This window comes from Shouchella xiaoxiensis (assembly GCF_016907895.1).
Lineage (GTDB): Bacteria > Bacillota > Bacilli > Bacillales > Bacillaceae_D > Shouchella > Shouchella xiaoxiensis.
Map to the genome: position 1 here is coordinate 284,598 of NZ_JAFBCV010000001.1, position 57,671 is coordinate 342,268.

Sequence of the window (57,671 nt, forward strand, 5' to 3'; positions counted from 1 at the left end):
AAGCAAGCCTATTTCGGCTGAAGAGCTCGCCATTCTTGATTATACGAGCAGGGGAGTACCAATTGACAAACTGACACAATTAGCTATAACTGAATATGAAACCTTCCTTGAAAAAGTAAATACAATTCCTGAACAAACTCCCGTAGGTGTTTTTCTGACTGACAAGCTAACGAATGACATGAAAAAAGTGGAGTACCTAAAACTATATACACTTCCTCTAAAACGATGGACCGAAGAAAGAAAAGAGGCATTATTTGGCTGGAGAGTATAAGCTAGTAGGCACTAAAACGTGGTCGAAATGAAATGTTAAGGGGATGATGGATTGAACAGTAATTTATCAAATCAAGATCGCGGTTATAAGATTGTTAAGAATAAAAGCAAGACGAGCTCTGGTCATTTTTTCGGTGGGACAACGTGGACATTGCCTGAAAGCAAAATCTGTAAAGAATCGATGCACCAGATTTTAACCTTGAATGTCTCAGAGGCGGCATTAATGAAGCTAGAAAACAGAATAGCAGAAATCCCTTTATTCTCATGTTTGAACTGTTCATTGTTCTGGGACAATCAACATTTTAAAGTAGACTTTATTAATAAATCAGCGACGATTTTACAACAGGATCAAGAAGAGATTGAGCAACAAGATGAGGAAGATCGTATCGTGAATCCACTCCCTCTCATTTCAGTTGCATTAAGAGAAGCGAGCAGCAGAGATAATCAGACAGATGACGATACGATTGATCGGCTCTTCTCTGAACTCGGAACAGATTATATAGGCCGCGCTTTTGGCAAGCCGATTATTGCGCAAGATGCATTGGATTTGACTTGCATTTCTTGTGGTGGAGAGATGCAATTTATTGCTCAGATTACAGGAGACAACGACATGGAATCCATTTTTAATGAAGACGTTGATTTCTTTTTTGGAGAAACGATGCTTTATTTCTCACTCTGTCCTTGTTGTGACGTGTTAAAGGTTGAGCCCCAGGCGATTTAATTGAACATCCATTACATGACAGAAGGATTGAGTGTTTTGAGAGAAGAGGTTTATCGTATTTACAATGATATGAGTACGTGTATCAAGGAGATTAGGGAAAAGAATATTTGCGCGATCAGCATTAATGAAGCATTCTATTCTGGTTCAACGCTTGAATATTTAAAAGAAATTCCTTCGGTCACGAAACTTCATATTGTCTCAAGTAAACTAATGGACTTTTCAGCACTACATTATTTGCCCCAATTAGAACAGTTGCTGTTGGATGTCGACTTGAAGCAACCATTTGATTTGACTGGTTTACCGCTAAAAAAGCTTGCGTTAAACTGGTCAAAAGATGTTCGGGGGATTGAAACCTTGGTTCACTTAGAAGAGTTAAGATTGTCACAATACAAGCCAGCTTCCTATACATTATCCGAATTAAAAGCACTGAGTAAGCTAAGTGTGCTGGAATTAACGGGTGGAAGCATAAGGTCATTGAAGGGGTTGGATCAATTCAAACAGCTTCGTCATCTATCGCTTGCTTCTATAAAAACGTTGCGGACATTTTCTTTATTAGAAGGAGAAAACCAAAATGTAAGCGAGGTATGGATTGAAGGCTGTAAAAGCATTGAAGATTTAGCTGATCTGCATCAGTTAAGAGAACTGAGAAAGCTTGGTCTTACTCAAGTTGGAAAGGTTCCATCGATTCAGTTCATAAAGAAGATGAAACAGCTAACTTATTTCGCTTTCTTAGAAAGTGAGATCGTAGACGGTGATCTAACCCCTTGTTTAGGCGTAAACGATGTTCAATTTGATGAAAAGGCTTGGTATTCTCATTCAAACGCTTCGTTTAGAAAAGCAAATGGTCGAGTGAAAGCAGAAAATCAACGGGCGAGACGGAGAGTGTGAACATGTACATAAAAGAGATGGAGACAATGATTATTGCGGAATCTCTAAAAAACTATCAATAAAAGAGCTATAATAATGAAAACCACTCACACATACAACGGATGCTCGCCGCAAAAGAACTATAGGGATTTTAATCTCTTATAGACGAAGTTAATGCTGAAAATTAATATGAAAAGACTTTGGTGAAGCTTTTATAAGTGGAGTTTTTTAGGAGGATTTAGTATGACTGAAATTGCCTTTAAATCAATGGGAACGACCTTAATTGTATCTGAAGATCGTATAATACTAGATCATAATCGTAAAATTGGTAACTTGAGTAAAAAAGTTGAAATCATGTTTACTGAATTAGAGAGAATTGAAGAGGAAAAACCTAAACTCTTTTCGGGGTATGCTTATTTTAGGCGACATCAAGATCCCGAAATTGATAATAAAGAAGCAATGATTCATGAACAAGCAATTATAATTCGATCAAAGAAAAAGTATAAAGAATATGAAAAGATTAGAGAATTGATAAAACAAAGAAATGCAGAGTGTGCAAAGCACGTAAAGAATCCAAGTAATCGAATAGATTCTTTAGTCGAACAATTGACGTCCAATCCGAATGAATCAATTCAATTTGAAGCTCATCAAGGTCATTTAACCATAAGCGCCTACACGGTCTCCATAAATCATAAAATTTTGCACCGTGGTAGAAACGGCGAGAGAGAGTTTTCTATTTCTTCTATTGACAGCATTCATTTGTCTAAAAGTGGTATAAAGGCTGGACGAATCCGTTTTTTTACAGGATCTACAAGTAGTAGTGAAAATTATAAAGCTTATTTAGCATCTGAAAATGAACTGCTAATTACAGGAATTGATGACTATCATCGTATGTACGAGGCTAAACAACTCATTGAGCGATTACGTGCCTACCACGCAGATAAACCCTATCAAGCCGTTACACAACCAGCACAATCTTCTTCTCGCTCTGCCGCCGACGAGATTCGAGCGTTTAAGTCTCTTTTAGACGAAGGAATTATTTCAGAAGAGGAATTTGAACAGAAAAAGGCGCAGTTGCTTCGCCAATGAAACGAGACCTTTATGACAGATCGAGGGTCTTATCATCTAATTTCTATTTTTATATCTGGGACTGTCAGATCTGAAGGAACAGCTACTCTTCTCGGGTCGATTATAAAATTTTTATAAAGTTTCGTTATTAGTTATTGTTATTAAAAGGGAATTATCTTATGATTCCAATGTAAGTGACTGTGCTCGGTAGAAGCGATGAACGTGGATCACGCAAATGGCAGTGTTAAAAAGGCGGACATACACTGAAGAGAGATAATTTGATTTATCTCTCTTTTTAGATGAGTTCATCTGAATGAACGTCTGGCCATTTTGAATATCGTACGTACCAAGAAGGAGAAATAACGTATTGCAGAATAACCGAATTGAAACATTAGATGTTATTAGAGGGCTGTGCTTACTTGGGATCCTCCAAGCTAATTTATTGTTATTTCAATATGGATCGTTTGGAACTGAAATGATTGAACTGTTTGCTATAAACTCGCATGATTGGATTAGTTTTTATGTGGTAAAAGTCGTTGTTGAGGGCAGCTTTATGCCGATTTTTGCATTTTTATTTGGATATGGAATGGTATTACTGCATTCAAAAAGTGTTGCGCTCGATCAACGACCGAAGTGGCTCCTCGCGCGTCGATTTATCATGTAAATGATCTTAGGATACGTGCATGTTACATATATTTGGGAGGGGGATATTCTCTTAACCTATGGCATCGTTGGATTAATGCTCATTCCATTTGTGGCGAGAAAAGTGAAAACGCTCTTCATTTGGAGCGTGAGCCTGTTAGCTCTTTCTGTTCTGTTAGGGTACGGTGCTTACGAGACAGAAATTTACGAGCCAAGCGGTTTACAGGAAGTTATTAAGCAAACCAATAAGGCATATACAGACGGGAGTTATTCGGAGATTGTTCGCTTTCGTGCTGAGTATGATGTTTTTAAACAGTTAGGTATTGATGAAATGTTTCTCCTTACTGGAGTTTTCCTGTTGCCAATTGTACTTGGACCTATGTTTTTAATTGGCATGTATGCGGCAAAGAAAAGCTGGTTTACAGAAGCATCATTTACAAATTATCGCTTAGTCAGTCTACTATTCGTTGGATTAGGATTACTCTTTAAATCTGCTTATTACCTATTCCCAACTGTAGATTTCCTAGGGATGTTGTTTGCTTTAGGGACGAATCTATTAACGTTAGGCTATATCTTCCTTATCGCTTGGTTCTATCAATTATGGAGAGATCGAAAAGTGTTTAAGGCCCTTGCAAGTGTAGGCAAGCTCTCTCTCACCAATTATTTGTTTCAGAGCATCATCTGTACCATGATTTTTTATGGCTACGGGTTAGGTTTGTTTGGTTCACTTGGTGTCTCTCTTGGCGTTATTCTGGGTCTATTCATTTTCGCGATACAAGTTATATGTAGTTATGCCTTTTTAAAGAAATGGAACATCGGTCCTTTTGAGTATATTGTGCGTGTTGGAACAAATTTGTCTTTTAAACGGAAGCGTAACTAGGGTTAGTAAAAATAAAACCTTGGAGGTAACCCATGAAAATGTTTAGAGGATTCATTTTTGTCTTTCTCATTATTCATCTCATTATCCGATTTACAAGCGTTGGCGATCAGGTCACAACAATCGATTTAGCCAGAGTGTCATTTCTGTTGTTAGTTGTTCTAGTTATTATTCAAATTGCGCTTGAGCTCATTATGAAATTTCGCGTCAACAAGAAGCCACAAGCATGAATCTGTTTGGGCTTGAATGCAAAGGTAACACCTTCCCTACATCCCCCTCAAAAACGTCTTCAAATGCTCCAAAACCTTCTTGAACTGCGCTCCTTGTGCTTGAACTCCGTGTCTAAACGTTCGAAACGGGTCTCCTTCAACTTTTAGACGGTGCATGACTTGCGGCAAAGTAAATTGACCGGGATCTAACTGGGCTGTGACTTCCTCCCAGTAGAGCGGGGTAGCGACCAAACCTCGCTCGTGACCACGAGGTGAATAAGGCGCGATGATGGTTTTGCCTTCATCGTGCTGCAAATAATCAACGTACAAACGTCCTTTTCGATTTTTCTTTAAGCGCTCTAGAGTAAAGTGTTCTGTTTGCTGTTCCACGACATACGTACTAATAAACTGGCAAAACGCTCTTGTCTCTTGGTAGGTAAACACGTCTTCTGGTAAAGGGAGGTACAGCTGCAAGCCTTTGTTGCCTGATGTTTTGATAAAAGCGTTTAAACCAAAGGAATCAATCACTTCTTTAAAAGCGAGCGCAGCTTGAATTGCCAGAGAAAAATGATTCACGTCAGGTGGATCTAAATCAAACACAATTTCTGATGGGCGTGCTTGATCTTTCTTTTGGTAAGGTAGATGGAACTCAAGCGCAAGCTGGTTTCCGAGCCATAGCAACGATTCTACTGAATTGCAGACAATGTAATCAATCTCGTCCTGTGTATGAGTCTCAATAAAAGACGGTGCATAGTCGGGACAGTTTTTTTGATAAAACGCTTCTCCAGTTGCGCCGTGCGGGAAGCGAATCGTTGTGAGAAGGCGGTCTGTTAAGAAAGGAAGCATAACAGGCGCTACGCTATGTAAGTACTGCAAAAAGTCTATTTTTGTTAAATGAATCACTGGCCATATCGGTTTTTCTTCACTAGTGATTTCCACTTCAGCAGGCAGGGGATACAGCTGTTTGTGGAGCGATTGCCATGTACACTGTTCCACTTTTTCTTCGAGCAGAAACGCTTGGAACACAGGCTCTCTAAGATGTTCGCCGTCAAAGCTAATGCAGCCAATGCTTACGCAGATAGAGGGCGGAAGTGACCAGCGTTCCTTGCCAACAAGCGTCCCATTTTTCTTAAAAAGCGTCGCTAACATCGCGCGATCGTCGCCTGTCATTCCATTTGAAAATTGAACGATTGGAATCAACTCTTCGTTGTGAAAAATGCTTCCTTGGAAATAGCCATTTTGCTTGTCGTACTCCGTTACAATCACATGAATGTAGCGGTAATTCTTTATTTTAACCCAGTTAGGGGACCGTTTAGTAACATACGTGCTTGACTGTTTCTTCGCGATGATTCCTTCCCCGTGCTGGTTTTTTACAAGCGTTTCGACTTTCTTCAGGTCAGAAAATGGTCGTACGACTTGAAGGGAGGATGTATGGATAGGCAGTGAGTGTAAGAGCTGCTTTCGCTCGGTTAAAGGCTGCGCGGTTAACGCATTTCCTTTCTCCATTAAGAGATCAAAAACCATCAGAGAGGCAGGCAAGCGCTGGGCATATTTCTTCACTTGTGCCTGCGCACGCAGTTTTCCTCGTCGCTGAACAATTGAAAAGTTGCTTTGGTAGGGATTGACGAGTGAGACAATTTCCGCGTCGAGTATAAGAGGCAGATGGTTGGTTAGTTCTGCTTCGATCTGCTTACAAGCTTCGATAATTTCAGGGAAAGCGGCCGTTAATTCTTTCTCATTCCGGCTAAATAAACGAGGTCCTTCTTTGTCCCAATGGAGCAAACAGCGAAAGCCGTCATATTTTACTTCATAGATCCACTGATCTCCAGTAGGAAGATCTGTTGCGGCTGTTGCTAACATTGGTTTCATCTTCTCACCTCATCTAACTAGTTTGACCACTCGTACATAAATTATCACTCGTCGCATCATATTAAGCATAAAAAGGATGTGACGGCATGCATACGGTTTGGAAAGGCAGCATTAGTTTCGGACTTGTGAATATCCCTATCAAACTTCATACGGCGACGGAAAACAAAGACATTAAATTAAGGCAGCTCCATAAAAAGTGCCATTCGCCGATTAATTATAAGAAAGTTTGCGCGGATTGTGAGGAAGAAGTTAAGAACGAGGATATTGTCAAAGCATACGAATACGCAAAAAATAAATTTGTCGTCCTTGATGCCGAGGATTTAGAGCAATTAAAGAAAGAACAAGAAGACAAAGCGGTAGAAATTATTGATTTTGTTAAATTAGAGGAAATAGACCCAATCTATTTTGAAAAAAGCTATTTTTTAGCGCCTGATTCCGGCGGAGGCAAGGCCTATGGTTTGTTAAGGGAAGGGCTATTAAAAGCAGGGAAAATTGGGGTTGCCAAGATTATGATTCGCTCAAAAGAACAGTTGGCAATTGTCCGTGTTTATCAAACTGGATTGATGATGGAAACGATTCATTTCCCTGATGAAGTAAGGAAGTTTGAAGACGTGCCTAACGTCCCTGAAGGACAGGAGATTGTGAAGAAAGAGTTGGATGCGGCGCTAATGTTAATTGATCAGCTGACAACGCCATTTGATCCGGACAAATACCAAGATGAGTATCGACATGCGTTAATGGACTTAATTGAAAAGAAAAAGTCTGGAGAAGAGATTGTGACTGCATCTGAAAAGCCAAAAGAAGCATCAAATGTAACGGATATCATGTCCGCTTTACAAGCATCGATCGATCAAACGAAAAAGAAAAAGACACCGGCTAAAAAGAAAGCCACAACAAAAACAAAGAAAAACGCATAGAGAAAGTAAATCCTTTCCTTCGTTCCCTGTAATCCCCGTTCGCACCATCTTCTTTCCTCTTTTATACTGAAAGGTACGATTTGGTGTAAAAGGGGAAACAAGTGTGTGAATCAATCTGAACTAGAACGTTTTTTACGAGAGAATAAGAGTCACTTTAATGACAGTGTCCGCCTATTCATTGAATGGAATGAACAACGTGAATTTCAAACAAGAGCGTTTGATTGGCTCTATAGCAACGCAATGCTTCTTGCGGGAATTGAAAGCAAACCGATTGTAGCCGTTGTTCAAGCTCAACTAAACGAGCGCACCTATATCGACGTGCTGTCTTATTTTAAGGACGAAGAAGAGCGAAAGCATTTCCTCGGGTATACGAATATTATCCCACTTTTTTCTTAAAGGTACATACGCAAGCAGACCATTGTATTTAGCTGGTCTCCTTGCGTTTTTTAGTCTTTGTAAAGAAAATGGACTTAACGTGGCTGAAAGATTTACTTAAACAAATTAGGTAGATTGAATCTAAACGAGAAAGAACGCAAATTACATGACAAGTTCTAGAGGCATTTCTCGTTGAGGACCAGCGGATTGTATATAGCCTAAATGAAACACCAGTACAGGAGCGCGCAGATCTAAAACAAGAGGCTTATAAGTGATTACTTGAAGCTAGTGAGAAGATGGAATTTGTCGCTTTGGACACTTTTGTCGAGCGTAAATCTCATGAATCAAACGAGGATTAAATCATAACATTGAAAATAAAACCCAATCCTTATAGGTTGGGTTTTTGTACGAGCCGAGCAGATCAAAGAATTCAAGTTATGGTTAACAGAGTAGTAGGCTTGTGATCCTTTCTTCTATTTTTAAAGGAGGGGGTGAATGTGTATCCCTTTACCCACACGTAACCAGCGAATGGAACGGAAGAAAGTAAAACAAAAAAGCCGTCGGAAACTAGCCATTTCCGCAGCTTTGAGTGGACTTCTTTATTTAGCTTTAGAAGAGTCAATAAAGAAGTTTGTTGCATATCTACTTAGTTCCCTAACAGGTTCTAAATAGATTGCGATCGGACAAAGTGAAATCGAAGTTTCAGCAGTGCATGACGCTTTTCGTACGACGTAGCCAACGCCGTTCGGTGAATGTTTATCCCTATGACACAAGAATATCATAGGTTGCTTCTTATACCAAATAGTAAAGCTATAATAAATGAGGTTAAAGCCTGTTTCAAGATACGGAAAGAAAAGTCTATCGAGATGCTCTATCAATCCTATGTGGAAGTAGATTGAGGAAAAGCAGAACCCAGACCACGCCCGCTTTCCCCTCATGGTCTAGCCCTTACTTCGCGGACCACTCCTTACCCCATTTTTTCATTTCTTTAATAATTTTATGAAACGATTCGCCTTTTTCGGTAACTGAATATTCGACTGTCACGGGAACCGTTGGGATGATCGTGCGATTGATCATGCCTTCGTTTTCGAGATGACGCAATGATTTCGTGAGTGCGGTAGGGCTAATGCCATTAATGAGCCGTGATAACTCATTAAAGCGTTTTTTCTCATCGTAGAGTTCTCTTAAAATAAAGAAAGACCATTTGTTTCCAATAACTTTTAAAGCGGCTTCGATTGAACAAGGTACGTCACTCATTGTTCCGGTCAACTCCCTAGTATAAAAAGTGTAGTATGTACACATAAGTGTATAACATAACAAATAATTCACTCCTTTTATTTTATTAGTAAACGTTTAAAATAACAATGAGAGATCTTTTCTCCGTTTTTATATGAAAGCGGATTCGAACGAACTTGTTTACAATCAGGCAGTGAGGGAGTAGATGGAAGATGAATAACGTTACGTTAAACAATGGGATAAGCATGCCACAGCTTGGCTTCGGCGTGTGGAAAGTAGACAATAACCAGGCAGAGGAAGCTGTTACATATGCGCTTAATACTGGCTACCGTTCCATCGACACAGCGATGATTTATCAAAATGAGGGTGGAGTCGGAAAAGCGATTGCCGCGTCCTCGGTTCCTCGCGAAGAGCTTTTTATCACAACGAAAGTGTGGAACGCTGATCAAGGATACGAATCGACGATTAATGCGTTTGAGCAAAGTTTAGAAAGATTAGGACTAGACTATGTTGACCTCTATTTGGTTCACTGGCCAACGCCAAAATTTGATAAGTATGTGGAGACGTACAAAGCACTAGAGAAACTGTATCATGACGGGCGCGTGAAGGCGATTGGCGTCTGTAATTTTGAGATTGAGCATTTGGAGCGAATCTTAGACGAGTGCGACGTCGTGCCTGTTTTAAACCAAGTGGAGTGTCACCCATACTTGGCTCAAACGGAGCTGAAGGCGTTCTGTGAAAAACATGATATCTATCTAGAAGCGTGGAGTCCGCTTGATTCAGGTGGAGAAGTGCTTCAAGATGAACAAATTAAGGCAATTGCGTCTTCATATAACAAATCAGTTGCACAAGTGATTTTGCGCTGGCATCTTCAAAACAAGACGATTGTCATTCCAAAATCGGTTACGCCAAGCAGAATTGAAGAAAACTTGGATGTGTTTGATTTTGAATTAACGCCTGACGAGGTGAATGTCATCCACGCATTAGATCGGGGTCAGCGCCGAGGAACACACCCGAATGAGATGAACAAATTTCAACCGCTATACCAACCAAAATCGTAAAGGGGTAAAGAAGATGAGTGAACTATCTTATTATTACACACCAACGAAAGTTGTTTTTGGAAAAGCTGCTGAACATCAGGTTGGAACAGAACTTGAGAAACTTGGAGTGAAAAAAGTATTGCTTCATTACGGTGGGAACAGCGCGAAAAAATCAGGTTTGTTGGATCGGGTTAAAGCTTCATTGAGCGAAAACGGCATTCAAAGTGTCGAGCTGGGCGGCGTAGTTCCGAATCCGCGCTTATCGCTTGTGTATGAAGGCATCGAATTAGTGAAAAAAGAAGCACTTGATTTCATTCTCGCAGTAGGTGGCGGCAGCGTGATTGATTCGGCTAAGGCAATTGGTTATGGTGTAGCGAACGACGGTGACGTATGGGAACTGTATCAGTCCAAACGTCGAGCAACAGCCTGCTTACCGATTGGAACTGTCTTAACGATTGCCGCTGCCGGGAGCGAAATGAGCACCGGTTCCGTTATTACAAAAGAAGAGGGCTGGGAAAAGAGAGCCTATGATGATGACTTAGGTCGTCCGGCCGTCTCTTTTTTAAATCCTGAATTGCTTAAGACGCTTCCGTGGTACCAAACGGCAGCGGGAAGTGCTGACATCTTAATGCATACGATGGAACGATATTTTAACCAGAGCACCAATATGGCTTTGACTGATGGATTAAGCGAGACGATCTTGCGGACCGTGATGGAACAAACGATGATTGTAAAAGAAGATCCGCAAAATTACGAGGCGCTTGCTGAGTTAATGTGGGCCTCAAGCATTTCGCACAACGGTCTTACTGGTTTCGGTACAGACGGGGGCGACTGGGCGACTCATATGTTAGAGCATGAACTTAGCGGCATCTTCGACGTGACCCACGGCGCAGGTTTAGCTGCGATCTGGGGCAGCTGGGCGCGCTATGTTTACCAGAATCGACTCGATCGCTTTGTGAAATTTGCCGTCAACGTCATGGGGGTTACGCCTGAACAAACAGACGATCAGACCGCAATTGCTGGGATTGAAAAGATGGAGGCCTATTACCGCAGCATTGACATGCCGGTATCCGTCTCTGAAATGGACGTTCAGTTGACGGTTGACCAGATTACAGAAATGGCCGATAAGTGTACGGAGGCAGCAGGCGGAACTATTGGCGTTGTTAAGCCATTAGGCAGAGACGATATGATTGAAATCTATCAAGCTGCACGATGATACAAAAGCAGGAGGAGACCTTTGTTTGATGAAGGTCTTTTTTTTATTAATGAAAATATGATTGAGTTGAATAATCTCCCTCTTTTACTGCTTGAATTTATTTTCTATCGTATAAATTTTAGCGTATGACCAACACTATCTAACGCTATTAACTTGAAATTTTTAGATGCAGTTCTTCTAAATCATGGTCAGTGGCATAGATTGCTAGAAGAGGTGATGGTCTTGAAAAGTGTAAATAAACGAGGAATTATTGCAGAGAAGAATCGACTACTAAATGGGAAAAAGCTTGAGCGCTCTAAGGAAAAACTTTATACGTATGATGAAATCGAGTATGCGGCAAACATCCTTAACGCAGACGAATTGCTGATAAAGAAAATGTGCAAACAATTTGATGTACAACAGAAAAGACAAAGCTAGAACTTCTTACTAAGCTCTAGCTTTGTCTTTTCTTTTATTTATGCGACCGTACGTGTTAATGTATGTTTGCTCATCTTCAGTAATAATCGGTAAATCAAAATCTGGTCGATTTAAGGATTGATTGGAGTTGAAAAGTTTACGTACATTCGCACGACCTTTTGCTTTTTGTTCAGCTGAAAGTTTCATTGCATCTCCTCCTTGTCAAACTAGTATACAATACTTCTAATTTTTTGTCATAAAAATCATTCATCGTAAAGCTTTACTGTGTAAGTATAATCATAGGTAGATCTCGCGGAGTTAGCTAGTCCCTTGAAAAAATGGTTGTCATGCTGATCTAAATCTTTTAGTGGAGCTGAGACTACGATGTACAAAGAGGGCGACTCTGTATCAACCAATGAGCGAACGTATACAAGAAGTTGATTTTTATAGCCTTTTCTATAATCATACTCATCATTTTTGACATCAACAACATGACCTGATTCAGCTATTTCGCGTTTGTTTTTAAGTTCAATACGAACATCTCGATTTGTTAGAAACTTCTTCTTCGAGTTAAAGACTGCATGAGACATCTCAATTTTAGCTTCCTCGTAAACTTCTTCAATAGCGTGAGAAAAAACATCATGTAGATACTCTTCAAAGTCTTGAGACAGCGCGGCTTTGTTTGTTTCCACTTTAAAAGAGTGTTCACTGTTAAATTGCGCTAAATATTTTATCGCACCTGCAGAGATGGTCACATTTTTAAACGTATTTCCCTTTGTAATCATACCTTCAAACGTAAAAGAACCAATAGAAAATTTTTGTGCTCTTAATAAAGCGATTGGTATAAGGATAAAAAAGCCGATGATAACAAGCTGATAAAATGAATGCTCAAGCAAGGCTTGATTTAATGAAGATGATAAGAATCTATCTAGAAAACGTGGGAAATCAATCAGTTTTTCACCACTTAATTCCGGGAAAAATGGGGAATTTCCTTTGAAGATCAGTCGGAAAATAAAGAAGGCAAGATTTAACATAGATAAAACAATTAAGAACAACAGTGCAAACTTATTCTTCATAGAAATACTCCTAAAGTTATTCGTTATTAACTTGTAGAATGTTAACTAGAACTAAAAGGTAGTTGAGAAAAAATGAATGTAGAGGAATTGGTAAGGTTTTGTTTTGTAAGCACACTAATTAGAGGAAGAACTATTATTTTGACTCTACCACAATGTAAACCAATATGACAGACTTTAATTAAAACTTTCAGAAAAGTGTTTACTTACCATTCAATATTCGGTAGGATAGATTTGAAAGTAGTTGAGAGAACTTTCGGAAATTAAATAAGCTTAGGTAAGAAATGAATGATAATGCTGTTAATTATCCGCTAAATTAAAAAAACTTTTAAAAGAGGTTGATGAAAGTGGGGGTGCGTTATTCGGAAAAAGCTACATGTTCAGGAAGTAAATCGCGTAAACGTCTTAAATCTAATTCGGACAGAAGGGCCTTTGTCTAAAGCGGATATTGCCCAGCGCGTGCAGGTGAGTCAGACAACCGTTGCGACGATTCTAGCAAAATTGAGAGGCGAGGGTTACATTCGCGAGGAGGGAATTGGCGATTCAACAGGCGGGCGAAAACCGGTTTTGTTTCGGTTTAATCCTGATAAGGCCTCCATTTTTGCCGTTTCGCTGCGCAATGCATCCATTCAAATTGGGTTATTAAACTTAGCTGGTGAGCAGGAAGAAAAGCGTGATTATTCTGTCGGTAATGTGAAAGGGATGGCGTACATCAATCATTTCCTTGATGTGCTCGGGTCGTTCGTTGAGCCGGTCGTAAGAAATCAAACAAACCTCGTTGGCATTTCGATTGTTTGTCCGGGCGTGGTTGATGCGAAGAGCGGAACGATTCTTTATAATGCAAAGCTTGATTTATATGATATTGAATTAAAGCAGCTGGTTGAGGAAGCGTTTGGTGTACAAGTCTATGTTGAAAACGATTTAAATGCATTGGTCATCGCGGAAAAACAGTTTGGGGATGCATCGTATCAAGACATGCTCTATCTTTCAATCGATGAAGGGGTTGGCGCTGGAATCGCTGTAAATGATCATATTTTTCGAGGCTATGGTGGGAGCGCTGGCGAAATTGGCCATATGACCGTGGTGCCGGGTGGCGTCAACTGTTCTTGCGGCAATCAAGGATGCTTAGAAAATTATGTGAGCTGGCCAGCTATTTATGCGCGAGTTCTATCAGGCTGGTTTACGCAGCGAGAGGGTGAGCGCATTGTTCAAAAGGCAGGCGGGAAACCCGAAAGCATTCTACCTGTCCATTTTGTTGAAGCTGCCTGCGAGGGCGATCCGTTCACGCTACGAATTGTTGAGGAAATGGCTGAGTATCTTGCGGTAGCCATTACAAATGTGCTTCATTTCATGAATCCGCAAACCGTTATTTTAAACGGGGCGCATGTTCTAAATAATCAACCACTACTAGGTTCTTTAGATGAAAAAATTAAGCAACGAGCGATGAAGATTGTCTTGAAGGGTTTTAAACTCAAACAAACAGCGCTCGGCAGTGACATGAATCTCTTAGGTGCTTTGGCCGTTATGCTTCAAGATGAACTGCAGGTAGGGCGGTATAATGTCTTTTTACAGCAGGGAAAATAGCGAGGAGGCGAGTGGATGAAAAGGTGGGTCAAGTGGATGAGCCTGTCTTTTATCGTGTTGGGAGCAGCTGGCTGTAGCAATGAGGACGAGGGGTCAGCTGGAAAGTCAATCAGTCTTGCATTATGGGATGAAAACGCAAGTGAAGCGGTAGATGGAGGAATTGCGGCTTTTAAAGAAAAGCATCCGGATGTGGAGGTCAATGTGACCTATAGTCCGTTTTCTCAATATTGGACAACGCTGCGAACAAGCATCGGTGGCGGCGCAGGTCCAGATCTTTTTTGGATGAATGCTGTTAATTTCTATCAATATGCGGAACCCGGCTTAATCAAAAACCTGGAGCCGTTTCTTGAGTCAGATCCAGATTTCGAAAAAAGTGATTATTACGAATCAATGATCGAGTTGTACAGTTTTGAAGATGATCTTTACGGAGCTCCTTATTTCGTTGATGCAATCGGTCTCTATTACAACAAAGAAATCTTTGATCAAGCTGGCGTCGCTTATCCCGATGAAACGTGGACTTGGGCAGATATTGAGCGTGTTGGTGAAGAGCTTACGAATCCGGAAGAGGGCATCTATGGCTATTTGGCTCCAGTCGTGCACAATCAGTCGGGCTATTACAATTATATCCATCAAGCGGGTGGAGAAATTGTGAGTGAGGACCAGCTGCGTTCGGGCTTTCATACAGATGCCGCGAAAGAAGCGTTTAGCTTTATCGAGCGACTGATTGACAAAGGCATCTCTCCTGGAATCAAATCGCAAATTCAAAATGATAACAATCAATTGTTTATGTCAAATCAACTGGCGATGATGCCAGCGATCTCGGTCATGGGTGTGACTTATTACGAGGAGCTTGGAGATAAAGTCGATGTTGCTCCCCTACCTAGTCACAAAGAGGAAGCGTCGATTTTGCACGGAATTAGCTGGGCGATGAATCAGGAAGTGGATGATCCAGACCTTGCTTGGGAATTAATGAAAGAGCTTACAAGTGCCCAGGGGAACGAGATCATTGCGGAGACTGGATTTTCAACACCAGCTGCCCGTTCGGCAGCGGATCTATGGTTGGACTCATTGCCGGGTATGAACCTGCAAGTCTTTATTGATGCACAGGAATTTGGGGCAGCATACCCGCTTTCACGCAACACAGCGGAGTGGCAACGGATGGAAACAACGGAAATTCAAGGTGCCTTTCTCTCTGGTGAACCGATTGAGGATGTACTTGATCGCGTTGGAGCTGAAATGGAGCGAATCTTGAGTCAAGGACAGGACGAACAATAAGGGGGATGGGAATGAATCAGACGTCAGTATCTGTTAAAACCGCTCCAACTTTTAAGAAGAAAAAGTCAAAAGATGTTTGGTGGGCCTTATTGTTTGTGGGACCAACAGTAATAGGGCTATTCACGTTTTATATTGGACCAGCGATTGCTTCTTTCGCCCTGTCGTTTACACATTGGGATGGGCTTACGTCCCCTCGCTTTGCCGGGTTGGAAAATCTGAAAGCATTGTTTACGAGTCCTGTTTTCTTAAGGTCTCTGCTCAATACCCTTGTTTTTATGATCGTCGCCGTTCCCGCTTCTGTCGCACTGGCCACGCTAATTGCCGTTTTATTAAATCAACGGATTAAAGGCATGATTGTGTACCGAGCGCTTTATTTTCTACCAGTGGTGACGATGCCAATTGCCGTCGGAATGGTTTGGAAATGGTTGTACAACACGGAGTATGGCTTGTTTAACTACTTGCTTGGCGCGGTCGGACTGCCCCAACCAGAATGGTTATTTAATCCTTCGATTGCCTTGATCTCAGTCATTGCTGTCTATGTGTGGATGACGATTGGCAATAACGTCATTTTAATTTTGGCAGGTCTTCAGAATGTGGACACGGGCTATTATGAAGCTGCGCAAATCGACGGGGCTTCGAAGGTAAGGCAATTTTTTTCGATAACCTTACCGCTGATCACGCCGACGCTGTTCTTTGTAATCGTGACAGCGATGATCAGTTCGCTGCAGGTCTTTGACTTATTATTTGTAATGATTGGTGATACGGCTGCTTTAGTTGGTCCGTTGCGGACGATTGTCTATGGCGTCTATGAGTCTGGCTTCATGTTTTCACAGATGGGTTATGCATCAGCCCAAGCATTTGTATTGTTTCTCCTAATTTTAGTCATTACCATCATTCAATTTATCGGGCAGAAAAAGTGGGTGCATTATGATAACTAGTTTAAAAGAGGGGGAGGCGGCATGAAAAAAACGTGGGTTCATTTCTTACTAATAGTCGGGGCGGTCATCATGATTATTCCGTTTTTTTGGATGGTCTCGACATCGTTTAAAACCTATCTAGAGTCGATGCAAATTCCGCCTTCTGTTTTCCCGGAACAGCTGAACTTGGCAAACTATGCGAATGTGTTTGAGAGCGCGAACTTCATGACCTATTATGCAAACACGATTTTTGTAACGGTGATGCGTACGGCTGCTCAGCTGTTTCTTTGCTCGATGGCTGCGTATGCCTTTGCCCGACTAGAATTTCCGTTTAAAAATACATTGTTCATCTTGATTCTTTCGGTTTTAATGGTGCCAATTCAGGTTATTTTAATTCCTAACTACGCGTTGCTGTCGCAGTTTGGCTGGATTGACACATTTTATGCCTTAATTGTCCCTGGAATTTTCAGCGCATTTGGGGTCTTTCTGTTAAGACAGTTTTTTATGGGCATTCCAAAAGAACTGGATGAGGCGGCGATCATTGATGGCTGCTCGAAGTGGGGCGTCTATTGGCGCATCATCCTGCCAAACGCCAAGCCTGCCCTTGTTGCACTCGGAATTTTTACGGTGCTGGCTTCGTGGAATGATTTTATGTGGCCACTCGTCATGACAAATTCAGCCGATATGCGCGTGCTTTCAGTCGGCATTGCCAATTTCGAAGGGCAGTATACGACCGATTATCCCCTGCTAATGGCGGCGGCGTTACTGTCGACAATTCCGATGTTAATTTTATTTCTTTTCTTACAAAAGCATTTAATAGCAGGAATTGCCCTAGGTGGAGTGCGAAGATAGTCTAGTAGATTGAAATTATATGAAGGAGATGTTGCTATGTTACGCGTAATGGTTGTTGGATTAGGTACGATGGGTGGCGTCCACGCTGCGAGTTTTGCGGCAATGGACGATGCGGAACTAAGCGCTGTTGTTGATGTTAGAGAGGAACGGGCAAATAAGGCGCATGAAAAATATGGTGCACAGGCGTTCACTTCCTTTGAGCAAGCCGTGGAGGAGCTAGGTTCTGAGCTTGACGTAATTTCGATTTGTTTGCCGACCGATCTCCATCCTGAATACGTGAAAAAAGCGGCAGATTTAAATGTTGCGATCATTTGCGAAAAACCGCTCGCGCGCACATTAAAAGCGGCAGAAGAGATGATTGCTTACTGTGAACAAAAAGAAGTGAGTCTTTACGTAGGCCACGTTGTCCGCTTTTTTCCAGAGTATCAGAAAGCGAAGCAGGCGATTGATGAAGGAGCGATTGGCACGGTCGGTGTTGTCCGAACGACAAGAGGTGGTTCTTACCCAGTCGCGACGGAAGATTGGTATGCGAATACGGATCGAAGCGGCGGGCTCGTGCTTGATCTAATGGTTCATGACTTCGACTTCTTACGCTGGTGCTTCGGCGACGCGGAACGAGTCTATGCGAAAAATATGGCTGGTGTGTCCGGCGTGAACGAGCAGCGTAAAGATTATGCGCTCGTTACGATTCGCTTTAAAAACGGCGTCATTGCTCATCTCGAAGGAACTTGGGCCCATGAAGGCTTCCGCACATCGTTTGAAATTGCTGGGCGTGACGGCATTATTCAGTACGATAGCCAGAAAAACCAGGCGCTTGTCGCTGAAAAAGCGAGTACGGACGGCAAGCCGGGCGTGGCGGTACCGGAAAGCCCGCTTAAACATTCGCCGTATGCTTTGGAGTTAGCGCACTTTATTGACTGTATAAAAAATGGTGCAGAGCCAATCGTCACGGCAGATGATGCTTATAAAGCAGTGGAAATGGCGATGGCCGCCCTGCAATCAGCCGAAGAAAACAGACCAGTAGCGATCGAGTCACAGACCGTTGAATTATAATTTGAAGGAGGAGAAGACGATGAGAGTAGGAATCATTAGCTTTGCCCATGGTCATGCCCATGCGTATGCATCGAGCTTAGTCACGATTGATGGAGTTGAAATAGTTGGAATTGCCGATGAAGAGGAAAAACGAGGAAACGAAGCAGCTGCGCAATACAAAACGACGTACTATCAATCTTATCAAGCTCTGCTTGACCAAGGACTAGATGCGGTTGTGATCACGTCTGAAAACGCCCGTCATAAAGAACATGCGATTGCCGCGGCGCGCGCAGGTGCAGCGGTGCTCTGTGAAAAACCACTTGCCCATACGGTAGCCGATGCAGAGGAAATCATTGCTGCTTGTGAAGCAGCTGGTGTGCTCCTGCAAACGGCTTTCCCAGTGCGCTTTAACGAAGCGATTAAACGAGCTAAAGCGCGGATTGACGATGGCGAGTTTGGCGAAATCATCGCTGTCAAAGGAACGAACAGAGGCAAGAACCCGGGTGGCTGGTTTAATGATAAACAGCTTGCGGGCGGAGGCGCCGTGATTGACCATACCGTTCATGTTGTAGACATCATGCGCTGGGTGTTGAAAGAAGAAGTGCAGGATGTCTATGCGGAAATTGATCAGCACTTTTCAGCAAAAGACATTGATGATGCAGGCATTTTATCATTCACGTTTGAGAATGGAGTATTTGCGACGTTGGACTGTAGCTGGTCCCGCAACGCCAATTTTCCAACATGGGGCGACGTGACGCTCGAATTCATCGGTACAAAAGGGACGTTAAAAGTCGATGCGCAAGCCCAGAAGCTTGATTTATTCCACAGCGGTGGGCTCAACTATCATTTCTGGGGCGACAATATGGATGACAGCCTCGTTCGTGACTTTATTGAGAGCGTCCGAGAGAAGCAGGCACCTTCCGTAACCGGAACCGATGGCCTGCGCGCGTTAGAAGTAGCGATCGGCGCCTATGCTTCAGCAGCAAAAGGCGAAGTCATTGCCTTGCGCGGTGATCGGAAAGAACGGGTGTCCCCATGAAAAAAGGAATCAATCAATGGTGTTATCCAGCAGGCGCACCGCTCGAAGACGTGCTGAAGTGGACAAGTGAAGCAGGCTTTTCTGCGATTGAATTAAATCTAGGAAAACCGGGCGATGTCGGGCTGACGCTCGAGACATCAAGAGAAGACGCACAGGAAATCGGCAGACAGATCAAAGAAGCCGGTCTAGAGATTGATAGTCTCTCAACCGCCCTACTGTGGGAAACGCCCCTATCAGCTGCTGATCCAGATGTACAGAACGAGGGCAAGCAAGTTGTCCGTAAGATGCTTGAGCTGGCGCACGAATTAGACGCAAGCACCGTTCTTGTTGTCCCTGGAATTGTCACGGCGGACGTTTCCTACGAACAATGCTACGAAAGAAGCAAAGCGGCTTTAATAGAGCTTGCCTCATACGCCGAACAGCTAGACGTTACGATCGGAGTGGAGAACGTCTGGAACCGCTTCCTACTCTCGCCGCTCGAAATGAAGGCATACATTGATGAGATTGGTTCGGCGCAAGTCGGAGCCTACTTCGATGTCGGGAACGTCCTGCAGTTCGGCTTCCCTGAACAGTGGATTGCGCTATTAGGAGAACGAATCTTAAAAGTGCATGTCAAAGACTTTAAAACAAGCGTAGGAAACATTACCGGATTTACGAATCTCTTAGCCGGTGACGTGAACTGGCAAAGCGTGATCAGCGCGCTTGATAAGATTGGTTACTCAGGTGAGCTGACGGCAGAACTAACGCCATATGCTCATGATCCTGCGGCGCTGGCCTATGATACGGCGAGGCAGATGGATGTATTGCTTGGCTTGAAGACGGCGGTTGAGAATTAATTTTTTGAAGTTAGGAGGCGCCCCTTAGCTGCTTTGGCAGTAGGGGTGTTTGTTGTTTGTTGCGCTTCGGCTTTTAATTTTTATTTTAAATAAAAACATACGTTTGCATTAACTCTGGAGGAATTGAGTATTTGATACCATGAAAAGGGATCCAACAGCATTTATTCTATTTTGTTCAGTTTATAATCAAAAATCAATGTATAAATATCGTTTTCAATAAATTTATCTAACAATCTAACGTTTTTAAAAACATTAACAGATTCTAAATATTTATTCTCTAAATTAAAGTCTTCAACAATCTTTTTATCCTCCTCTGAAAGCTTATTTATTACTTGTTGGAATTGATTTTTAATAACAATCTTCAACTCACTTGTTGTTAATGCAGTGAATTTTATTTTAGAATCTATTCTTGAATATATAGGTAACCCTAATTTTTCTGCAACCTGTTTCTCGTTTTGAAAATTAGTTGTAAGGATAAAAATGGTGTTAGATACATCTATATGGTAATTAATGTCCTCGAATTCCCCTTCATCAAACATTTGATAAAAAACATTGTAAAGGCCTGGATTCACTTTATCGAATTCATCAATCAATATAATGTTTGATTCCCTTGCCAATAGATCTCTTGCTAGTGATGGTTTACCATGTTCATCTCCAAAAATGTATTTATATGCTTCTTCTGTTTGCATCATAGAGAATTGTATTCTTGTTAATTTCCCTTTATAAAATTCACTAATTTTCTTGGCTAATTCAGTTTTACCTACTCCAGAAGGCCCATAAAACATTAATACTGCTGGAGAGTTTGCTCCTAAACTAGCTTTCTTGTAGAGACTGACACAAGTCTTCTTTTTAGCGTCAATCTGTCCTATAACTGTCTCATCTAATAGGTTATTATAGAGAGCTAAAATATCGCATGATTTCGGGTTAAAATAATCTGAATATTTCTCTTCAATAAGGTCATCAAACTCAACTCTTACTGAATACTCAACCCTTTTAGGAGGGTTTTGAATATATAAATTTTCAATATTGTGACCTAATATAACAATATTTGTAAAGTTCGTAATGACGTGACTTGTAACAGAAGCGAAATCATCTGCGTAAATGATTGCATTTTTAATAGGGTTTTTATCAAACTCTCCAACATCTCTTGATGCGGAGGTATCGTTTGCTCGAACAGTAACGTTATATTGTCTGATGAGTTCCATAAAGGGTGTGTAATCATCATCTTCAATACCCTCCGTATAAAGAAGATCCCTGAAGTCTTTTTTAGCTCCTTTAAATAAAACAACTCTATCCATCTATTTCACTCCTGCCAAAAGTACATCATATACAGGTATTTTCTTTTCATTTTCTTTATCTGGAACTTTAGTATTTTGTTTATTACCAAATCCCTGAAACTGTAATTCAGTTTTTTCTTCGTTAATTTCAAATTCTGTTTCAAATTTAAGATCAGCTATTGTTGTTTCCCCTACATGAATGGAATAAAGTGTAAGATTCATTTTTCTTAAATCTTGAATCCGATAATTATTTTTAAAAGATTCAATATTAAACCTGTAAACTCTTTTATCAGTCTTATTTTCTCCTACAAGGTCAAAATAACCCTTTGAATTTCTAATAACAGAATTCATTTTTGATATTGTCATCGTAATGTCACTAGTATCATCAATTTGGTGATTTCCTTCCATCATTTCTGTTATTGGAGCTATCATGGCATAGTATGTCATTGAATCATTTTCAATAGAAAGTTTATAGTTATCTGAAATATCTATTAGAGGATTTTTCTTTCTGAACTCCACTGTATCAAGAAAATCATAGAGTAATGAATTCTCGAGAATTGTTTTCGCTATCCTCTCCCCCTGAAAAGAACCATTAGTACCAAGTCCCGCATGAAATGTACCTGAAGCTCCAATTGCCTTTTCAAATAATAGTTTCATAGCACCTTGTTTTCCTACTTCAGTAGTTACTTCTGAATTACCTTTTACCGTACCACCTGCATTAGTTATCAGTTCTACTGTTTTCTTAAAGCTTCCTTTCTTTTCTATTTGAAGTAAATCCATGGCAGAAGTTTCATCAAAATATACAACTTTCTTTAAAGATCTAGCCATTATAGTCTCCTTTAGTTAGGTAAATTAGGTTTTATATTTCAAACTGATTTGATTTATTCCTTACTCTGCTTTTAGTTAAAAGGGAAGACTGCTACAGCTTATCATAGAAAACCTTAAACTAATTATAAAGGAATTATGTTCTAAAAACGACAATTGTTAAGAATTCACGATATCTTAGAACTAAACTGATTAGAGTTTTAGTATGTAGTGGTAATGAAATTATTTTTAGAAGGTATAATTTTAAATTATATTGTTAATTAATGTGAGAAAGGCAGATTAATTTGAGACGCATGACATGCTTTGAAGTTAACAAAGGTGGTCGTACAGAGCTTCATCTTTGTGGGGGACAAGTTTATTAAAGATACCCTCACTTACTAGATTCAAGGCATGCAGACCATGACCTTGCATATACTAATAAAAATAATTATTGTAAGCGCTTTCTATTATAGTTCGTTACCAACTCAATCGGGGGAGGTTCTGTGATGAAACGTCTGTTAGTGTCTGCAAGTGTAGCGATGTTCCTATTATCTGGCTGTCAATGGATTCCGGAATCTAGCAGCTCAAAGCCAGTGGTTACGCTGTGGTATTGGAATCGTAGTTTAAGTGACGATGTGATCCAGAAAGCGAGAGATGCTTTTCCGGATGTGGAGATTGTCGCCCAGAAGATTGGCGGCGGTGAGTACAAAACGAAGCTGCACACGGCTTTAATTGCTGGTCGTGGCCCCGACATCGTAGCAATGAATGATTGGGCCTACGAGTATGTGGCGTATACTGAAGAGTTTGTTAATTTTCTTGATTATGGAGCGGGAGAGGTAGAGGATGAATACCTCGATTGGAAATGGCAGGCTGTGCAAGATCCCGATACGGGCGCATTAATTGCCTTGCCAATTGATACGGGACCGACTGCACTTTATTACCGCGCGGATCTGTTTGCCGAGGCCGGCTTGCCGACGGAGCCAGATGAGGTGCATGAGCTCTTGCAGACGTGGGAGGACTATATTGAAGCGGGCAAAACGTTAAAGGAAAAAACCGGTGTGTATATGTTTGAGTCAATCACAAAACCGTACTTGCAAATCATTTCCCAGCAAGCCGACAAATATTTCGCGGAGGACGGTACGTACATTGGCGACGGCGAAGCGATTCAATATGCCTGGGATACATCGGTTCAGATTCATGAAGCGGGTTTATCTGCTCGTTTATCGGAGGGGCAGGAAGTGAATGCGGCGTTAAACGGCGGTGATGTTGCTTCAAGAGTTGGCGCGGTTTGGGAGTCGCAAATTTTGCAAGATGCCGCTCCGGATACAGCGGGCAAGTGGCGTGTAACTAGAGCGCCGGGTGGAGATGGCAATAACGGTGGATCGTTTATTAGCGTGTTAAACAGTTCTGAGCATAAGGACGAAGCGGTGGAGATTACAAAGTGGCTCGTCTCACCAGAGGCACAGCTCGATCACTACTTAGATGTCAACTTGTTTCCTTCAGCGATTGCAACGCTCGAATCCGAGACGTTACGTGAACCCGATCCGTTTTATCAAGACCAGGTTGTTGCTGATGTGTTTGTGGAGTCGGCGCAAAACATTCCGCCTACTTTTTATGGGGAGTTTTACAGCACCATCAACAGCATCTTTAATGATGAGATGATGCTGATTGATCGCACGAATAAAAATCCTGATCAGGCGTGGCAAGATGCACAAAAGCAGGCAGAGCGTGAACTGTCACGACTTGTTCCCGAAGGAGGAGAGCAGTGATGAAGCAGCAACCACAGTCTGAAGTCGAATTCCAGCCGTCGCATGTAAAAAAGTCGGTCTGGCAGGAAATGTGGAAGAAGCGGACGCTTTACTTGTTTATCTCTCCTTTCTTTATTCTCTTTGCGGTGTTCGGGATTTTTCCAATTGTTTATTCGCTTTATCTGTCGTTCCATAGCTGGACGGGGCTTGGCGAGATGACCTTTGTTGGCCTCTCGCAATTTCAGTATTTGCTTGGCGATTCGGGTTTTTGGCAAGCGGTTGGCAATACGTTTGCGATTTGGTTTCTTTCAAGTATCCCGATGCTTTTCTTTGCCCTCGTCATTGCGTTTCTATTAAATTTACCGTCACTTAAAGGCAGAAGTGCCTATCAAACGATGTTTTTTGTAACGAATGTGACGTCAATCGTTGCTGTGGCGATTATCTTTGAAACGATCTTCAGCAATCAATACGGCTTAATGAATTATTTGTTCTCGCTCATCGGTATTGCACCGCTTGAGTGGATGAATTCGAGCTTCTTGATTAAAGTCGTCATTGCCTCAATGGTCGTCTGGCGCTTTGTAGGCTACAACGCGATCATTTATTTAGCTGGCTTGCAGAGCATTCCGAAAACGCTTTATGAAGCGGCTATTATTGACGGAGCAACGCGGGCACAAATCTTTTTTCGGATTACCGTTCCGCTACTGCGGCCGATTATTTTGTTTACGGTCATTATGACGACGATTGGTTCGATGCAAATTTTTACCGAACCGCAAATCTTGCTCGGCAATTCCGGTGGTGTTGGCGGGAGCGGGATGACGATGACGCTTTATATGTACAATGAAGGCTTTTTAAACAGCCAGTTTGGTTATGCTTCAGCGGTTTCGTGGGCGATGTTTGTCATTATTGCTGTGTTTTCCCTCATTAACTGGAAGTTAGTTCAAAAAGCATAAGGAGGAGATTTGATGTCATCGGATACGTTGTTTACAAAGCTAATGACCCATTTTGTTTTGCTTATTGGCGTAATCATTTCGGTTTTTCCGTTTTATTGGCTCATCGTCATGGCGACAAATACAACGAGTGATATTCTCCGCTTTCCTCCGAAGCTGACTTTCGGCAGTGAGCTGTTTGCGAATGTCACGAATGTGCTTGGATCAATTGATTTTTATCAGGCGTTTTTCAATACGCTTTTCGTTTCATCGGTCAATGTCATTGGTGTGTTGTTCTTCTGTTCACTGGCAGGTTTTACGTTTGCCAAATTTACGTTTCCGGGAAAAAACCTGCTGTTTGCGGCGCTGTTGCTGACGATGATGATCCCGTCGCAAATGAGCTTTGTTCCGTCTTTCCTGCTGATTGCTGAGTTTGGCTGGGTTGACTCGTACAAGGCGCTCATCATTCCTGGGCTTGCAAGCGCATTTGGGATCTTCTGGATTCGTCAATTTTGCCAAGATGCGGTTCCTGATGAGCTGCTTGAAGCAGGCAGGCTTGATGGGTGCAATACCTTCCGTCTTTACTGGAATGTCGCGCTGCCTTCCTTACGACCAGCGCTGACGTTTCTTGGCATCTTCACCTTTATTGGCGTCTGGAATGATTATCTATGGCCGCTCGTAACGATTAATTCACCGAATCGCTATACGCTACAAGTGATGCTCGCTCAGTTAAACGGCGTCTACGATACGGATTACGCGATTATTATGACGGGAACGCTGATGGCAACCATCCCGCTAATCATCTTGTTTGTCATCTTCAGCAAGCAGTTCATTGCCGGGGTTGCGGAGGGTGCGGTGAAGGAGTAGAGCGATTGATCAGACGAAAAAAAGCGAAGACGGCAGTTTACATGCCGCTTCGCTTTTTGAGTTATCCTTTTACCGCCCCTGAGGTCAGTGCCCCTACAATGTATTTCTGAAGGAGCAGGAAAAGAATGATGACCGGAACAATCGACATAATGCTTCCTGCGGCTAAGTAGTGAGTTGTAATTTGAGCCTGTGTTGATTGCAAGTTTACAACACCAACTGAGACAGGGTATAGTGCGGCATCGTCAATTAAAATAAAGGGAATGACGAACTGGGACCAGCTCTGAACAGACACGAGAATAACAACGGAAATGATCCCGGGTCGTGCTACTGGGATTAAAATTTTGGTTAGTAGCTGCCACTTTGTACAGCCGTCTATAATCGCTGCTTCGTCCATTTGTTCAGGTAGTGTGTCAAAATAGTTTTTCATAAACCAGGTAGCAAGTGGAAGAACGACCGCAACGTAGATTGCGAGTATGATCAAGAAATTATTGAGCAAATCCCAGCTTGCAAACAGTCGATACAGCGGAATGGCTATAACGACGGCCGAGATCATTTGCGTCATCAAGACGACAAGAAGGAATCCGCTTTTTCCACGCATTTTAAAGCGGGACAGCGCAAATGCGGCTGGTAGAGCGATAACTAGCGTGAAGATGACGGTTAAAATGACTAACCGAAATGAATTCCACAAATAGGTCAGAACAGGCGTAGTCTGGAGAACCTGCCAGTAGTTTTCAAACTGCCAGCTCGGCAGGATGGAAGGTGGGACTGCAAATAATTCTGTTTGTGTTTTTAAGGAGATGGAACCGACCCAGAACAATGGAAATAAGAATACGACAATGATAAAGAAATAAGCAGCATAAAGTCCTGCTTTAAGCAATCGGTCTTTGTTTTGTGGCGTCATGCTTCATCACCTCGTTTTCCTAAGACTCGTAAATAAATGAGCGTCATACCAATGTTGATGGTTAAGAGAACAACAGATGTCGCTGCACCTACGCCTAAATTAAATTCCTGGAAAATCGACGTGTAGATGCTTAAGGCAATCACTTCCGTACTATTACCCGGACCACCTTGAGTAAGTGCCATCACCATGTCAAACGTGTTGAACGTATCAATGGAAATGATGATCAGATTAACAAGAACGATGGGCGCGATTGCAGGGATGATGACATTTTTCAAACGTTGAAACGGACCTGCGCCGTCAATCTTAGCCGCTTCCAACACATCTTTAGAAACCGTTTGCAAACCTGCGTACATTAAAATCATGCTAAACGCGGTTCCACGCCAGACGTTTGCGAGCGTAACGGATAGCAGCGCCATCGTTGGATCAGATAAGAAGGTGATCGGTCCGAGACCAACGGTTGATAAGAAGTAGTTTAAAATTCCTGCTTGAGTCTCCGTATAGAGCATTTCAAAAATGATCCCGATCACAACACCGGGAATGGCCCAAGCAACAAGGACTGATGTTCGCACGATAACCGTGCCACGTAATTTCAATTCTTCACCACGAACAATGAGCAAGGCGACAATGAAACCGAAAAGCAGCTGTAAAGTAACGCTGAAAAAAACAAAGAATCCTGTTGTACCGAGCATCGAGAAAAATCCTGGTAGCGTGAATAAACGAATATAGGATTCAAGTGTGTACTCAAATTCAGGGTCAACTAAGCTCATATCGGTAAAGCTCATACGAACGATTTCAATGACGGGGTAGAGAAAAATCGCCGCTAGTAACAGCGTAAGGGGAATGAGCCACGGATATGGCGAATCAGAAAACCGTCGCTTCATGTTCGACTTAGTTGATAGAGGCTTTTCTGTTTCAAGCTTCATTCAATTCCCTCCAATCCAAACGTGACAATTTCCCATGCATCTTCAAGAGCTTCTTCTGGTGTTTTACTGCCAGAAACGACTTGAGAGATCGCTGTTTGTAGTTGAACCGAAATGGTGTTATACGACAACTCAGGCGGTCTTGGTCGCCCTTCTTCTTCTAAGATTTCGACAAATTCATCAATAAAAGGGATCGGCTCATACTCTGATGATTCGTATACTGATGAGCGAACAGGCATTGATCCATCACGGGTTGTAAATCGAGCCATTCCTGATTCGCCGACATACGTTCGCTGTAAGAAATCAAATGCGGCTTGTTGTTTTTCAGGATCATTGGTAAAGATACCAAAGGCCCAACCACCAACGGTTGTCGTTTGCTCACCACCATCAAGCATTGGCAGAGAAGCGACATCCCAGTATTGAAAATCATCGCCTAAAATATCTTGGAACGTATTAATTTGCCAACTTCCTGGATAAAGCATTTTTACTAAACCAGTTGAGATTTCGGCATTGCCGTCATTCTCCGCTCCGTTTGTAGACATCCGTTTGGAAATGGCACCACGCTCTACACCCTCATGAATCGCAGTGAAGACGTCGAGCATCTTCTCGCGGTTTGCCTCATTATAAAATGCGGGATTGCCTTCGTCGTCAATCAGCTCACCACCAAGCCCCCAGTACAATGGCCATAAACTCGTTACCGATGTTCCTTCACCAACTCCAAGCGGAAGCGTTAATCCTTCATACCCTTGCTCAACAAGGTCTTCAGAAATAGCCATTGCTTCTTCCCAGTTTGTTGGTGGTTCAGGTACAAAGCGAGTGTCGTAAAAAATATAGCGAATATCGGTGCTTAAATAAAGCCCGTAGACATGACCGTCATCTCCAATCATGACGTCTTGAGCAAAAGGAAGAAAGTCCTCAATGTCCATATCAAACTCTGCCATTAATTCGTCTAAGGGCTGTAAGTGTTCTTCAAATCGTTCAATCGCATACCCATCGATTAAGGCAAAATCAGGAGCCTGCCCTCGGGTAGCTTGTTCTTGTAAGCGCGCCATGGCTTCATCAATATTTGACGTATGAATACTATGTTGCATGGTGAAACCGTATTCATTTTCAACGTCGCTAATATTGTCTTGCACATAAGCACTCATTTCTTCGTCAGGAGCGTCAGGAGAAGAATCTGACCCGGTAACCCACGTCAGTGTGTTTTCGTCTGAAGCTGTGGAACAACCACTAAAGAGCAGAACGATGCTGCCTGCTAGCAAGTACCCATATTTCTTCTGGAACACGTGAACTCCTCCTTCATTTTGTAATTTATTTCCTGTGAGCAGCGTAACTTATCGCAATGGTACCGATTACATGAACTGATGTCAAATAAAATCATATTTTCTCATTTATTAGATAAAAATGTCGAAAAAAGCGATGAAGGGTATGAAGTTAGCAAGAAATCAACTAAACAACCGTTGAAAAAAATAAAAAACCCGTATTAAACGGGTTTTAAACTGAACTTACACAAACAGCGGCACAAGCTTTCCTTTATTCACATCAACTAACCCGTGATCGGTAATCTTTAAAGCTGGACTAACGGGAAGGGAAAGGGTGGAAACCGACATAATTGGGTTGTAATGCTGATAGCCTAAGTCGTTCATTGCTTGTACAAGCTGTTTGACGTCTTGTCCAACTTCTGCAAGCGGCGCTTCGGAAAGGATACCGCCGACAGGAAGGGCTAGGAAAGCTTTCACGTCTTCGTTTTCAACAACGCAGAATCCGCCATTGGACTCAATCACTTGATTAGCTGCTTTGACCATATCTGCTACATTTGTCCCGATCACAAGGAGGTTATGATTATCATGAGAATACGTTGTTGCGATGGCGCCGCTCGTGATGATGTCGCCAGAAATGAGCCCATGAGCGCGGTTGCCGGTTTGCTTGTGGCGTTCGAATGTGGCAATAAGACGGCAGTCAGAACCTTGCCAGTTTAGTTCGCCTTCAATACTTGGGAGCGTGACGTGTGTTTCTTTCGTAAAGGTTGAGCCATCGGCAACGTTCATGACGCGAACGGTTTGCGCTTGCTCGGTTTGAATAATAAAGTCTTCTGCTTTTAAGAGCGGCAGGTGAACGCTCTTGTAAAAGTGTGCTGGAAATTGGTCAGGTCGTACTTGTTGCACGTAATCCGTCTCTCGCTCAAACACAGAGACACCATTTTTATAAACAGCATGGAAGGTGAACGACTGATCTTCCTCAATGATAGAGAAGTCAGCGATCTTTCCGACGGTGATTGCCCCCCGGTCACTCATGTTCATTCGTTTTGCTGGAGTAGCGGTACAAGCATAAATGACGTCTTCATAGCGCATGCCAGCGGCAACGGCTTTTTTCGCTAAGATGTTTAAGTGTCCTTTTTCGAGCAAGACGTCGGTCATAATGTCATCGGTGATAAAGCAAAAATGCTCGCTGACGTCGTTTTGAATTAAGAACTGCATGACCTCATCCGTCATTGATTTCTCTTGAATTTGCACGAACATCCCAGCTTCAATTCGAGCGCGTAGCCCATCTACCGTCTGGTGTGTATGGTCAGAGCCAATGCCTGCTAGCATGATTTGATCGAGATCCAGACCGGTTAATTTCGGAACATGGCCCTCTATCGGCGTATTCGGGTACTTCTCGCGGAAGTGGGTCAGGATTTGATTAGTTTTCGAATTTGGATCATGAAGGACATCGACATAATTCATAATCTCACCAAGGCACTGAATTTGTTCAGTCGCCATCAGCTCATCGATTTCTTTAATGCCAATTTCGCCACCCGTCGTTTCAAGCGAAGTGGCTGGAACGGAGCTTGGAATCGCGTACATCATATCAACGGTGCAAAAGTCACTCGCAGACATCATTGCTCGGACGCCCTCAATTCCGAAAACATTCGCCATCTCATGAGGTTCTGGCACAATGGTCGTAACGCCATTTTGTAAGAGGGCATAGGAAAACGTTTCTGGCGTGACCATCGAGCTTTCAATATGAAGATGAATGTCGATTAAGCCAGGGATTAGTTGCTTTCCAGCCGCATCAATCGTTTCTTTTGCCGTTATCTTTGCTAATTCTTCTTTTGTACCAATTCCAACAAAGCGTCCTTCATTAATAGCTACATCGACCGCACGAAACTGCTTTGTGTAGGTATTATAAACGTGGGCATTTGTAATAAGCGTTTCAACCTGCATATGAATCCTCCTTACTGAACCACGACAATTTTGTCTTCTGGAAACAAGAGCGTTACAGCTGTTCCAATTGCCAAGGGTTGAGCAATTGTCGCATTAACCGTAAATGTCCCAAGCGTCGTTTCAACCGTACATTGGTAGCTGCGACCGAGGAATGTGCAAATCTTAATCGTGCCTGACACATGATTCGGGCGCTCTGCTTGACCGGTTTCTAGCAATAGCTGTAAATCATCTGGACGAATCGCGCCTGTCATTCCCGCTTCACTGTTTTCATGTTTTGTAACTTGAAAGGTGTGGCTACCTGCCGTCATTAGCAGATGGTCACCTTGATCTTGGCGATCTGAGAAAGCGATGAAGTTTTTAAACCCGATAAATTCTGCCACAAAGCGTGTTTTCGGATAGCGGTAAATGTGCGCTGGTGTGTGCAGCTGCTCAATCACGCCGTTATTCATAATGGCCACCTGATCGGAGATTGAGAAGCATTCTTCTTGATCGTGTGAGACGTAAACCGTCGTGATGCCCAGTTCCTGCTGGATCCGGCGAATCTCGACGCGCATGCTTTCACGCAAGTTGGCGTCTAGGTTACTAAGCGGTTCGTCAAATAATAGTAAATCTGGTTCAATGATTAATGCCCGGGCAATCGCCACACGCTGGCGTTGACCTCCAGATAATTCTTTCGGGTAGCGGTTTTCAAACCCGATTAAATTTACAACCTCAAGCACTTGCTTGACGCGTTTTTCAATGTCTGTCTTTGATTTTTTTCGTAGCTTTAAACCAAATGCGATGTTGTCATAGACCGATAAGTGCGGGAAAAGCGCGTAATTTTGAAAGACGAAGCCAAAGTTCCGTTTCGATACCGGTACTTTCGTGTAATCTTGTCCATCAAACGTAAAGCGTCCTTCCTTAGCATCAATAAAGCCAGCAATGAGGCGGAGAGTGGTTGTTTTCCCGCAGCCACTCGGTCCGAGCAAGGAGATAAGTTGGCCTTTTTCGATATTGAGCTGAAAATCTTTTAAGATATCTTGCTTTTGATAAGCGACTGTTACTTGATCTAAAGATAATAAAGTCATTGGTCGATCCTCCATTGTTCGTACTTAGCGTTTTGTAAAGTGTGATAAGCCGACAAGTCGTTCAATCACGAACATAAACAAGGCGGTGAAAATCATCAGCAGCACGGAAATCGCCGCCACCGTTGGATCAAAGTAATGTTCAACATACGTTAGCATTTGAATCGGTAATGTACTGATTCCCGGTCCAGTTAAGAAGACAGAGATATCAACGTTATTAAATGACTCAAGAAACGCAATTAGTACACCAGCGATGATGCCTGATTTGATATTAGGAATAATCACTCGGAAAAAGGCTCCAACGCGACTTGATCCTAAGTTCATAGCCGCTTCTTCAATCGAGAAGTCAAAGTTGGCCATGCTCGACGCAATGACGCGGATAATAAAGGGAAGCATGATAATCGTATGACCGACAAATAAGGCAGCCTCAAGCGGCAGGCTATAGCTGACGATTAAATAGCGTAAAAACGTAAAGCCAAGCACCGTTCCTGGAATTAAAATCGGTGAAACAAAGAGGGCATTTAGCACGCCTTTTCCACGAAAGTCAAAGCGGCTTAGCGCATAGGCAGCAGGGATACCAAGCAACAGGGCACAGAGGTTCCCAAGTAAGCTAACGACCATCGAAAGCTTAAATGTATCCATGAAGGCGGAAACGCTAAAAATATTACGGTACCATTCAAGCGAGAACCCTGTTGGTGGGAACTGCAGCACGCTTGTTGGTTCAAACGAAGCGACAAAAATAATCGCTAATGGCCCGAGTAAGAATAGGAATATGGCAAACGTTGTAATCCCTAATGCGAGATTCTTGGATTGATTCATCTTAAGACCCTCCTGGATTCAACATCGTTGCGATTTTTTGGAATATGCCGGTGACAACAAACGTCAGTACAATCATGATCGTGGCAATCATCGCTGCCGTATTCCAGTCATTTAGTGTAATCGCATTTTGGTAAAGAAAGGTTGAAATCACACGTTGTTGACCACCAAGTAAAGCCGGTGTGGTATATGCCGTAAAGCTGCCGACAAATACAAGCGTGCTTCCAATTAATAAACCTGGCATACAGAGAGGAAACATTACTTTTAAGAAAGCTGTTGTTTTTGATGCTCCGAGGCTCTCTGCCGCGCGAATATAGTCAGAATCAATATTTTCCATCACGCCAACAAGGGTGACGATCATGAGCGGTAGGAACAAATGAACAAGACCAATTGCAACAGCCACTGGTGTGTAGAGAATCGTTAATGGTTCCTGAATGATGCCGATGGATAATAGGAGATCATTCAACAGACCGTTTCTTCCTAAAATAATCATCCAGCTAAACGAGCGGACAATTGGACTGACGAGTAAAGGAAAGATCGCCAGCATGAGCAAAAGCGCTTTTTTCGAGCCGTTGATTTTGGAAATGTAGTAGGCAACGGGGAACGCAAGCACGATGCAGAAAAAGGTCGTTGTTAAGGCGACAAACAGCGTTGTTGTTAAAATATCAAGAAAATACGCATCCGTTAAAAAGTTCATGTATCCAGCAATCGTAAAGCTGCCATCCTCAAGAAAGGTTGAAGAAATGGTCAGCACGAGTGGGATGATCATAAAGATTGATAAAAAAAGCAAGCCTGGAAGAAGCAAGAAATAACGTCCAGATCGTTTCAATACAGCCACCTCATTGCAACACAGGTCAGCGCGACCCGTGTTGGATTGTTGTTAGGAAATAAGATAAAAATGCGTCTGTCTCGAGCGTGAGTGCGACGTGAACATTGGGTTCTTCACCCAACCGGTTTTGCACGTCACAAATCGTTTGACCATCGCATAAACGGCTCGTTGTCTCAACGTCTGTGTGAAGCAAGGACGTTTCACACAGCTCTGGTCGAATCGCATAGGCAACGGCAAGTGGATCATGTAAAGCGCATGCTGCTATACCATTGCGCATCTCGTAGCGCGTCATATAATGCGCCGTGCATTCTTGAATAAACGCTTTTACAGGGGAGTCCCCTAATGAGTCGATATGTTCTTTATAAAGCAGCGCTTTGCGCGTCACGTCCAGTCCGATTTGCGTTAAGGACTCGAAGCCCGCTTGCAGAACGATCCGAGCAGCTTCGGGGTCAACAAACATGTTGTACTCAGCGGTCGGTGTAATGTTGCCGTAAGTGAAGGCTGCTCCACCCATATAGACGACGTTCTGAATGAGTCGTGGGAGCTCAGGGCATTTCTGTAACGCTAAGGCAAGATTTGTTAACGGACCAGTCATGACAAGGGTGAGCTCACCTGGGAAGCGCGAAGCTTGCGAAATAATAAAGTCTGGCGCGAATCCTGGTGTCGGAAGCATCGCAGGTTCACTATCTGCTAATGCGCCGCCGAGACCGTTTTCTCCGTGAACCGCTTTTTCAAAATGAGGCGCCCGGAGAAGAGGGGAGGCTGCTCCTTGTACAACGGGCGCGCGGACATCCGTTAATGCCAAAACGTTTAGCGTGTTTGTGGTTGCTTGCTTAAGTGAAACATTTCCATTCACCGTCGTAATACCTACTAACTCGGTGCTCGAATCGTTTGCCGCAAGGAGGATGCCAAGCGCGTCATCAATGCCTGTATCAACATCGAGCAGAAGCTTCTGTTTCATTAAAAGGACCTCCTTAATTAGCGATTTCGCGGTTCCAGCGGTCAATCCACTGAGCAGACTGTTCATTAACAAACTGCATATCAAGCAGCTTTAAGTCATTGATTGTTTCCTCGCCATACGTAATACCTTCCGCTTCTTCAGCAGATAACTCAACCGTCTGGTTTACAGGAGAATCAATCTTTGCCTTTGCTGATGCTTCCTGAACTTCTGCACTGAGATGCCAGTTAATGAACGCTTCTGCTAGTTCCTGATTGTCGCTGCCTTCAACGACATTAACGGTGTTTAATACGGCATAAGCACCTTCTTCTGGCGTCACAAACTGTGTGTTCGGTACGGCTGCGATTAAATCATTTAAGTACATTTCCATAAATGGACCAGCAACAATTTCTCCTTGAGAAAACATGTTAACGAAATCAGATGTGCGGTCGTATTCTTTGACCACATTGCTTTTGAGTGCTGTTAATTCAGCAAATGCGGCATCTTCGTTAAAGCTTTCTTCGCCAGCAACGGTGGATGCAGCGTCTAAAAACATCGGACCTGTTGTCGCTGTAATGTTTGGCAAAGTAATGTTATTAGCAAGGGACTCATCCCATAAATCAGCCCAGCTTGCAATATCTGCATCAACTTCATCAGGATTATAAGCAATGCCGAATTGACCAACAGTATAAGCAGGTCCGTACTCTTCTCCGAGGGGAGCTTGTGCTAACTCATACAGGTCATCAATGTTCGGGATGTTGCTACGATCAATTGGTGCAAATAAGCCTTCATCGATGCCTTGTTGGGCATAATAGTCTGATAAGTAGATGACATCAATGTTAGCCGTTCCTTGACGGATGCGGTTTAAGCGTTCTGCATTGTTGCCGATGTCGACGACAATATTGACGTTGTGTTCTTCTTCGAATGGAGCGTAGACTTCTTCATTAAAGAAATCTTCAGCAAACCCCCATGTTGAGACAACAAGATCCGTTGGTGCATCTTCGCCGTTGCTTCCTGATTGTCCGCATGCACTAAGTGCCGCAACGCTTGCTGATAACAATGTGATCGTAGCTAGTTTTTTCATTTCCTATTCCTCCAATTGTTTAGAAAGTAAAAAAGGAAGACACACCTGTAGCTGCGCAAAGGCACACTCTACAGACGCATCTTCCTTGTGTAAACACGTAGAAAAGCAGTCTTTCATCTATCTAAATCCCAAACCAGAAACCTGTCCGGTTTGTCCATTTAGTCCATTTAGTTTTCATGAAGCAGAAGATTCGTAACCGCCCATTGCGTATGGGCATCATAATCCCTTAATACAACATCAATAGCTCCGGGAAAGTGAGCTTCGAGCCGTTCGGCAAACTTGCGTTTATAAAGCAGAGAAAGATGAAAATCAACCTCTAGCTTTAAAGAAGGAATCTCGCCTTCAAGCGCAATCGAGCGGGCTGCTCGTTTATGCTTCGCTTGAATCGTTACCATTTGATTGGCAACCGTTACTTTTAACAGTGTTGTACCGACTCCAAACAACTCTTTCGATACATCATTATAAAGTTGAGCAAGAAGTTTTTTCGTTTCATTCGAATCTAGTATCATCTCATCACCTTTATATGAACAAGTTGTATCGCTATTGTACATAAGATTATTCGGATGCGCAATAGAAATGTTCGGAAATTAGGTGGTTATTTTTTATAAAGTGGCATTTGTTACTGTAAATATAAGTTAAGAGCGAACGATATTAATGGTGGAAGGGATAAATATTGTTGATATGCTTTTTTTTGATCACGTGAAAGTCGTTTCGTGTAAAATAAGTGCTACTAGAGAGAGCAGGTGATTAAAATGAATGTAAAAGATGCACTTCAGCTTGGAGATTTGCAAAAAGCAAAAATCCTTGCCGGAGATAAAGGGCTAGATCGAGTGATAAAAGCGGCAGAAGTGATGGAAGTTCCAGATATTAACGAGTGGCTTACGGAGGGCATTCTTATTATCTCTACATTTTATTCCGTCAAGGACGATCCTGAAGCTCAGCTTAGTATGTTTAGAAAGTTGATTGAAGTAAATGGTGCCGGGTTAATTTTAAAAATGGGTAGGTACGTCCATGAGCTACCCGAAGAAATGATGAGGCTAGCGAATGAAGAAAATATGCCAATCATGACGATACCTGTCAATGTTTCTTTCGTTCATTTATTAACGGTGCTGTTTGAATCGAAATTTAAAGAAGCGCAAACAGAAGAAGAAACGCTGCTTGAACAAATCTATCACTTGGGTGAAGTCGGCGATTTGCATGTATTCGTACAAGAGTTGGCAGAAATGACGAGCGGAAACATTGTTATTGAAGATAAGCATAACCGGTTACTTGCCTATGCCAACCAGAAGCCTTTTTCCGAAAGGCGAACATTTACCTTGTTCTCTGAACCGAAGCGAAACTCCTCTCGCTCACAAACGACAATGCGCATTATGTTTAACCAGTATTCGGTTGTACTTGAGCTGCCACAGCAAGACAAGCTTTGGCGAGCGGTTTTGCAAAAGGCATCAGCATTTTTAGAAGGAAAAATTACGTTTCTATTTGAAAAATGCGCTGGAAAAGTGAATAGACGTTTGGAACAAGATGAAAAACAGCTTAAAGAGTTTTTAACTAATCATTCAGACGTGATGTTACGGTATGGTGTTGTGGCTTGCAATCATGAGGCTTTTTCATTAACCTACTCGCCATTACATCAAGCAATTTTCTTTTCAAATTTCTATTCATACGTCGAGAATCACTTACCTTCCTTTTTTTGCGTGCAAAAGCAAGAAACGATTTACCTGCTTTACACACAAGAACGCTATCAAGCTAGAAGAGACATGATCTCTTCCATTCAGTTGTTGAAGGGCGAGCTGGTCATGAATATGGCGCTTCATTTAAAGATGGGAATAAGTCCAGAGTACCAAGATCGGTCTTTGGTCGATCAAGCGTTTAGTGAAGCAAACACAGCCTCTAACTATACTGAACATACGGACGGAATTACACTATACGAAGAAGTTGATTACAAGCAGATGATGACTAAGCTAGCGAATGAGCAGGAGGTAGAGCGATTTGCCGATAGAATGCTTCAACCTCTTATTGCGAGCCATACTAAGGATGAGGCGCTCTTGCAAACATTAATGATTTTTCTAAGGGAAAATGGAAATCATTCTAAAACGGCTGAGATGTTATACGTCCATCGCAGAACCTTAAAATATCGATTAGAAAAGATTGAACAGCGGATGATGTTGGATTTAAATGATAGTGAAAATCGTTTTCTCCTTTATTTTGCTTTGAAGATTAAAGGATTTTTGTAAGGAAAGCTGACAGAACCCTTGTAGAAAAACGAAGCCACTAGCCATTTATTTAATAGAAGTGCTCAAAGTGTGCAGAAAAACCAGAGTTGGTTTTGCACATATTGGGCATTTTTTTAATTGATCTGAAAATTTATAGTTTGATAAAAGGATGGGGGGCATGAACATGCTAGGGATTATTAGGGTGTTAACAACTGAAGACAAGCAGTTATTGCAAGAACATTCAGTTCTATTAAATAAAAAGCAAGGCATCCTGTCTGAATCGCGCTGTATTCCTGATCAGCCTTATGGAATTTTCAATGAAGCAACGTACAACGTGGCTGAAGAAAAAATTGTTCAACTAGCGCATGACTGGGCAGCATCTCAAGAGATTGACGCCTTAACAATTAGCTGCGCTGCTGATCCAGCTTTAGACCTTTGTCGAGAACGAATAGGACTGCCTATCATTGGTGCTGGTGAAGCTGGGGCACTGGAAGCTTGTAAACTTAGCGAGGCGGTTGGGGTATTAGGATTAACGCCAGAGGTGCCAAAGCGTATGCGTGACATCTTAGGGAAACGGTTGGTGGGACAGCTTGTCCCTGAGGAAGTAGTCAATACAACTGATTTATTAGAAGAAGATGCAATAGAGAAGGCAGTAGCAGCCGTCAAGCAGTTAATGGAGCAAGGTGCAGAAGTGATTCTGTTTGCTTGTACGGGCTTTTCAACCATTCATTTGAAAGAATCACTTCAAGAAGAAATTCACATACCGATTATTGATCTTGTTGAAGCTCAAGGTAGGGCATATCAAAACCATTTAGAAAGGAGGAATGGACGGTGAAAGGACGCACATATGACTGGAGTTTAATTTTATTATCCGTTCTAATCGCCGTATTCGGCGCAATTATCGGGATGCAAATTATTACGTCGCTTGGAGTGACGCCGAATACATCCATTATCGGAGCAATGGTCGCCATGCTCATTGCTCGAATACCCGCACAGCTGTTTTACCGCTATCGTAAATTAGAGACTCAAAACCTTGTGCAGACAACGATATCGTCTGCGACGTTCGGCGCAGCAAACAGCTTGCTCATTCCTATTGGTATTCCATATGTAATGGGGTTGCCTGAACTAGTCATTCCGATGCTAATTGGTGCTAGTTTTGCACTTATTATCGACGCACTTATTCTTTATAAAGTATTTGATTCGAAATTGTTTGGCGCGAATGAAGCGTGGCCATCAGGAGTTGCGACTGCAGAAGCATTACGGGCTGGAGATCAGGGAGGAAGTAAGGCGAAGTTTTTGGGGATTGGGATTGCCGGAGGGCTTGCAGGATCAGCAGCTGGAATTCCGATGTCTGCTTTAGGTGTAGCTTTTATAGGAAACATATGGGCTTTAACGATGTTCGGAATTGGGCTGTTAATAAATGGTTACTCCATTCCTTGGTTTAACATTGATATTAATGCGTACTACATTCCTCATGGCATGATGATCGGCGCAGGTCTTGTTGCTTTATTCCAATTTATTTCCGTTATTGTAAAAGGGCGGAGAAAAAGCGCGCCAAATGAGCCGAAGGATGAGGCTGCTCATACGTATACAAGAACCGAAACAGATGTAGCAAAAGGCTTTGGTTATGGTTTTCTGGCCTATGTTTTTGGAGCGATGCTCGTTGCGTTTCTTGCCGGATTATATAGTGATTTAAGCGTTGGTTTTCTCATTTTATTTATTGTTTATGCAGCGTTTGCAACACTTATATCGGAGATGATTGTTGGTGTTGCAGCAATGCACTCTGGCTGGTTCCCAGCATTTGCTGTCACGCTAATTGTGTTATTAATTGGCATTATGATTGGTTTTCCTCCAGTTGCATTGGCACTTCTTACAGGTTATACAGCGGCAACTGGACCAGCATTCGCTGATTTTGGCTTTGATTTAAAAACCGGTTTTATCATTCGTGGACGGACTGATTGGAAGCAGGAGCTTCACGGACGACGCCTGCAGCTAAAAGCAGGCATGATCGGACTCGTCGTTGCCATTTTTATGGTGTTGTTTTTTCACGAAATGTATTTTTCGCAAGGTCTCTTCCCACCAGTTAACCATGTGTTTGCAGCGACAATTACGGATGGCATTGTTGGTGAGACTGGAAAATACTTGCTTATTTGGGCCATTCCCGGCGCTCTTATTCAGTTCATTGGAGGAGCTAAGAGGCAGCTTGGAATTATGTTAGCAACCGGCTTGCTCGTTATGAACCCTTGGGCTGGTTGGGCGGTTCTAGTTGGAATTACGGCTCGTGTCATTCTATTGAAGTGGAAAGGCAAAGAAGCGGAGTCCGCTATGTTTACAACAGCAGCTGGTTTTATTGCTGGGGATGCACTTTACAGCTTCTTTAGCTCCGTATTTAAAGCACGCTAACGACGAAAAGGAGGAGAAAAAGATGGGACGCACTTGGTTATCAGAAGAACAGGTTGAGCAAGCCGTCTACGGTGGCGCTATCCTTGGTGGAGGCGGTGGTGGCTGGATTAAGCAAGGGTTAGAAAATGGCAAAAAAGCACTTACAAAAGGCCGTGTAGAGCTTATAACGGTTGATGAGCTAAAGAACGCCGATAAAGCTGTTTGTGTCTCTCTTGTCGGAGCACCAGCAGCCAAAGAGCAATACGTTAGTGATGCGCAATTCTTCGATACGATCCAATTGATGCAAAGCAATTATCCAGAAAATATCGGAGCAATTATGACGAATGAAAACGGAGCGGCAACTACGGTAAATGGCTGGCTTCAAGCGGCTTTGTCCGGGCTGCCAGTACTGGATGCACCTTGCAATGGACGTGCGCATCCAACCGGATCAATGGGGTCTCTCAATTTATCGGATATACCGAATTATGTCTCCTACCAAACCGCCGCTGGAGGGAAAGACCAGCGAGCTGTGCGAGCGTTTATGAGTGGCGAGCTACAAACCGTTGGTGATGCCGTTCGAACGATGTCGGTGGCCGCTGGCGGAATGGTTGCTGTAGCCAGAAATCCTGTATCAATCGAGTATGTGAAGCAGAACGCCGCAGTCGGCGGAATCACACAAGCGATTGAGCTAGGAAGAACGTTTTTAAGTGAAGCAGTAGGTTTGAATAAAATTGAAGCTGTAACAACCTTCTTACAAGGACGAATTGTAAAGGTGGGAACAGTAAACGCCTTTCAGCTACATACAGCTGGTGGGTTTGATGTTGGAACTTTAAGGGTTGATAACTGTGAGCTAACATTCTGGAATGAATTTATGACGATTGAGGAAAATGGCGAGCGGAAAGGGACTTTTCCCGATTTGATCATGACGTTTGATGTTCAATCAGGCGCACCAGTCGTTAGTGCTGAGATTCAAAACGGTCAACAGTTAGCTGTTGTATGCGTACCGAAAACTGAGTTGCTTTTAAGTTCGACGATGGAGAATCTAGCTTTATTAAGTACGATTGAACCGGTAATTCAAAAAAAGATTGTTTAAGGAGAGTTTGATATGTCACTACTGCATACGATGAATATACTTGAGAAGATGGATGATCCAGGAATAAATGGGGAGCAAATTGTCGCTTTGTTTGAATCATATCATGATGTCGAAGCTACATCGACAACAGTTTCTGGCGAACAAGGATCAACTGATTTTGTGAAGATTGTCATTAAAGGATCACAAGGAAAAGAAAATGGCGGACAAGCTCCATCCTTTGGTATCGTTGGTAGACTTGGTGGTATTGGAGCTCGTCCAAGCCGAATCGGAATCGTGTCTGATGCTGATGGGGCAGTCGCGGCAGTTACAGCTGCTTTAAAGCTTGCCGAGATGGCGAAAAAAGGGGATCAGCTTCCTGGTGATGTGTATGTGACCACTCATATATGTCCAACTGCGCCAACCGTCCCTCATGAGCCGGTAGATTTTATGGGATCACCTGTAGACATACTGACGATGAATCAATATGAAGTGCTGCCAGAAATGGAGGCAATCGTTTCCATTGATACAACTAAAGGCAATAAAATTATTAAAAACAAGGGAATTGCGATCTCTCCAACCGTTAAAGAAGGCTACATTTTACGCTTCAGTAACGACTTACTGCGCATCATGGAAATGACAACTGGGGAGCTTCCGTCCACGTTTGCAATTACAACGCAGGACATTACACCTTATGGAAACAATGTTTATCATATCAATTCGATCTTACAACCTGCCGTTGCAACAAATGCTCCCGTTGTTGGTGTAGCCATTACAGCAGAGTCTGCTGTCCCTGGTTGTGGAACAGGAGCGAGCCACGAAATTGATATCGCTCAAGCTGTTCGCTTCTCCATTGAAGTAGCCAAAGAGTATACGGCGGGAACGACAACTTTTTATGACACGCAGGAGTTTGCGCATTTACAAAAGCTATACGGCTCAATGAATAAGCTACAAACGATGGGATTAAAGGATTAAGATGAGAACAATCGGTTTGTTAACGATTGGACAATCACCGCGAATTGATATGACGCCAGAAATGGAGCGTTATTTGGAGGATGAGCTTGCATTTGTGGAAGCAGGGGCGCTTGATTCTCTAAGCCAAACAGAAATTGATGCACTTCAACCAGAAGAGCAGGAGACGACTTACATTTCAAGACTTCGGAACGGCAGCAGTGCTGTTCTTTCAAAAGAAAAGATGCTACCCTATTTACAGTCGGAATTAACAAAGCTTGAAGAAAAAGCAGCGAGCACGATTGTTGTTTGCACCGGCTCATTTCCGTCACTTGTTTATCAAAAACCTGTGTTATTTCCCGATAAGCTACTTGTGCACGTTGTTGAAGCGACAATTGGTCAAGGTACGCTCGGCACAATCATTCCGCTAGAAGAACAACGAGAGCAGCTTATTCAAAAATGGAATGGAAGGACGGTTCAAACGGCTGTAGCCAATCCGTACACTGATGAGAATGTGGATTCCGCTGCGACTGAATTAGCAAAAAAAGGCGTGTCCCTCATCGTCCTTGACTGTATGGGCTATACAAAAGCCCATAAGGAGCGCGTTCAAAAACAAGTCGATGTGCCAGTGATTTTGGCAAGAAGTATCGTGGCGCGGATTGCTGCTGAGCTTACTTAAGGAATAGAGAAAGGGCGTTAGCAATGGAATTTAAAGCCATCGTAAAAAACATGATGAGCCAGAACGTTCAAGCAAGCGGTACCGAATATGTAATGGTGCTTGCTGATCTGGAGAAAGAAGCGATCGGGCGGAAGGTATTTGATTCATTATGCGAACTCGACTATTCTGCAGAATTTGTAGTTATGCAGACGCGTAATCGTTCGGGGGAAGAACCACCTCTGACCGTATCTGCGGCAATGAAAGCAAGTGAGATCTGCTTTTGCATCTGTGAGCATTCTCTAACTCATACAAAGGCCCGAAAAGATGCGAGTGCAAATGGAGTAAAAGTGATTACCATGCCAGGAATTACGATGGACATGTTCACGGAAGGGGCCATGAAGGCCGATTATTCAAACGTAGTGAAGTTAACGGAAGAGCTAACGTCTGAGCTGACTACAATTAACAAGGCGGTAATTCGTACAGGGAGCGAGGAACAGTATTCGTTAACGCTCCAGTTAGCAGGGCGAAATGGAATTAGCAGTACAGGCGTGTTTGGTTCAACAGGTGCATCAGGTAATCTCCCTTCAGGTGAAAGTTATATTGCCCCGCAAATTGAAGGCTCTGAAGGACAAATCTGGATCGATGGCTCGATCGCGGGGATTGGAAAAGTCACTGAACCGACGCTATTAACGGTGGAGAACGGACGTCTAATCAACGCAACAGGTCCAGCAGGAGAAAAGCTGCTATCTTTACTCGGTGAAGGCGATGGCCGCTACATTGCTGAGTTTGGGATTGGTACAAATGAAGCGGCGAGAGTGACCGGCAATATTTTAGAAGATGAGAAAGCGTTTGGCACGATTCATGTCGCCTTTGGATCAAGCAAAACATTTGGAGGAACCATTGATGCAGGTGTGCACCTTGATTGTGTCACTTTAGCCCCAAGCGTCTGGTTTGAAAAAAAGCAGCTAATGAAGCAAGGGAATTTGCTGGAAGAAAATAAGTCTTGACGAAATAACTCGTTATTTGTCATAATAAGTCTAATTTAATCTTGGTACCTTTAAACCAGTCCAGAGAGGCTGACAAGGACAGCGGATGTGCGAATTCGATTTTTTGAATTCGTGTAGGTCTGTACGCTTTTTTTAGTGTGCATTTCTTACAACACAGAAGAGGCTAATTGTCAGTGACCTGATGATTAGCCTCTTTTTTTCTGCTCCCGGTATCAAACAATGGGGGAATGAAAAATGAATAAGCAGGATCAAGAATTTGCATGGCAGGCAGTACCTAAGTCAAAACGAAAGCATTTTTTGAAGACGCTAGCGGTAATGCTTGGCTTTACCTTTTTCTCGGCGAGCATGCTAGCCGGTGGAAATCTTGGAATCCAGTTATCGTTCGCACAGTTTATCGGCGTCGTGTTAACGGGGAACTTCATCCTTGGTCTTTATACAGGGGCACTTGCACATATAGCCGCAAAGACTGGTCTTTCCACTCACTTATTAGCAAAACATGCTTTTGGCGAAAAAGGCTCCTATCTTCCTTCCTTTTTACTCGCTTTTACCCAGGTAGGGTGGTTTGGTGTCGGAGTGGCGATGTTCGCTGTTCCTGTTGCGCAGGTGCTTGATATCAATGTATATGTCCTAACGATTGTATTCGGCCTTGCTATGACGGCATCAGCGATTTTTGGCATAAAATCGTTGGTCATTCTTGGGTTCGTTGCTGTGCCAGCGATTGCCATTCTTGGCGGCTTCTCCGTGTTAAAAGGCGTTAGCGATATTGGAGGCATACAAGGACTGTTTGGCTATGAACCAACGTCAACCATGGCTATAACAATCGCTTTGGCGATATGCATCGGTTCATTTATTAGTGGAGGAACGCTTACGCCTGATTTTGCACGTTTTGCTAAATCGTCAAAGCAAGCCGTTAGTGCAACGATGATTGCTTTCTTTCTCGGCAATTCCCTCATGTTTTTATTTGGAGCGGTTGGAGCGATGGTGTACGGGTTGGCAGAAGTGTCGGAAGTCATGTTTTTGCAAGGGTTAATCGTACCTGCAATTATCGTTTTAGGACTGAACATCTGGACAACAAATGATAATGCCTTGTATGCATCGGGACTTGGCTTTGCTCATATTACAAAATGGCCGAAGAAAGTGCTCGTTATTATAAACGGGTTGATTGGGACGGTGTTTGCGATGTGGATGTACACGCATTTCGTCGGATTTCTTACCGTTTTAGGCGTGGCGATTCCATCGATCGGAGCAATTTTAATCGCCGATTACTTTTTCGTCAAGCGGAAAACAGGTTATAATAATGCGGTTAGTAAGTCTGTCCATTGGAGTGCGATGGTGTCGTGGGCAGGCGGTGTGGCAACTGCTCAGCTTGCACCTGGCATTGCGCCACTAAACGCTTTAATTGGCACAATTGTTCTCTATCTGGTGTGTATCAAACTATCTCGTAAATTTGAAAAGAAAAAGGACTTGGTGATAGGTTATGATTATTCTAAACGCGACGTTGCGCAATAAGGAAGGACGCTGGAATTTACGCATTCAGAACGGTGAGTTTACTTCGATCACGCAAGCACCACTGGATAGTGAAGGTGAAGACGTTCTTGATGCAGGTGGATCGCTCTTACTTCCGCCATTTATTGAACCACATATACATCTAGATACAACGATGACCGCTGGAGAACCTGCTTGGAATCGGAGCGGGACCTTGTTTGAAGGAATTCAGCGCTGGTCTGAGCGCAAAGCGTTCTTAACGCATGAGGATGTAAAAGAACGGTCGAAAAAAGCACTAAAATGGCAAGTCGCTCAAGGCATTCAACATGTTCGGACCCATGTTGATGTGACGGACCCGAATTTAACCGCGTTAAAAGCGCTGCTCGAAGTAAAAGAAGAAATGGCTCCTTATGTCAATCTTCAGCTGGTCGCTTTTCCACAAGAAGGCATTTTGTCGTATCCAAGTGGGGCAGAACTGCTTGAAGAAGCGTTAAGAATGGGGGCAGATGTTGTTGGTGGCATACCTCATTTTGAATTTACAAGAGAGTACGGCGTTGAATCTATGAAAATTGCCTTTGACTTAGCTGAAAAATACGATCGTCTTGTTGACATCCACTGTGATGAAATTGATGATGAACAGTCACGGTTTGTAGAAGTTGTCGCAAAGGAAGCCTATGAAAGAGGAATGGGGCACTTAACAACGGCGAGTCACACAACGGCGATGGGATCTTACAACGATGCCTATACCTCAAAATTGTTCCGCTTGTTGTCCATGTCGGGTATTAATTTCGTTTCCAATCCATTGGTAAACATGCATTTACAAGGGAGATTTGATTCCTATCCTAAACGAAGAGGCTTAACACGGATCAAGGAATTAACAGAAGCAGGTCTCAATGTATCGTTTGGTCATGATGATATTTTTGATCCGTGGTATCCACTCGGTACGGGGAATATGCTGCAGGTGCTGCATATGGGTATTCATGCTGCCCATATGATGGGTTATGATCAAATTGTTGACTCCATTGATTTTATTACAACGAACAGTGCAAAGACCTTGCACATTGAAGATCGCTACGGCATTGAAGAAGGAAAACCGGCTGATTTTATACTAGTAGATGCTGAAAACGAATATGAAACAATTCGAAAACAAGCAACGGTGACCCATTCGTTTAAAGCGGGAAAACAAATTGCTAAAACACAACCGGCAACAGCGGCACTGTTTATGAAGGGCGAAGAAGAGCAAATCAATTTCAAGAAATAAACCAAAAGAGAGCCGATCAACGCTATCGTTCAAAGCGTGATCATAGGCTCTCTTTTTTTGAATCCTGCTTACAACGTTGTTCTTGTGTTTAAGGAACCCTTCCATCTCTATACGACTACTTACCCCTTCGTCCCCGAAATCACAACACCTTGGATAAAGTACTTCTGCGCAAAAAAGAATAAAATCAACGGTGGCAACACGGCCATGACGGAAGCGGCCATTAACAGTTGCCACGGTGTTGCTGCATAAGCCGCGGTAAAGTTTGCTAATCCGAGTGAAAGCGGGTATAGCTCTTGCGTGTTCAAGTAAATGAGCGGCCCCATTAAATCATTCCAGCGGAACATAAATTCAATAATCGCCGCGGTTGCCATTGCCGGCAGGGAGAGTGGCAGGATGATTCGAAAGAAGATCGTGAAGTAGCCGCCTCCATCAATCGTGACTGCTTCATCGAGCTCTTTTGGCAAGCCGAGATAAAACTGCCTCAGCAGAAAAATAAGAAAGGCGCTTCCGGCAATGACGGGTACGGTTAAAGGTAGATAAGAATCAACCCAGCCAATTGAATTAAACAGGAGGTACTGGGGAATCATCACAACCTGCTGCGGCAGCATCATTGTGCTGAGTACGAGTGCAAACAGCACGGTCTGTCCTCTGGCGCGGAAGCGGGCGAAGCCAAAGGCAATCATCGCTGAGAAGAACACTGTACCGACAACGGTCACGACCGTGTACCAAGATGTATTCCACAAATACGTTCCGAACGGATGATTCTGAAAGACTTCGATATAGTTTGACCAATTCCAGTTTTCTGGTAGAAGGGAGAGTGGATTTGAGACAATCTGTTCAAGTGACTTTAATGAGGTAAAGACCATCCAAGCAACGGGAAACAGAAACAAGGATAGACAGGCGATTAAGCCGATGTACATCAGAATTTTTCCACCGGTTGAGAGCTCTCCTGGAGAGTAATGAGTTTTCTTAAAAAGCTGTTTCATAGATCCTTGCCTCCTCGTTTATTTGTCATATTCGTAATGGACGTTTTTGCGAGATACATAGAGTGCTAAAAAGGTCAGAACAAAGATGATAAGAAACAAGATCCACGCTTGAGCAGAAGCATAGCCCATCCGGTTTTGGAAAAACGCGGTTTCAAATAAATAATAGACGTAGAAATAACTCATCCAGTCAGGTCCACCATCTGTGATAACGTACGCCTGCGTAAAAATTTGAAATGACGCGATAATCGAGATAATCACGTTAAATAAAATAATCGGTGAGATAAGCGGGACCGTGATGTTCCGAAAGCGGCGCCATGCGCTCGCGCCGTCTATTGCTGCTGCTTCGTATAGTTCTTTTGGCAGCTGTTGCAGGCTAGCAAGGAAGATGATCATGGTGCTGCCGACAGCCGTTAACTGCATCAAGACGAATGAGGGGATCACGGTCAGTGGATCGGTGAACCAGCCAGGTCCGGTAATGCCAAACACTTCATATAAAAAGGAATTGACTACACCAAACTGCGGGTTAAGTATCCACATCCACAAAAACGCGACGGATACCCCTGAGATAATCGAAGGGGCGTAGAAAAAGGTACGAAAAAATGCCTGCCCTTTTATTTTTGCATTCAGCAATAAGGCCAGACCGATTCCAAGAATGATCGTAAAAGGAACAGCTAAAGCAGCATAAGCCGTTGTTACAAACAGCGAGCGGTAAAAGATGGGATCAGAAAATAGATTGATAAAGTTTTGCAGACCAACAAACGAAACGTCTTCTAAAATCGCATAGTCCGTAAAGCTAAAATAGAGCGAGGCGATCATTGGACCAGCAATAAAGACCGTAAAGCCAATCAGCCAGGGGGAGATGAATAACCAGAAGTATTTTTCTTCTCGTTTCGCGCCAATTGACGTATGTTTTAACGGTTTGGTTTTTTGTGACGGTGACGTTTTGACTTCCATAAGTGAACCCTCCTCTGCTAATACGTTAGCGACGTAATGTTTTCCTGAAGTTCTGCTAGTCCTTCATCAACACCTTTGCGGCGATCATAAATGGCGTTAATCGTCATATTCTGATGCTTTAGTACCGGAGCGAAGTTGGAGATTAAATGATTATCAGTCGGACGCCCATACTGCAAGGCCCCTTCTTCAGCGATGCGCAAGTCAGCAACAGAAATACCGGTGCGTTCCGAAATCAATTCAAACCACAATTCTTTTAAATCACCGTGAGCAGGACTTTCAAGCGTCATCTCGGTCATCCACTTCGCAGCGCCTTCAGGGTCGAGTAAGAACTTGAGGAATTCCCACGCTTCTTCAGGGTGTTTGCTTTTCTCACTAATTGACCACGGATCGACATAGAGCGAGATTTGCCTTTCTTCATTTGTATAAGGATAAGCAGCCAGTCCCCAGTTCAAGTCGGTATTCGCATACTGACGTGTTCCCCAGCCACCCTTCATCACCATACCAACCCGACCGCTCAGAAAAGGGTCACTTAACTGCTGGAGTGCAGCAATTTCACTTTGCGGAGGCATCACTTCATGGACATTGATTAAATCGGAGCGCTGCTGGATTGCCTCACGATTCCTTGGATTTTCTGCGATGACAGGTTCGGTTAAGACTCCTGTTTCGTAATTATCTTCAGCAAAGAAATCACCGCCGAAGGACCAGGCGTTTTTGTTTGGCGAATCTTCATCTAATACGCCGTAAACCCGCTGAGTTGGTGGTAAGTCATTTCGCGTAATTGCTTTGGCTGCGTCGATCAAGGCCTCGTAATTCCAGCTTTCGTCATTCCAGTCGGTTGGCGGGTACTCAACCCCAGCCTCATCAAATAAATCTTGGTTATAATAAAGGTAGGAACCCATCGAGAGAATCGGTATTCCGTACACACCATCTTCCATTTCATAGACGTCGGTCAGCGTTTCGTCAATTCCATCCGTGACGTGAGGGTCTTGTTCGAGAAACGGGGTCAAATCTTTTAACGCCCCCATTGCGTAATAGCTTCCAAAGCCTGAATCAGCCCAGTTCGGTGACCACACATCAGGGACATTGCCACCAGCGATCATTGTCTGCAGTTTTTGATCAATTTCACCTTGAGGAATCGTCTGCAATTGAACGCGAATCCCCGGATTTTCTTCTTCAAACGCTGCAATTACGCGGTGCTCCCATTCAACAAGATTTGGATCACTACGAACGAGCCAAGTCAGCACAACATCTCCACCACCAGCAGCTGGTTCATCTGAACAGCTGGCTAAGACCGATACACTAGCAACAATTGGGACGAGCAGAGCAGCATGAATTCGTTTTTTCATCCAGATCCCTCCGTAAGAAGATTTAAAGAAAACGCTTACAATAAAAACCTTCGCGATAACTAGATTTATTCCTGCCGATGTTTTACATCGATATGCGGGATCTTATGGCGCTATGGTTGGGAAAGGCAAGTTAAAAAGAAAAAAGAGCCATAGACATTTTCTCTATGACTCTGTTGCTATTAAGCTTTTACTTCTTTCGTTAATTCATTGATTGTTGCTGCACGGTAGGTATTCATAACCGTACCTGCATCATCTGTGTGAAATAGAAAAGAACGCTCTTTTTCTAATAGAAAGCTATAGGTTTTCCCGTTACGAGGATTCGTAATCTCAACCTCAACATCCCCTGCGAACTCTGAAACAAATAGAAACAGGTCACCATTCTCATAGGAAAGTCTTCGACCGTATACACCGGGATTCTCTCCACCTTTGTTCCAAATCAATTCTGTACGGATTCCTGCTTGTTTCATTGCAAAGCGATAAAGCGCTTTAAGCGATTCAGTGCGATCATTTAGCTCAATTGGTAGAGGGCTCCATATAAATGTACCTGCGCCGATGGCAAGAGACGTTACTTCATTTTGTTTAGAGTGGAGTAATGTTTCTTTTGTCAGCTCGGCAATGCGTCGGGCACCAAAGCTGACGGCATGCATTTCTCCATCTATAGACAGCGCTTCTTCACGCAGGACGTTGCTTCGTACTGTAGCACCCAATTCTTGAACAAAACGGTTCGTTTCTTTCCAGCCCGCATTAAGTCGAAGTGGTCCGGTAAAAAGAACCGTTCCCCCTTGTTCCATATAGGCAAGTAACTGGTTAAACGCTTCGTCGCTAAAGTTATGGGCGCTTGGAACAAGTACAAGCTTAGGTGGATTTTTGAGTAGGGCATCTAAGTGATACTCACCATATCCTCGTGCATGGCAATTTAGTTCATAGGATAACGTACGAACTGCTTTTGTTGTTGCTGCAAAAGCAAGCTTTCGAGTCGAAAAATCATTTGAGTATGGGTAAACGATTGCGATATCTTCAAGCTGACGATTATGAAATAAATCCTGCGATTGCTTCATAAAAGCACCAAAATCATAGGAAACGTCTGCTTCTGGTTTTTCAGTTCCATCGGCACGAAGCGCTCCAATGTTCGATTCGTTGACATTGTCCATATAAAAGTTGGTGTTCCACAGCCACTGAACAGCTCCTGCTCCACCAGTTGAGAAGGCATAAGCATATTTTCGTTCTAAGATATTGCGTAGCTCTTCTTCAGTTCGTTTTGCCGACCCATCTGGGTTCTCTAAGTACATGATTCCTGTTTCCTGAACGAGATTCGGTTTTTCGTGCGTTTTCGTAAATACACCATCCCAGACAAGATGATCCTGTTGCCACCATGTATGATTTGTTGTGTAATCCACCGTTGAAGCATAGAAAAACGGTGTCGGTCTTTGCGAACACAAGGCTTCGTCTTGACCTACGGTGATTAAACGATCTGGATGAATCGTATGCAATGTTTCGGATAGTTGCTCTGCCCAGCGATTGTGCATGTCCATTGTGAATAGCGTATAGTCAAGCCAAACAAGGCTCTTACTAGGGTTACGCATATCTTGAACGTCAAAGTTCATATCGATGTGCTCGGGTGGAGTAATGCTTTCAAATAAAGGTAGTTCCACCGGTGAATAGTTCCACGCCTCTTGCACTTGGCGAATGGTTCCATATTTCTCTTTAACCCAATCCTGAAACGCTTGAATTTCAAACGAATCTTGAGCCGAACGAGGGCCAGAAAAAATGCGTTTTGGATCAAACATCGATGGTTCGTTAATAAGGTCCCAGTGAAGATGGGTTGCCTTAGTGTAGCGAGAAGCAATTGCAGCAATAAATCGTTTCTGTGCTTCGACACTGCGCGGGTCTAAATAAGGGTTGCTTCCTTCCCAAAGTTCAGGTGTAAACGCAAAGAAGGTGAAGCATAAGTCAAGCTCATGTTTTTTTGCCGTAAGCACAAAAGCATCAATGGCCCGAAGAACTTCTTCGTATGGGTGTCCATCAACAAACATAATTTGACGCCAAGCCGTCCAAATTCCAGAGCGAATATGATTAATGCCCGCATGTTTCATCTGAGCCATGTCTTGATCCCAGACATGCGCGTTAGGCATAAATAGAAATTTTCGAGCAACATCAGACGTCATATACGTCATGCCGACGATTGGGAAAGGTTTACCGTCTTTCTCGAAGTAATCACGGTTTGCTTTTAGTGGAGACCCCGATGCTAGCAGCTTTTCGGAGAAGCCCCAGAATCCTTGATTGAAACGAATGATTTCACCTGAAGATGAAACAGCTTCTGCTTCAATCATATAGAAGCCATCCTCAACTTGGAAAGGAAGTGTTTTCCGGTGAATGACCAGGTTGGCTGACTCCATCAAGGTGAACGTCTCGTTTGCTAAACGGTTTGGCTGATCTTGTTTGAAAACGTCAAATTGAATGCTCCACTGTTTTTCTTGTGTCTTGTTGTGACTAAGTGCCAGGCTTTGAAGTTGAACAGAAACGGTCGGTACTTCGCCAGGGTAATAACTTGCGTAGCCTGGCTTAACCCATATTTCTGTCACTCCTTCTGCTGTATACCAAGCAAGAGTGTTAAGAATGTCTACACCTTGTTGCCAGAATTGTTCATCAAATATGTGGTTACAGAAAATCCAGCGTCCCCCTGCAAATGCACCTTTGGTATTTTCAATTAGAACGACGGGAGCGGATAAATCCCGATTATCACGAGAACGTCCAGTTAAAAGGGGATAAATATGCGCGTCCATTGGACCGCTTGAGCCATTTTCTAAAGGCTGGTCATCTTGTTTCGTAACATGGAGGACAAACCCAAGCGTCGATTGAATGGAGAATGCCCCTGTCACTTCTTTTAAAAGAGGGCGTTCTTCGGATGGCACAAGGCCATTAACGTTTGAGCTATTGACGCTTAAAGCCTCATGTATGTTCAGCTGTTGATGATAAGCTGTCTGCTCGTGCTCAATTTTCCAGGAGTCAGCTTCTTGATAAACCGGATAACGAAATGGAATACCGCCAATATGGACGAGCCCACCTCCTTTTTTAAGGAAGTTGAGCAACGCGGACCATGCGTTTTTTGGAAAATACGATCCATGCAAATTTATAAAGGAATCGTAGTTGCCGTTCTCAAGCGCATCATTTAACTCAGATGCGGTTACGACAGTTTCAAGTGACGCTATATGCGTTGATGACGGACGCTCACCATCAAATGGGAAGGTAGGGTCATAAAAAAACAAGTAAGTCATGGTGAATCTCCTTTTTTAGTTAGTTTTTTACAGCGCCTTCTGTTAAACCAGCGATGAAATAACGACTGAATAAAATAAACACAATTAGTATAGGCAAAGTTGCCATAAATGTCCCTGCAAGGATCATTGAGTAGTCCGTGTAAAATACGTCGTTTAAAGTTCTAAGTGCGATTTGGATCGTGTGGACGCTACGATCTTTTAGGACGACTAGAGGCCAGAGAAAATCATTCCACGTATTCATAAACGTCACAATACCAAGTGTTGCTAAACCTGGTTTGACAGTGGGTAGGACAATGTTCCAATACGTGCGGAATGTGCTACAGCCATCCATTCTCGCAGCCTCAAGCAACTCATCGGGGATCGCAGACGAGATGTACTGACGCATCCAAAAAACACCAAATGCACTCACCATTGCGGGTACGATAACGGCTTGAAGTGTGTCAATCCAACCCAATTCACTAATAATCATAAACGATGGAATGAGCCCAAGCTGTGGCGGGATCATCATCGTAGCCAATAAGAATACAAACAGCATATTTTTCCCTTCAAACTGAAGCTTTGCAAAAGCAAAACCAGCTAATGAGCAAAAAAACAAAACAGAGAGCGTAACTGTTGAAGAGATGACAAATGAATTAAACATGGCTCCAAAAAAATCAATCCGTTCAAATACATTCCGGGCATTCTCAAGAAACTGTGTCCCTGGAATCATGGCTGGTGGAAACTGATTAACGGATGTTGTTGAGTTTGACCCAATAACAAACATCCAGTAGAAAGGAAACAAAGAGACTAGGGCACTACAGATTAGGAATACATATAAGATGATCTTAGGCAGCTTCTTTTGACCAACTTCCTTCATTACAAACAAGCTCCTTTCGTTATTATGTTGATTTAATCTTGCGGGTCACAATTAAGTTAATGAGGGACACGACCATAATGATAAGAAATAGAACCCAAGCAATTGCGGCAGCGTAGCCAAATGAGAACCGTTCAAAAGCTTCTTGATAAAGATATAGCGTCATCGTCAAGCCTTGGGAATCAGAACCAACGCCAAACAATAATGGCTCCGTAAATACTTGCATTCCTCCAATAGAAGAGAGAAGGACGGTGAAGATAATAATCGGACGAATCATTGGAATCGTAATGTAGAAAAACTGCTGAATTTTGTTCGCGCCATCAATTGTGGCTGCTTCATATAAATCTTTCGGAATGCTTTGAAGTCCAGCGAGATAAATAATCGTGTTGTAGCCTACCCAGCGCCACATAACCATCGCTGATATGGCCACATGAGTCCCAAAATAAGAGCCTTTCCAGTTAATCGGATCAAGCCCAATCGAGCTAAGAACATAGTTAATAATGCCGTACTGCGTTCCAAAAATAGCCGAGAATACGATGGCAACTGCGACGATCGATGTGACGTTTGGCATGAAAATACTGAGACGGAAAAAACTTTTTCCTTTAAGAAACGCTTGATTTAAAATAAACGCTAAGACAAGAGCAACAAAGAGCTGTGGGATAGTGGATAACGCCCAGATGGAAAAGGTATTACCGACTGCTTTCCAAAACAACGGATCGTTCGTAAAAAGACCGACATAGTTTGATAGTCCAATAAATTCTCTTTCGCCGAGAATATTCCAACGGTGAAACGATAAGTAAGCGGTGAAAACGAGAGGAAACATCCCGAACACACCGAACAATAAGAAAAAAGGAGAGATGTATAGGTAACCGGAAATTCGATCGCGCGTGCGTTGATTGTATTTTCGTTGCTTTTTTTGCGGCGTTAGGGGACTTTGTTGGCGCACTTCTGTACTCATTGATTCCATCCTTTCTATTACAAGTTGACAAGAAACAGCGTAAGGACTCCTACGCTGTTTCTTGAGTGTGCCTTAACGTGATGTTTGTCGATTGACTTCGTCCATTGCATTCTTCCAGGCAGCTTCTGGTTCAGCAACACCATCAGCGACTGTACCTAACGCATCTTGCATAATGGTGTTGATTGGTGCTGTCATTGGAGCACGATAAACGTCCTTAACAAGAGTTGCAGCTTCTGCAAAAATCGCCCCAATATCATCGCGAATAAAGAACCCGTCGTCCAGCTCAGTGATTGCTGGTTCATCGTAGATTCCAGGTGTGGAAGGGAAGTTTCCATTAGCCTCGAAAATATCAAGTTGATTCTCTGGAGACATTAACCAAGTAATAAAATCATACGCTTCTTCTGGATGATCACTCTGTGCGGGAACCGTTAAGAATGAGCCGCCCCAGTTACCAGAACCTTCAGGCATTAAAGCGATGTCCCAAAGACCTGCTGTGTCAGGAGCATCGTTTTTAATGTTCTGTAACATCCAAGGAGGGAGAAAGACCGTTGCAAAGTCTCCGTTTGCAATTGCTGCGCCCCATTCAGGTGTTTGTCTTTCAATATTTGCTTGGATATCCATTGCTTCAATGGATTTATCCCATGCTTTTAAAATTTGCGGACTTTCTTCAATGATTAAGGTCCCATCTGTTTCAAAATACTGCTTATCACCCTGCTCGCGAATGGCTGAATACAAATCAGCTACGTCACTGAACATGAAGCTACCTGTAGCATCCTTTAATTGTCTTCCAGCCGCAATGTAGTCATCCCAAGTGCTCATCGCTTCAGCAACTTCATCTGGATCGGTTGGTAAGCCGGCTTCTTCAAATAAATCAACACGATACGCCATAGCCATTGGGCCAATGTCCGTAGGGATACCAATAACAGAACCGTCATCAGAGGATGCTTGTTGCCATTTCCAATCGAGATAATCGCCTTCTAAATCAGCAGCACCATACTCAGATAAGTCATGAAACAAATCACTGCTTTCTTTTATTCGCTCTAAATAACCTTCATCAACACCAGAAATATCAGGCGCTCCAGAACCAGCGGCGAGCGCGGTAATCAAATTTTGGTGCGCGTCCGCATACTCAGCTTCTTGAATATTTATCTTAATACCTGGGTTTTCTTCTTCGTATTGCTGCGCTTTCTCAGCGAAACCCATGCCTGGCCAGAGCCACATCGTTAACGTAATATCACCACCACTATCTGAACTTGAACCTGAAGAACAGGCAGCCATCGTCGTAACCAATCCAATACTTCCAGCAACCATTAATGATTTTCGAGCACTACGTAACATTGTAAATCCTCCCCTGATATCTGTTATTTTTGTTATTATATTTGTTATTATTGATAAACATATCACTTACGTTTGTGAATGTAAACGCTTTATTTGAAAATAAAAAAATCGGTGAGCACTAGCTCACCGATTTTTGGGAGTGTCAATCGATTCTCGTAACAACATATCGCCGCTAATTAATATTTTTTCAGGTGGATAGTCTTTGTGTTGAATTCTCCAAATTAACCGATCGACGGCTCTGCGGCCAATTACTTGTTTTAAAACTTGAACCGTCGTTAGTGTTGGAGAGGCGTTTTGATCTTCATCAAGTGAATCAAACCCGGTAACCGATACATCATTGGGACAGTCTAACCCGTTTTTCTTTAGTAAATGAATAATTCGTCTCGCAATATGATCGTTCGCGCAAACAAAGGCAGTTGGAAAAGTAGAGGAATTAAAGCCGATGCGACTAAAGTGTTTTTGCAAAGTAAGTTCCATATCATCATTATAAGGAATAGTTAATAGAGCTGAATTATGAGCTGCAATAGCTAAGTTCTCACGTTCCATCGCTGTACGAAAACCAAGCCAACGATCATAAAAGCTTTGCGAATAAGCGACCTCACCTATAAATGTGAGTTGGGTATGCCCTAGTCCTATTAAGTGATCGGTCATGCGCTCAATACCATTACGATTATCCATAAAAATGCTGTCTGCCCGCACGATTCGCCCTTCATGATCGAGCATAACGATGGGAAGGCTGTATTCTGATAACGCAATGAGCGTTTGCTCATCTAGCGTGCCGACTGTAATAATTCCCAGTAAATTCGTGACATCGACTTTTTTTGAAAGGTCCATCTCGCTTGTAATGACGACCATACCCGCTTTTTCATCCTGTATGCCTAATGAAATACCTTGAAAGACGGCGCCCCAATACGTATAAGAAATGCTTTGATATTCATAATTCGGTAATACAACTAATATATAGCCATTTTCAATTTTAACTTCTGATGATTGAAGTGCAGGTTCTTGTTGGCCTTCTTTTGAATAGCCTAATTGTTTTGCGGTAAAAAGGATTTTTTGCCTGGTTGCCTCGCTTACCCCTAACTTATTATTTAATGTTTTGGAGACTACGTATTTCGAAACTCCAACTGTATCTGCTATGACCTGCATAGTAATTTTTTTCTGACTCACAAACTGCACCGCCCGACTCCGACTTTTTTTGTTAGTTCTGTTAGTATTATAGCAGTAAGAGTTATTATCTTCCTA

At 42.9% G+C, this 57,671-nt stretch carries 56 protein-coding genes (1 of these 56 only partly in view); 32 read left to right on the forward strand and 24 right to left on the reverse strand.

Annotation, left to right across the window (positions count from 1 at the left end; all coding sequences use genetic code 11):
- The 7 genes from JOC54_RS01490 to JOC54_RS01520 all read left to right on the forward strand — a co-directional run.
- Positions 1-271, forward strand: partial view of a hypothetical protein gene (locus JOC54_RS01490; protein ID WP_204463873.1) — the 3' portion only. Its footprint begins 197 nt before the window's first position; only the last 271 of its 468 coding nucleotides appear in the window; its start codon lies beyond the left edge, outside the window; its stop codon occupies positions 269-271.
- 51 nt (positions 272-322) lie between these two features.
- Positions 323-991: a hypothetical protein gene (locus tag JOC54_RS01495; RefSeq protein WP_204463876.1), complete on the forward strand. Its 669-nt coding sequence runs from the start codon at positions 323-325 to the stop codon at positions 989-991.
- A gap of 36 nt (positions 992-1,027) precedes the next feature.
- Positions 1,028-1,879: a leucine-rich repeat domain-containing protein gene (locus JOC54_RS01500; RefSeq protein ID WP_204463878.1), complete on the forward strand. Its 852-nt coding sequence runs from the start codon at positions 1,028-1,030 to the stop codon at positions 1,877-1,879.
- Positions 1,880-2,101: 222 nt separating this feature from the next.
- On the forward strand, positions 2,102-2,947 hold the full coding sequence (locus JOC54_RS01505; protein WP_204463880.1) for an SHOCT domain-containing protein: 846 nt from the start codon (positions 2,102-2,104) through the stop codon (positions 2,945-2,947).
- A gap of 346 nt (positions 2,948-3,293) precedes the next feature.
- Entirely contained in the window at positions 3,294-3,590 is a 297-nt protein-coding gene (locus JOC54_RS01510; protein ID WP_204463882.1) for a DUF418 domain-containing protein, read from the forward strand.
- 15 nt (positions 3,591-3,605) lie between these two features.
- A complete protein-coding gene (locus tag JOC54_RS23315; RefSeq protein WP_204463884.1) occupies positions 3,606-4,448 on the forward strand; it encodes a DUF418 domain-containing protein in 843 nt (280 codons plus the stop codon).
- Positions 4,449-4,480: 32 nt separating this feature from the next.
- The gene (locus tag JOC54_RS01520) at positions 4,481-4,675 is read left to right on the forward strand and encodes a hypothetical protein (RefSeq protein WP_204463886.1); all 195 of its coding nucleotides are present in this window, start codon (positions 4,481-4,483) and stop codon (positions 4,673-4,675) included.
- 36 nt (positions 4,676-4,711) lie between these two features.
- Here JOC54_RS01520 and JOC54_RS01525 read toward each other — a convergent pair whose 3' ends face one another.
- On the reverse strand, positions 4,712-6,523 hold the full coding sequence (locus JOC54_RS01525; RefSeq protein ID WP_204463899.1) for a DNA ligase D: 1,812 nt from the start codon (positions 6,521-6,523) through the stop codon (positions 4,712-4,714).
- An 86-nt stretch (positions 6,524-6,609) separates the two neighbouring features.
- Between JOC54_RS01525 and ku the strand changes: the two genes are divergently transcribed.
- The 3 genes from ku (at position 6,610) to JOC54_RS01540 (ending at position 8,487) form a co-directional block, all read left to right on the forward strand.
- Positions 6,610-7,440 carry a non-homologous end joining protein Ku gene (gene ku / locus JOC54_RS01530; protein ID WP_204463904.1) on the forward strand — a complete coding sequence of 277 codons (831 nt, stop codon included), beginning with the start codon at positions 6,610-6,612 and terminating at the stop codon, positions 7,438-7,440.
- A gap of 105 nt (positions 7,441-7,545) precedes the next feature.
- Positions 7,546-7,836 (forward strand): hypothetical protein, encoded by a 291-nt coding sequence (locus JOC54_RS01535; protein WP_204463906.1) that lies wholly within the window; start codon positions 7,546-7,548, stop codon positions 7,834-7,836.
- Between the two features lie 474 nt (positions 7,837-8,310).
- The gene (locus tag JOC54_RS01540) at positions 8,311-8,487 is read left to right on the forward strand and encodes a hypothetical protein (protein ID WP_204463908.1); all 177 of its coding nucleotides are present in this window, start codon (positions 8,311-8,313) and stop codon (positions 8,485-8,487) included.
- A gap of 276 nt (positions 8,488-8,763) precedes the next feature.
- On the opposite strand, the gene JOC54_RS01545 is transcribed toward JOC54_RS01540, so the two are convergent.
- Positions 8,764-9,072: a winged helix-turn-helix transcriptional regulator gene (locus tag JOC54_RS01545; protein WP_051990764.1), complete on the reverse strand. Its 309-nt coding sequence runs from the start codon at positions 9,070-9,072 to the stop codon at positions 8,764-8,766.
- 191 nt (positions 9,073-9,263) lie between these two features.
- Between JOC54_RS01545 and JOC54_RS01550 the strand changes: the two genes are divergently transcribed.
- The 3 genes from JOC54_RS01550 (at position 9,264) to JOC54_RS01560 (ending at position 11,724) form a co-directional block, all read left to right on the forward strand.
- Positions 9,264-10,112: an aldo/keto reductase gene (locus JOC54_RS01550; protein ID WP_204463917.1), complete on the forward strand. Its 849-nt coding sequence runs from the start codon at positions 9,264-9,266 to the stop codon at positions 10,110-10,112.
- Between the two features lie 13 nt (positions 10,113-10,125).
- On the forward strand, positions 10,126-11,307 hold the full coding sequence (locus JOC54_RS01555) for an iron-containing alcohol dehydrogenase (RefSeq protein ID WP_204463921.1): 1,182 nt from the start codon (positions 10,126-10,128) through the stop codon (positions 11,305-11,307).
- 222 nt (positions 11,308-11,529) lie between these two features.
- Positions 11,530-11,724, forward strand: coding sequence for a hypothetical protein (locus JOC54_RS01560; RefSeq protein ID WP_204463923.1), 195 nt, complete (start codon positions 11,530-11,532; stop codon positions 11,722-11,724).
- Positions 11,725-11,733: 9 nt separating this feature from the next.
- On the opposite strand, the gene JOC54_RS01565 is transcribed toward JOC54_RS01560, so the two are convergent.
- Positions 11,734-11,910 (reverse strand): hypothetical protein, encoded by a 177-nt coding sequence (locus JOC54_RS01565; RefSeq protein ID WP_204463925.1) that lies wholly within the window; start codon positions 11,908-11,910, stop codon positions 11,734-11,736.
- 56 nt (positions 11,911-11,966) lie between these two features.
- Positions 11,967-12,779 carry a hypothetical protein gene (locus JOC54_RS01570; protein WP_204463927.1) on the reverse strand — a complete coding sequence of 271 codons (813 nt, stop codon included), beginning with the start codon at positions 12,777-12,779 and terminating at the stop codon, positions 11,967-11,969.
- Between the two features lie 357 nt (positions 12,780-13,136).
- On the opposite strand from JOC54_RS01570, the gene JOC54_RS01575 reads away from it, so the two are divergent.
- Genes JOC54_RS01575 through JOC54_RS01605 form a run of 7 tightly spaced genes read left to right on the forward strand, consistent with a single transcriptional unit; the run spans position 13,137 to position 20,311 of the window.
- On the forward strand, positions 13,137-14,360 hold the full coding sequence (locus JOC54_RS01575; RefSeq protein WP_367617759.1) for an ROK family transcriptional regulator: 1,224 nt from the start codon (positions 13,137-13,139) through the stop codon (positions 14,358-14,360).
- Between the two features lie 15 nt (positions 14,361-14,375).
- Positions 14,376-15,635: an ABC transporter substrate-binding protein gene (locus JOC54_RS01580; RefSeq protein ID WP_204463929.1), complete on the forward strand. Its 1,260-nt coding sequence runs from the start codon at positions 14,376-14,378 to the stop codon at positions 15,633-15,635.
- A gap of 11 nt (positions 15,636-15,646) precedes the next feature.
- Positions 15,647-16,573 carry a carbohydrate ABC transporter permease gene (locus JOC54_RS01585; RefSeq protein ID WP_239586526.1) on the forward strand — a complete coding sequence of 309 codons (927 nt, stop codon included), beginning with the start codon at positions 15,647-15,649 and terminating at the stop codon, positions 16,571-16,573.
- A 21-nt stretch (positions 16,574-16,594) separates the two neighbouring features.
- Positions 16,595-17,404 (forward strand): carbohydrate ABC transporter permease, encoded by an 810-nt coding sequence (locus tag JOC54_RS01590; RefSeq protein WP_204463931.1) that lies wholly within the window; start codon positions 16,595-16,597, stop codon positions 17,402-17,404.
- A gap of 36 nt (positions 17,405-17,440) precedes the next feature.
- Entirely contained in the window at positions 17,441-18,457 is a 1,017-nt protein-coding gene (locus JOC54_RS01595) for a Gfo/Idh/MocA family protein (RefSeq protein ID WP_204463932.1), read from the forward strand.
- 19 nt (positions 18,458-18,476) lie between these two features.
- Entirely contained in the window at positions 18,477-19,475 is a 999-nt protein-coding gene (locus JOC54_RS01600; protein WP_204463933.1) for a Gfo/Idh/MocA family protein, read from the forward strand.
- A complete protein-coding gene (locus tag JOC54_RS01605) occupies positions 19,472-20,311 on the forward strand; it encodes a sugar phosphate isomerase/epimerase family protein (protein ID WP_204463934.1) in 840 nt (279 codons plus the stop codon). Before JOC54_RS01600 ends, JOC54_RS01605 begins: the two co-directional genes overlap by 4 nt.
- A 161-nt stretch (positions 20,312-20,472) precedes the next feature.
- Here JOC54_RS01605 and JOC54_RS01610 read toward each other — a convergent pair whose 3' ends face one another.
- Both JOC54_RS01610 and JOC54_RS01615 read right to left on the reverse strand, forming a co-directional pair.
- The gene (locus tag JOC54_RS01610) at positions 20,473-21,609 is read right to left on the reverse strand and encodes an AAA family ATPase (RefSeq protein ID WP_239586527.1); all 1,137 of its coding nucleotides are present in this window, start codon (positions 21,607-21,609) and stop codon (positions 20,473-20,475) included.
- Positions 21,610-22,416, reverse strand: coding sequence for a DUF6414 family protein (locus JOC54_RS01615; RefSeq protein WP_204463935.1), 807 nt, complete (start codon positions 22,414-22,416; stop codon positions 21,610-21,612). It lies immediately after the preceding gene.
- Between the two features lie 482 nt (positions 22,417-22,898).
- Here JOC54_RS01615 and JOC54_RS01620 point away from each other — a divergent pair, with 482 nt between their 5' ends.
- The 3 genes from JOC54_RS01620 to JOC54_RS01630 are packed head-to-tail and all read left to right on the forward strand — an operon-like array spanning position 22,899 to position 25,933.
- Complete coding sequence (locus tag JOC54_RS01620; protein WP_204463936.1) at positions 22,899-24,161, forward strand: ABC transporter substrate-binding protein; 1,263 nt, start codon at positions 22,899-22,901, stop codon at positions 24,159-24,161.
- Positions 24,161-25,090 (forward strand): carbohydrate ABC transporter permease, encoded by a 930-nt coding sequence (locus JOC54_RS01625; RefSeq protein WP_204463938.1) that lies wholly within the window; start codon positions 24,161-24,163, stop codon positions 25,088-25,090. Before JOC54_RS01620 ends, JOC54_RS01625 begins: the two co-directional genes overlap by 1 nt.
- Positions 25,091-25,102: 12 nt before the next feature.
- Positions 25,103-25,933 carry a carbohydrate ABC transporter permease gene (locus JOC54_RS01630; protein WP_204463946.1) on the forward strand — a complete coding sequence of 277 codons (831 nt, stop codon included), beginning with the start codon at positions 25,103-25,105 and terminating at the stop codon, positions 25,931-25,933.
- A 61-nt stretch (positions 25,934-25,994) separates the two neighbouring features.
- Here the strand turns inward: JOC54_RS01630 and JOC54_RS01635 are convergent, their stop codons facing one another.
- From JOC54_RS01635 to JOC54_RS01680, 10 genes are all read right to left on the reverse strand, one after another.
- Positions 25,995-26,834, reverse strand: coding sequence for a carbohydrate ABC transporter permease (locus JOC54_RS01635; protein WP_054792428.1), 840 nt, complete (start codon positions 26,832-26,834; stop codon positions 25,995-25,997).
- On the reverse strand, positions 26,831-27,757 hold the full coding sequence (locus tag JOC54_RS01640; RefSeq protein ID WP_204463948.1) for a carbohydrate ABC transporter permease: 927 nt from the start codon (positions 27,755-27,757) through the stop codon (positions 26,831-26,833). The genes JOC54_RS01635 and JOC54_RS01640 overlap by 4 nt, the downstream gene beginning before the upstream one ends.
- A complete protein-coding gene (locus JOC54_RS01645; RefSeq protein ID WP_204463950.1) occupies positions 27,754-29,040 on the reverse strand; it encodes an extracellular solute-binding protein in 1,287 nt (428 codons plus the stop codon). The genes JOC54_RS01640 and JOC54_RS01645 overlap by 4 nt, the downstream gene beginning before the upstream one ends.
- A gap of 219 nt (positions 29,041-29,259) precedes the next feature.
- Complete coding sequence (locus JOC54_RS01650; protein ID WP_204463952.1) at positions 29,260-30,960, reverse strand: adenine deaminase C-terminal domain-containing protein; 1,701 nt, start codon at positions 30,958-30,960, stop codon at positions 29,260-29,262.
- An 11-nt stretch (positions 30,961-30,971) separates the two neighbouring features.
- Entirely contained in the window at positions 30,972-32,027 is a 1,056-nt protein-coding gene (locus JOC54_RS01655; RefSeq protein WP_204463953.1) for an ABC transporter ATP-binding protein, read from the reverse strand.
- 24 nt (positions 32,028-32,051) lie between these two features.
- Positions 32,052-32,843, reverse strand: coding sequence for an ABC transporter permease (locus JOC54_RS01660; RefSeq protein WP_035417506.1), 792 nt, complete (start codon positions 32,841-32,843; stop codon positions 32,052-32,054).
- Between the two features lies 1 nt (position 32,844).
- Positions 32,845-33,669: an ABC transporter permease gene (locus tag JOC54_RS01665; protein WP_204463955.1), complete on the reverse strand. Its 825-nt coding sequence runs from the start codon at positions 33,667-33,669 to the stop codon at positions 32,845-32,847.
- Between the two features lie 25 nt (positions 33,670-33,694).
- Positions 33,695-34,630, reverse strand: coding sequence for a nucleoside hydrolase (locus JOC54_RS01670; RefSeq protein WP_204463957.1), 936 nt, complete (start codon positions 34,628-34,630; stop codon positions 33,695-33,697).
- Between the two features lie 13 nt (positions 34,631-34,643).
- The gene (locus tag JOC54_RS01675) at positions 34,644-35,690 is read right to left on the reverse strand and encodes an ABC transporter substrate-binding protein (protein ID WP_204463960.1); all 1,047 of its coding nucleotides are present in this window, start codon (positions 35,688-35,690) and stop codon (positions 34,644-34,646) included.
- Positions 35,691-35,857: 167 nt separating this feature from the next.
- Positions 35,858-36,199: a DUF2294 domain-containing protein gene (locus JOC54_RS01680; RefSeq protein WP_200870793.1), complete on the reverse strand. Its 342-nt coding sequence runs from the start codon at positions 36,197-36,199 to the stop codon at positions 35,858-35,860.
- Positions 36,200-36,442: 243 nt separating this feature from the next.
- Here JOC54_RS01680 and JOC54_RS01685 point away from each other — a divergent pair, with 243 nt between their 5' ends.
- From JOC54_RS01685 to codA, 9 genes are all read left to right on the forward strand, one after another.
- Complete coding sequence (locus tag JOC54_RS01685) at positions 36,443-37,924, forward strand: PucR family transcriptional regulator (protein ID WP_204463962.1); 1,482 nt, start codon at positions 36,443-36,445, stop codon at positions 37,922-37,924.
- Between the two features lie 163 nt (positions 37,925-38,087).
- Positions 38,088-38,738 carry an aspartate/glutamate racemase family protein gene (locus tag JOC54_RS01690; RefSeq protein WP_204463970.1) on the forward strand — a complete coding sequence of 217 codons (651 nt, stop codon included), beginning with the start codon at positions 38,088-38,090 and terminating at the stop codon, positions 38,736-38,738.
- Complete coding sequence (locus tag JOC54_RS01695; protein ID WP_204463979.1) at positions 38,735-40,306, forward strand: OPT/YSL family transporter; 1,572 nt, start codon at positions 38,735-38,737, stop codon at positions 40,304-40,306. Before JOC54_RS01690 ends, JOC54_RS01695 begins: the two co-directional genes overlap by 4 nt.
- A gap of 22 nt (positions 40,307-40,328) precedes the next feature.
- A complete protein-coding gene (locus tag JOC54_RS01700; protein WP_204463980.1) occupies positions 40,329-41,378 on the forward strand; it encodes an S-methyl thiohydantoin desulfurase family protein in 1,050 nt (349 codons plus the stop codon).
- A 12-nt stretch (positions 41,379-41,390) separates the two neighbouring features.
- Positions 41,391-42,329 (forward strand): DUF1177 domain-containing protein, encoded by a 939-nt coding sequence (locus JOC54_RS01705; protein WP_204463981.1) that lies wholly within the window; start codon positions 41,391-41,393, stop codon positions 42,327-42,329.
- A gap of 1 nt (position 42,330) precedes the next feature.
- On the forward strand, positions 42,331-42,984 hold the full coding sequence (locus JOC54_RS01710) for an AroM family protein (RefSeq protein WP_204463982.1): 654 nt from the start codon (positions 42,331-42,333) through the stop codon (positions 42,982-42,984).
- A gap of 23 nt (positions 42,985-43,007) precedes the next feature.
- Positions 43,008-43,970 carry an aminopeptidase gene (locus JOC54_RS01715; protein ID WP_204463985.1) on the forward strand — a complete coding sequence of 321 codons (963 nt, stop codon included), beginning with the start codon at positions 43,008-43,010 and terminating at the stop codon, positions 43,968-43,970.
- Positions 43,971-44,204: 234 nt separating this feature from the next.
- On the forward strand, positions 44,205-45,479 hold the full coding sequence (gene codB, locus JOC54_RS01720; RefSeq protein WP_204463986.1) for a cytosine permease: 1,275 nt from the start codon (positions 44,205-44,207) through the stop codon (positions 45,477-45,479).
- The gene (gene codA, locus JOC54_RS01725; RefSeq protein WP_204463987.1) at positions 45,448-46,716 is read left to right on the forward strand and encodes a cytosine deaminase; all 1,269 of its coding nucleotides are present in this window, start codon (positions 45,448-45,450) and stop codon (positions 46,714-46,716) included. Before codB ends, codA begins: the two co-directional genes overlap by 32 nt.
- A 119-nt stretch (positions 46,717-46,835) precedes the next feature.
- Here the strand turns inward: codA and JOC54_RS01730 are convergent, their stop codons facing one another.
- From JOC54_RS01730 to JOC54_RS01765, 8 genes are all read right to left on the reverse strand, one after another.
- The gene (locus JOC54_RS01730) at positions 46,836-47,702 is read right to left on the reverse strand and encodes a carbohydrate ABC transporter permease (protein ID WP_204463988.1); all 867 of its coding nucleotides are present in this window, start codon (positions 47,700-47,702) and stop codon (positions 46,836-46,838) included.
- Between the two features lie 18 nt (positions 47,703-47,720).
- Positions 47,721-48,656 carry a carbohydrate ABC transporter permease gene (locus tag JOC54_RS01735; protein WP_204463990.1) on the reverse strand — a complete coding sequence of 312 codons (936 nt, stop codon included), beginning with the start codon at positions 48,654-48,656 and terminating at the stop codon, positions 47,721-47,723.
- Positions 48,657-48,673: 17 nt separating this feature from the next.
- On the reverse strand, positions 48,674-50,002 hold the full coding sequence (locus tag JOC54_RS01740) for an ABC transporter substrate-binding protein (protein ID WP_204463992.1): 1,329 nt from the start codon (positions 50,000-50,002) through the stop codon (positions 48,674-48,676).
- 179 nt (positions 50,003-50,181) lie between these two features.
- On the reverse strand, positions 50,182-53,277 hold the full coding sequence (locus JOC54_RS01745; RefSeq protein ID WP_204463994.1) for a beta-galactosidase: 3,096 nt from the start codon (positions 53,275-53,277) through the stop codon (positions 50,182-50,184).
- 19 nt (positions 53,278-53,296) lie between these two features.
- Positions 53,297-54,133: a carbohydrate ABC transporter permease gene (locus tag JOC54_RS01750; protein ID WP_204463997.1), complete on the reverse strand. Its 837-nt coding sequence runs from the start codon at positions 54,131-54,133 to the stop codon at positions 53,297-53,299.
- A 22-nt stretch (positions 54,134-54,155) separates the two neighbouring features.
- Positions 54,156-55,088 (reverse strand): carbohydrate ABC transporter permease, encoded by a 933-nt coding sequence (locus tag JOC54_RS01755; protein WP_204463999.1) that lies wholly within the window; start codon positions 55,086-55,088, stop codon positions 54,156-54,158.
- Between the two features lie 72 nt (positions 55,089-55,160).
- Positions 55,161-56,426, reverse strand: a complete 1,266-nt coding sequence (locus tag JOC54_RS01760) for an extracellular solute-binding protein (protein ID WP_204464002.1) — start codon at positions 56,424-56,426, stop codon at positions 55,161-55,163.
- Between the two features lie 123 nt (positions 56,427-56,549).
- Complete coding sequence (locus tag JOC54_RS01765) at positions 56,550-57,596, reverse strand: LacI family DNA-binding transcriptional regulator (protein ID WP_204464004.1); 1,047 nt, start codon at positions 57,594-57,596, stop codon at positions 56,550-56,552.
- Positions 57,597-57,671: the final 75 nt, after the last annotated feature.

What these genes read in the sequence shown, in the direction of transcription:
- JOC54_RS01505 (WP_204463880.1), top strand. Translation starts at nt 2,102, where the DNA reads ATGACTGAAATTGCCTTTAAATCAATGGGAACGACCTTAATTGTATCT.
- JOC54_RS01520 (WP_204463886.1), top strand. Translation starts at nt 4,481, where the DNA reads ATGAAAATGTTTAGAGGATTCATTTTTGTCTTTCTCATTATTCATCTC.
- JOC54_RS01525 (WP_204463899.1), bottom strand. Translation starts at nt 6,523, where the DNA reads ATGAAACCAATGTTAGCAACAGCCGCAACAGATCTTCCTACTGGAGAT.
- ku (WP_204463904.1), top strand. Translation starts at nt 6,610, where the DNA reads ATGCATACGGTTTGGAAAGGCAGCATTAGTTTCGGACTTGTGAATATC.
- JOC54_RS01540 (WP_204463908.1), top strand. Translation starts at nt 8,311, where the DNA reads ATGTGTATCCCTTTACCCACACGTAACCAGCGAATGGAACGGAAGAAA.
- JOC54_RS01545 (WP_051990764.1), bottom strand. Translation starts at nt 9,072, where the DNA reads ATGAGTGACGTACCTTGTTCAATCGAAGCCGCTTTAAAAGTTATTGGA.
- JOC54_RS01550 (WP_204463917.1), top strand. Translation starts at nt 9,264, where the DNA reads ATGAATAACGTTACGTTAAACAATGGGATAAGCATGCCACAGCTTGGC.
- JOC54_RS01555 (WP_204463921.1), top strand. Translation starts at nt 10,126, where the DNA reads ATGAGTGAACTATCTTATTATTACACACCAACGAAAGTTGTTTTTGGA.
- JOC54_RS01565 (WP_204463925.1), bottom strand. Translation starts at nt 11,910, where the DNA reads ATGAAACTTTCAGCTGAACAAAAAGCAAAAGGTCGTGCGAATGTACGT.
- JOC54_RS01570 (WP_204463927.1), bottom strand. Translation starts at nt 12,779, where the DNA reads ATGAAGAATAAGTTTGCACTGTTGTTCTTAATTGTTTTATCTATGTTA.
- JOC54_RS01580 (WP_204463929.1), top strand. Translation starts at nt 14,376, where the DNA reads ATGAAAAGGTGGGTCAAGTGGATGAGCCTGTCTTTTATCGTGTTGGGA.
- JOC54_RS01585 (WP_239586526.1), top strand. Translation starts at nt 15,647, where the DNA reads ATGAATCAGACGTCAGTATCTGTTAAAACCGCTCCAACTTTTAAGAAG.
- JOC54_RS01590 (WP_204463931.1), top strand. Translation starts at nt 16,595, where the DNA reads ATGAAAAAAACGTGGGTTCATTTCTTACTAATAGTCGGGGCGGTCATC.
- JOC54_RS01595 (WP_204463932.1), top strand. Translation starts at nt 17,441, where the DNA reads ATGTTACGCGTAATGGTTGTTGGATTAGGTACGATGGGTGGCGTCCAC.
- JOC54_RS01600 (WP_204463933.1), top strand. Translation starts at nt 18,477, where the DNA reads ATGAGAGTAGGAATCATTAGCTTTGCCCATGGTCATGCCCATGCGTAT.
- JOC54_RS01605 (WP_204463934.1), top strand. Translation starts at nt 19,472, where the DNA reads ATGAAAAAAGGAATCAATCAATGGTGTTATCCAGCAGGCGCACCGCTC.
- JOC54_RS01610 (WP_239586527.1), bottom strand. Translation starts at nt 21,609, where the DNA reads ATGGATAGAGTTGTTTTATTTAAAGGAGCTAAAAAAGACTTCAGGGAT.
- JOC54_RS01615 (WP_204463935.1), bottom strand. Translation starts at nt 22,416, where the DNA reads ATGGCTAGATCTTTAAAGAAAGTTGTATATTTTGATGAAACTTCTGCC.
- JOC54_RS01620 (WP_204463936.1), top strand. Translation starts at nt 22,899, where the DNA reads ATGAAACGTCTGTTAGTGTCTGCAAGTGTAGCGATGTTCCTATTATCT.
- JOC54_RS01625 (WP_204463938.1), top strand. Translation starts at nt 24,161, where the DNA reads ATGAAGCAGCAACCACAGTCTGAAGTCGAATTCCAGCCGTCGCATGTA.
- JOC54_RS01630 (WP_204463946.1), top strand. Translation starts at nt 25,103, where the DNA reads ATGTCATCGGATACGTTGTTTACAAAGCTAATGACCCATTTTGTTTTG.
- JOC54_RS01635 (WP_054792428.1), bottom strand. Translation starts at nt 26,834, where the DNA reads ATGACGCCACAAAACAAAGACCGATTGCTTAAAGCAGGACTTTATGCT.
- JOC54_RS01640 (WP_204463948.1), bottom strand. Translation starts at nt 27,757, where the DNA reads ATGAAGCTTGAAACAGAAAAGCCTCTATCAACTAAGTCGAACATGAAG.
- JOC54_RS01650 (WP_204463952.1), bottom strand. Translation starts at nt 30,960, where the DNA reads ATGCAGGTTGAAACGCTTATTACAAATGCCCACGTTTATAATACCTAC.
- JOC54_RS01655 (WP_204463953.1), bottom strand. Translation starts at nt 32,027, where the DNA reads ATGACTTTATTATCTTTAGATCAAGTAACAGTCGCTTATCAAAAGCAA.
- JOC54_RS01660 (WP_035417506.1), bottom strand. Translation starts at nt 32,843, where the DNA reads ATGAATCAATCCAAGAATCTCGCATTAGGGATTACAACGTTTGCCATA.
- JOC54_RS01670 (WP_204463957.1), bottom strand. Translation starts at nt 34,630, where the DNA reads ATGAAACAGAAGCTTCTGCTCGATGTTGATACAGGCATTGATGACGCG.
- JOC54_RS01675 (WP_204463960.1), bottom strand. Translation starts at nt 35,690, where the DNA reads ATGAAAAAACTAGCTACGATCACATTGTTATCAGCAAGCGTTGCGGCA.
- JOC54_RS01680 (WP_200870793.1), bottom strand. Translation starts at nt 36,199, where the DNA reads ATGATACTAGATTCGAATGAAACGAAAAAACTTCTTGCTCAACTTTAT.
- JOC54_RS01685 (WP_204463962.1), top strand. Translation starts at nt 36,443, where the DNA reads ATGAATGTAAAAGATGCACTTCAGCTTGGAGATTTGCAAAAAGCAAAA.
- JOC54_RS01690 (WP_204463970.1), top strand. Translation starts at nt 38,088, where the DNA reads ATGCTAGGGATTATTAGGGTGTTAACAACTGAAGACAAGCAGTTATTG.
- JOC54_RS01700 (WP_204463980.1), top strand. Translation starts at nt 40,329, where the DNA reads ATGGGACGCACTTGGTTATCAGAAGAACAGGTTGAGCAAGCCGTCTAC.
- JOC54_RS01705 (WP_204463981.1), top strand. Translation starts at nt 41,391, where the DNA reads ATGTCACTACTGCATACGATGAATATACTTGAGAAGATGGATGATCCA.
- JOC54_RS01710 (WP_204463982.1), top strand. Translation starts at nt 42,331, where the DNA reads ATGAGAACAATCGGTTTGTTAACGATTGGACAATCACCGCGAATTGAT.
- JOC54_RS01715 (WP_204463985.1), top strand. Translation starts at nt 43,008, where the DNA reads ATGGAATTTAAAGCCATCGTAAAAAACATGATGAGCCAGAACGTTCAA.
- codB (WP_204463986.1), top strand. Translation starts at nt 44,205, where the DNA reads ATGAATAAGCAGGATCAAGAATTTGCATGGCAGGCAGTACCTAAGTCA.
- codA (WP_204463987.1), top strand. Translation starts at nt 45,448, where the DNA reads ATGATTATTCTAAACGCGACGTTGCGCAATAAGGAAGGACGCTGGAAT.
- JOC54_RS01730 (WP_204463988.1), bottom strand. Translation starts at nt 47,702, where the DNA reads ATGAAACAGCTTTTTAAGAAAACTCATTACTCTCCAGGAGAGCTCTCA.
- JOC54_RS01735 (WP_204463990.1), bottom strand. Translation starts at nt 48,656, where the DNA reads ATGGAAGTCAAAACGTCACCGTCACAAAAAACCAAACCGTTAAAACAT.
- JOC54_RS01740 (WP_204463992.1), bottom strand. Translation starts at nt 50,002, where the DNA reads ATGAAAAAACGAATTCATGCTGCTCTGCTCGTCCCAATTGTTGCTAGT.
- JOC54_RS01745 (WP_204463994.1), bottom strand. Translation starts at nt 53,277, where the DNA reads ATGACTTACTTGTTTTTTTATGACCCTACCTTCCCATTTGATGGTGAG.
- JOC54_RS01750 (WP_204463997.1), bottom strand. Translation starts at nt 54,133, where the DNA reads ATGAAGGAAGTTGGTCAAAAGAAGCTGCCTAAGATCATCTTATATGTA.
- JOC54_RS01755 (WP_204463999.1), bottom strand. Translation starts at nt 55,088, where the DNA reads ATGAGTACAGAAGTGCGCCAACAAAGTCCCCTAACGCCGCAAAAAAAG.
- JOC54_RS01760 (WP_204464002.1), bottom strand. Translation starts at nt 56,426, where the DNA reads ATGTTACGTAGTGCTCGAAAATCATTAATGGTTGCTGGAAGTATTGGA.